This is a genomic window from Achromobacter sp. 01N37, from assembly GCF_056399725.1.
On the sequence record NZ_JBFTRX010000004.1, the window covers coordinates 1 to 56,069 of the forward strand.

Genomic DNA, 56,069 nt, shown 5'->3' on the forward strand with positions numbered 1-56,069 from the left:
GGGGTGCGCGGGGCAACGATTGCGGTCCGGAGCCTTCGCTCCGGACTGCCCCCTTGTCATCTTCGTCACCCGCCGTTGGCGGGTTCCTTCAGATTCCCTCGGGCTTATCGACGCCCCGCGCACCCCGGCCCGCCCACACGCCTGACTGCGCTGCGGGGAACATTACGGGTGCTGGGGCGGGTGATTTGCTTGGCCTTTTGCTGCTAGGCGGTTTGGTGGGGGAAGATCTTGCGGGGTCGCCAAAGCCGGTCGCGCGGGCGACCTTTTTTGGCTTTGGGGTGTCTTGCGGTTTGTGATGACGCTGCGCGCGGCGGCGCGTCGCTTCGCTCGCGGGTTTTTTAGGCTTCGGCCGGGGCTTCTTTTTTCGTCTTCTTTTTGGGCAGGGCCAACATCGTGCCGCGGCACGGCGGGGTGCCACAGAGGCAGCGGTAGCCTTCCTTCAATGCCTTCGTAATACGGCCGTCCAGGACCAGGCCGTAGTCGTACGACAGTTCAGTGCCGCGCGGGATGTCTTGCAGGGCGACGATGTAGACGCGCTTGCCGTGCTTGCCTTCCTGCGCCTCGCAGTTGGGCTCACAGGAATGGTTGATCCAGCGCGCGTCATTGCCGTTGTCGCCGCCGTCGATCACGCGGCCGGAGCTGAGCGCGAAGAAGAAGGTGTGGAAGGGGTCGTCCGGGTTGGTGGGGTGGCGGCGGTCGGCTTCTTTGGCGCTGATGCGTTCGCCGCCGTACTCGATGATGCGCGTGCCGGCGGGGATCTTGCGGGCGGCGAAGACGCCGGTGCCGTGAAGCTTGGAGCGGCGCACGACGTGCCAGGGCTTGATCGGGGTGGCTTCGGTGGTCATGGAGGCGTGTGGGAGGCGGGTTTAGTCGATAAGAAGGCGAACAGACGAAACAGAATTATATCGACGCGTCTTTGACAGGATGACAGGCGTATAGTGAGCGCCGCCTTGTTCCTCGTTGATATTTATCATGATCGTCCGTCCGCGTCCCTCTGCGCTGGCTTTGTTCTTTGTGTTGCGGGGCTCCATCATCCCGCGCATTCTCGCCAGGCTCATCGTCATTACGTTGTTGTCCTGTGTGGTGGTGTGGATGTATCACCGCCAGCTGTTTTCGCCCGCGCATCTGACGGCGGTGCCGTTTTCGCTGTTCGGGCTGGCCCTGTCGGTCTTCATGGGCTTTCGCAATAACGTTTGCTATGACCGCTGGTGGGAAGCTCGCAAGCAATGGGGCGATCTGATTGTGCAGGCGCGCAGTCTGGCGCGTGAAAGCGCGGTGCTGTTGGCGGCGAGCACGGCGAATCCGGTGCAGGAACGGCTGGTGCGGCGGTGTATCGGTTTTGGATATGGCTTGGCGGCGCGCTTGCGCGGTCAGGATATGGTGGACGCCGTGCGCCCGTGGGTGCAGCAGGATGAGCTGGATACGTTGGCCGGGGTTCGCAATGTGCCGGATGCGCTGCTGATGGCGATCAACCGCGATCTGGCGGCGTGTTTGCGGCGCGGTGAGTTGAGCGACATCCTTTATCAGGGGCTGACCCAGCGCGTGGCGCAGTGCGCGGCGATTCAGGCGGCCTGTGAACGCATCAAGTTCACGCCCTGTCCGTTCGCGTATTCGCTGTTGCTGCATCGCACGGCATGGCTGTTCTGTCTGCTGCTGCCGTTCGGGCTGGTGGGTACGCTGGAGTACTTGACGCCGGTGGCGGTCATCATCATTGCGTATACGTTCTTCGGGCTGGACGCGTTGGGCGACGAGCTTGAAGACCCCTTCGGTCTGGAAGAGAACGACCTGCCGTTGTCGGCGTTGGCGCGGGTGATCGAGATTGATCTGCTGGAAGGTCTGGGCGTGCGTCCGTTGCCCGATGCGGTGGTGCCCGAGGATTACGTGTTGCGTTAAATGAGGGGAGCGCAGGCATCTTCACCTTCCCCCTCCCGTTTAACCTGCCGGACCCGTCAGCGGCAGCATGGTTTCCTTCAGGCGGCGCAGCACGAAGCAGGATTTGCTGTGGCGGATGCCGGGAATGCGGTAGAGCTGTTCGCGCAGCAGGCGTTCGTAGTCGCGGGTGTCGCGCACGGCGATGCGGATGTAATAGTCGTAGTCGCCCGACACCAGGAACGCTTCCAGCACTTCAGGAATGGCCGCCAGCGCGCGGCCGAATTCATAGAGCGTTTCTTCGCTGTGGCTTTCGAGCGTGACGTGCACGATCACCGTGTCCATGAAGCCCAGGCTGGCCGGGTCGATGTCCACGGTGTAGCCGCGGATCACCCCGGCGCTTTCCATCCGCTTGATGCGGTTCCAGCAGGGCGTGGATGACAATCCCACGGCCGCGCCGATGTCGTTCAGGCTGGCGCGCGCGTTCTCTTGCAGCACCTTCAGAATGGCCAGATCAAACTTGTCCAGGTTCATTTTCTTTGATTCCTCCAAATCGAAGATAAATTTACTCCGATCCGTCGGTATTCGTGGAAAAGAAGATAAAAATTCTCCGAGCCTACGAATAAGATAGATAGCATGAACGATCGCCTGCACCCCACCGCCGCCGCCGCGCTTGCCGCCACTGATCGCCCCGTAGAAAACGGGGCGAAAATTCTGCTCGATACGCTGATTGCGCACGGTGTCGACACCGTGTTCGGGTATCCCGGGGGCGCCGTGTTGCCGCTCTACGACGCGCTGTACGCCGAGCCGCGCTTGCGCCATGTGCTGGTGCGCCATGAGCAGGCCGCAGTGCATGCCGCGGAAGGCTATGCCCGCACCACGGGCCGCACGGGTGTGGTGTTTGTGACGTCTGGCCCCGGCATGGCCAACACCACGTCGGGTCTGTTGGACGCCATGTGCGATTCGATTCCGGTGCTGTGCATCAGCGGCCAGGTCGCCACCGCCGCCATCGGCACCGACGCTTTCCAGGAATGTGACGCCATCGGCATTTCGCGTTCCGTGACCAAGTGGAATACCCAGATCCGCGCCGTGGATGATGTGGGCAATGTGGTGTCGCGGGCGTTCGAGCTGACCCGGCAGGGCCGCCCCGGCCCCGTGCTGGTGGATTTCCCGAAAGACGTGCAGTTGGCCGTGCCGCGCGACGCGGATGATGATGGCATGGGCCTGCCTTCGCAGCAGAAGCTGGCCGCGCTGCGTGCGCGCCGTCAGGCAGGCAAGCTGGCGCCGAAGTTGCCGCAGTCGGCCGTGCGCCGCGCTGCCGCGTTGATCGCCCAGGCCAAGCGTCCTATTTTCTATGGCGGCGGCGGGCTGGTGAATGCCGGCCCCGAGGCCTGCGAGGCCTTCACCGACCTGGTCCGCCACACCGGCGCGCCGTGCACGTTGACGCTGATGGGGCTGGGCGCGTTCCCGGCGTCTGATGCGCAATTCGTCGGCATGCTGGGCATGCACGGCACGGTCGAGGCCAATCTGGCCATGCACAACGCCGACCTGGTGGTGTGCATTGGCGCGCGCTTTGACGACCGCATCACCGGCAAGCTGTCGGAGTTTTGCCCGCATGCGCGCAAGATCCATATCGACATCGATCCGGCGTCGATCAACAAGGTGGTGCGCGTGGACGTGGCGCTGGTGGGCGACTGCCTGCCGCTGGTGCGCGCGCTGCGCGCCGAACTGGGCGATGCGCCGATGGACGCGGCGCGGCTGGCGCCGTGGTTCCAGCGTATCGACACGTGGCGCCGTCAGGACTGCCTGGGCTTCACGCCCGCGGCCGACGCGATCTTGCCGCAACACCTGATGTCGAGCCTGAACACCGCGCTGGCTGATCGCGATGCCATCGTCTCGACCGACGTGGGCCAGCATCAGATGTGGGCGGCGCAGTATCTGCGTTTCGACAAGCCGCATCGCTGGTTGACGTCGGGCGGTGCGGGCACGATGGGTTACGGCGTGCCGGCCGCGATTGGCGCGCAGGTGGCGCATCCGGACAAGACGGTGGTGTGCGTCAGCGGCGATGCGTCGGTGCTGATGAACATCCAGGAATTGTCCACCGCCATGCAACACCAGACGCCTGTGAAGGTCGTGTTGTGCAACAACGGCTACATGGGCATGGTGCGCCAATGGCAGGAACTGATCCACGGCGGCCGCTACAGCCACAGCTACAACGCGTCATTGCCCGACTTCGTGGCGCTGGCGCGTGCGTTCGGCTGGGGCGCGGCGCGGGTGGATGACCCGGCGAAGCTGGATGCCGCCTTGGCCGAATGCCTGGCGCATGACGGGCCGTATTTCCTGGACGTGGCGGTGACGGCGCAGGAAAACTGCTTCCCGATGATGCCGGCCGGGCACGGGCATCAGAAGGTGATGCTGGCCGAAGGCGTCTGGTATCAGGACGAGACGACCTGATTCGGCCGCTAAAACTGAATCGACAAGCCGCCGTCCACCACCAACACGTGTCCGTTCACATACGACGCGGCCGGTGAGGCCAAAAACACGGCGGCGCCCGCGATTTCTTCGGGCTCACCCCAACGCCCTGTAGGGTTACGCGCCGCGATGCGCGGGCCGACCTTCGGGTCCGCCACCATGTCGGCGTTCGTTTCCGTGGCGAACGTACCCGGCGCGATGGCGTTGCTGGTGATGTGGTGGCCGCCGAATTCCGCGGCCAACGCGCGCACCATGCCGGTCAGGCCCTGCTTGGCCGCGGGATACACGGCATCGCCCGCGCGGGCCAGCTCACCCACCACCGACGTGATGGCGATCAGGCGGCCGCCGCCCTGGCGCACCATGCGCTCGGCGGAAAACTTCGCCAGCAGCATGCCGGCCACCAGGTCTGTGTCGATCAGGTCGCGGATTTCAGCGGGGCTGGTGTCGCGCAAGGTCTTGCGGTTGCGCGCGCCCACGTTGTTCACCAGCACGTCCAGCCGGCCGTGCTCGTCGTCGATGCGCTGGAAGGCGCGTTCCATGTCGGCATCATCGCTGATGTCGAAGGGCAAGGGGTGCGCGTCCAGGCCGGCGCTGGCCAGGTCTGCCACGGCGGCGTCTACCGCCGCGGCGTTGCGGCCGTTGATCAGCACGCGCGCGCCGCAACCCGCCAGCGCACGTGCGATGCAAAAGCCCAGCCCACGCGCGGAGCCGGTCACCAGTGCGACCTGGCCGGTCAGATCGAAGTTGCGCAGATAAGGTAGTGTCGTCATCAGTGCTATCCCGCTTGTTGCCGTCTTAGTTGCTGAGCGCTCATTTGCTGAACGCTTATTTCTTGAACGCCTATTCCCTGAACTCCGGCGCCCAATGCAGCAGCCGGCGTTCCAGCCAGGTCACACAATAAACCAGTGCGATGCCAACGATGGACAACAATGTCACGGCGGCGAACATGTCGGTGGCGTTCAGCGTGGCCAGTGCGGTGATCATCAGATACCCCATGCCGGTGGTGGACCCGACAAATTCGGCCAGCACCACGCCGATCAGCGCAAAGCTGATGGCGTTGGGCAAGGCGGCGAACGTCCATGCCGCGGCCGTGGGGATGCGCACCCGCCACAGAATCTGGCGCGGTGAACCGCCCAGCGTGCGGCAGAAGTCGACCAGTTCGCGTTCGACGCTGCGCCCGCCCTTGTAGGTGTTGAAGAACACCAGGAAGAACACGACGAACCACGAAGTCACCACCTTGGACGCCAGCCCCAGGCCGAAGAACATGGTGATGAGCGGCACGAACGCGATGCGCGGCATCGAGTTGAACGCCACGATGAAGGGGTTGAAAACGTCGGCCAGAAAGCGGCTGCGGCTAAGCGTCATGCCAACGATGAAGCCGCTGCCTACGCCCACCACCAGCCCCACCAGCGTGGCTTGCAGGGTCAGCCACAAGTGGGGCCAGACCGAGCGCGGCCCAGGTTGCACCCATTCCCACAGCCGCACCGCTACGCGTGATGGCTGGCTGATGAAGAAGGGGTCGAACAGCGTGTTTTGCGTGAACCACGGGATGCGCGTCAGCGTCTCCCAGGAGCCCAGGATGATGGCAAGGATCAGCACTTGCCACAGCGTGATGCGCACGCGCCGGGCGACGCTGGCGCGGCGGTCCAGCCGCAGCTGGTCCTGCAGGGAATCGGATGTTTCGGTCGGGATCATGGTGCGTAGAGGGTCAGGCGGCGGCGCGGAACTGCTGGCCCAGCACGCTCCACAAGCTTTGCACGTGCGCCACGAATTGCGGCGTTTCGCGCAGGGTGAAGACATCGCGCGGATGCGGAATCTGAATGCGTTCATCCAGCAGCACGCGGCTGGGCGGGCCGGACAGCACCACCACGCGGTCCGACAGCAGGATGGCTTCGTCCAGGTCATGCGTGACCATGACGATGGTCTGGCCCAGCTTGCGCCAGATCTCCATCAGCTCGCGGTGCAGGTGCGTTTTGGTATGCGTGTCCAGCGCGCCGAAAGGCTCGTCCAGCAACAGGATGCGGGGCTCAACCGCCAGGCTCATCAGCAACGCCACGCGCCGCCGCATGCCACCCGACAATTGATGCGGATAGGCGTCGGCAAAGGCGCTGAGATGGCCGAGCTCCAGCAGTTCGGCCACGCGGCGTTCGATCTTGTCGGCGGCCACGCCCTGAAACTTCAGGCCCAGCGCCACGTTCTTCTTGACGCTGAACCAGGGCAGCAGCGTGTCTTTCTGAAAGATGTAGCCCAGCGCAGGCGGCACCTGCCCGTCGACCACGTTGCCATCGACGCGGATCGTGCCGGTGGTGGGCCGCAGAAAGCCCGCGATCATGTTCAAGAGCGTGCTCTTGCCGCAACCCGACGGGCCGACGATGGAAACGAATTCTCCGGCTTCGATCGTCAGGCTGACGTCGCCCACTGCATGCGTCGTGCCTTGGCGTGACTGGTACGCCTTGCCGACCTTGTCCAGCGTGATCATCAAAGGCCCCGGGCTTTACGCACGAAGCTCATGTTCACGCATCGGGTGTAAGGCACGGTCTTGATTTCGTCGTTCGAGAACTGGCGGCCGTCGCCCATGATGGCCGTCATGCGGTTGTAGGCGTCTTCGGTGATCAGGTTGTCTTTGAGGAACACCGTGTCCTTGTAGACGCCCAACGTCTTCTCGATGGCGGCCCGCGGGAACGCGCTCAGGTAGTCGTCGTAGATCACATCCGTGATGCCGGCCGCGCTGTTGGCGGTGATGAAGTCCTGCGCCTTGACCATCGCGGTCACAAACGCCTGCACCACTTCGGGCCGCTTCTGGATGGTGTCTTCCAGGGTCAGGGCCGCGATGCCGGGCACGTCGCCACCCATGAATTCATTCCACGAGGCTTCGGTGGTGGCGTCGAAAATCGGCACGCCCCAGCCCTCTTGGCGGGCCTGTTCCATCATGGACATGGTGGCCATGCTGGCCGACACCGAGCCCGTCTTCAGCGCGCCCAGCATCGTGGCCAGGTCGCCCAGCGGACGGATGTCGACCTTGTCGGCCACGCCCGCCTTCTGCATCAGGTACACCGCCATCAGCCAGGTGCTGGACTGCGGCTGGGTCGCGCCCACGCGTTTGCCGGCCAGGTCTTTCAGCGACTTGATCTTGCCGCTGTCGAAGTCTTCGCGGCGCACGATGACGTTGGCGTAGGTGAGCTTGCGGTCAAAGCCGAACACCAGTGCGGCGGGCTTGCCGGCAATGGTCAGCGCAGGCGCGGCGGTGGCCGCCGTGGCGCCGAACACAATCTGGCCGGCCGCCAGCAACTGGTTGGTGCGCGGGCCGCTTTGCGAGTTCAGGTATTCAACGTCCAGGCCGCCTTCACCGAAATAACCCTTCTTCAGCGCGACATAGCCAGCTGCGAAAAATGGGTCGATGCTGCCTTGCCCGTAGACCACGCGGCCCAGCTTGGGTTGGGCGAACACGACGCGCCCGTTCAGCAATGTGACGCCGGCCAATGCGCCAGCGGCCGCCAGCACGCGGCGGCGGGTAGTGAAGTCGGGGCGGTGATTCATGTCATCCTCGAAGTGAGTTTGGTTGCAGCTGTTTGGCGTAAACAATACCCCAGCGATTGCCGTCCAACAATGGAAAACGCCCGGCGGTGCCGGGCGTTGGGCGTTTGCGAGCAATGGGTTTGCGCGATCAGCGTCGGGGTTTTTGTGCCGGGCTTATCGCGCTGCGCCCCTGCTACGCGGCGGTTTTCTTGGGGGCGGCTTTCTTGACGGCTTTTTTGGCAGCGGTCTTAGTTGCTGTCTTGGTGGCTGTCTTTGTGGCCGTCTTGGTAGCGGTCTTTTTCACCGCTGCCTTCTTTGCCGGCGCCTTCTTGGCCGCCGTCTTCGTTGCCGTCTTAGTTGCCGTCTTCGTCGCGGTCTTCGCGCCGGCGCGGCCCGGCTTCTCAGGACGCGGCTCGAACTCGAAGCCGATCTTGCCGTCGGGCTGACGCACCAGGAACGCCTTGAACTTGCGATTGGTGCGGCTGGACACGAAGCCTTCAAGCAGGTCGGTGCGGCCGCTGCCCAAGAGCTTGCCCATCTGTTCGGCCGAGATCTCCTGTTGCAGGATGACCTTGCCCGAGCGGAAGTCGCAGGACTTTTCGGGGCCGACCGACTTCTCGCACACGTAGCTCATGCCGTGTTCGAACACGCGCGACTGGCACTTGGGGCATGGCCCCACCGGCGTGTGGCCGGAGAAGTCCACGGCTTCGGTGTCGTCTTCGTCGTTCTGGCCGAAGTCGAACTCCAGCTTGTACTCATCGCTGATGCGCAGGATGGCGGCAAACGGCCGGCCCATCTTGCTGATGAAGCCTTGCAGCGGACCGATCTCGCGCTTGGCCAGCAGTTCTTCCACTTCCGGCAGTTCGAACGTGCGGCCGCCCGGGTGCTTGCCGATCGAGAAGTCGCATGCCGTGCAGGCGAAACGGCGATAGTTTTCCTTCACCACCGCGCCGCACTTGGGGCACGGCGTTTGCAGCGTGGCGTAGTCGCCCGGCACCGTGTCGCGCTCGTATTCCTTGGCGCGCTTGACGATGACTTGCGTCATCTGCGCGATTTCGCGCATGAAGGCCTCGCGGCCCAGGCCGCCCTGCTCGATCTGCTTGAGCTTGTGTTCCCACTCGCCCGTCAGTTCAGGCGAGGTCAGTTCGGTGACATCCAGGCCCGACAGCAGCGTCATCAGCTGGCGCGCTTTGGCGGTCGGCACCAGGTCGCGGCCTTCGCGGCGCAGGTACACCTCGTTGAGCAGGCCTTCGATGATGGCGGCGCGCGTGGCCGGGGTGCCCAGGCCACGCTCGGACATGGCTTCGCGCAGCTCTTCGTCGTCCACCAGCTTGCCGGCGCCTTCCATGGCGGACAGCAAGGTGCCTTCGTTGAAGCGGGCGGGCGGCTTGGTCGACAGGCCGACGGCTTCCACTTCCTCGGTGCGCACGGTCTCGCCGTCCGCCACGGGCACCAGGTTGGCGTCTTCGCCTTGGGCTTCCTTGCCGTAGACGGCGAGCCAGCCCGGGGTGACCAGCACCTTGCCGTCGGTGCGGAAGCGGTGCCCCTGCACTTCGGTCAGGCGGGTGGTGACGCGGTATTCGGCGGCCGGGAAGAACACGGCGAGGAAGCGCTTGAGCACCAGGTCATACAACTTGGCTTCGGCTTCGCTCAGGTCGTGCGGGATTTGCAGCGTGGGGATGATGGCAAAGTGATCCGACACCTTCTTGTTATCGAAGATGCGGCGGTTCGGCTTCACCCATTGCTGGCTGACGACGGTGTCCGCGTGGCGCGCCAGGCCGCCCACGGCGTTCGAGCCGCCCTTGGCCAGCGCGCGCATCGTTTCCTGCACCGTGGTGATGTAGTCCTCGGGCAGATAGCGCGAATCGGTACGGGGATAGGTCAGCGCCTTGTGGCGTTCGTACAGGGTCTGGGCGAGCGCCAGCGTGGTCTTGGCCGAAAAGCCGAAGCGGCCGTTGGCTTCGCGCTGCAACGACGTCAGGTCGTACAGGGCCGGCGACATCTGGGTCGACGGCTTGGATTCTTCGGTGACGTTGCCCGGCTGGTCGCGGCAGGCGGCAACCACGCTTTGCGCAGCAGCGGCCGACCACAGGCGCGATTCGCGCTTTTCCGGGTCACGGTCGTCTTTCTTGAATTGGGGGTCGATCCAGCGGCCTTCGTACAGGCCGGCGGCGGCGACGAACTGCGCGCGCACTTCCCAGTAGTCGCGCGGTACGAAGCGGCGGATGCGCTCTTCGCGCTCGGCCACAATTGCCAGCGTGGGCGTCTGCACCCGGCCCACCGGCGTCTTGAAGAAGCCGCCGTCCTTGCTGTTGAAGGCGGTCATGGCGCGCGTGCCGTTGATGCCGACCAGCCAGTCGGCTTCGGCGCGCGAGCGGGCGGCCGCTTCCAGCGGTTTTAACTGGGCGTCGTCGCGCAGATTGGCGAAGGCGTCGCGGATGGCGGCCTGCGTCATCGATTGCAGCCAGAGGCGCTGGATGGGCTTCTTCACCCCTGCGTACTGAATGATGTAGCGGAAGATCAGTTCGCCTTCCCGTCCCGCGTCACAGGCGTTGATGATCGAATCCACATCCTTGCGCTTGGCCAGGCGAACCAGCAGCTTCAGGCGCTCGGCGGATTTCTTGTCGGTGGGGCCCAGCTCGAATTCCGGCGGAATCACGGGCAGGTGCGTGAAGCTCCACTTTCCCTTGACCGGATCATTGGGCGCGACCAAGCTCAGCAAGTGGCCGATGCTGGACGCGAGTACGTAACGTTCGCTTTCAAAATAGTCGCCCTCGCGCGCAAAGCCTCCCAAGGCGCGTGATATATCAAGGGCCACCGAGGGCTTCTCGGCAATAATCAGCGTTTTATTCATGTGTATCCAGTGGCGGTAGTCCCGCCTTAGTAGCGCGGATAATAAGATCGGAGATTCGCCAGATGCAAGTCGGCACTGAAAGACAAGCGGGATCCGAACTGCACGCTTGGCGTCAATTCTTGGCGCGAAGCACCTTGTGGCTAGGCGTTTTGCTGCTTGGCAGCGCTGCGGTTTGCTGGGTCGCCGCCAACTGGCAGGACATGACAAAAGTGCAACGCTTTGCCGGCACACAAGGCCTGCTGGCGTTTTCTGCGCTTGCTGCCGCCTGGACCGGGTTGCGCCTTCGGGGAACGCCCGGCGTGCGGCGCAGCATCCCTGGCGCGCTTCTGGCTTTGGCCGGCATGTTGCTGGGCGCCTTGCTCGCGTTATTAGGCCAAACTTACCAGACTGGCGCCGATACCTGGGAATTGTTCGCCTGGTGGGCGCTGTTGCTGCTGCCCTGGGCGCTGGCTGCATCCAGCCAGGCCGTGTGGTTATTGTGGGTGCTGGTGCTCAACGTCGCGGCCGCCCTGTGGCTGGGCGAACGCGTGTTCACCTGGTACGCCATCTACGACGGCACCGGCCTGCCCAACCTGATCATGGCGGCGCTTAACCTCACCTTGTTGCTGGGCTGGGAGCTGGCCGCGCGCCGCTGGCAGGCCAGCACGCTGATCGGTCCCCGCGTGTTGGCGGCCATCGCCATCAGCGCTTTGGTGCTGTCCCTGATGTTCGGCTTCTTCATTCTGCGCGGGGCGGGTTCGCTGAACGCCGTGGCGTGGGTTGCCGTCACGCTGGGTCTGGGCTTTTTCTATCAGCGCGGCCGGCGCGATCTGGTCATTCTGGCCATGCTGGCGGCGGGCGTCATCTGCGTGTCGCTGCGTGTGGTGGGCGAATGGCTGCTGCGGCTGGAACCTGGCGTCTGGGCGGCGCTGCCCTTGGCCGCCCTGCTCATGGCCGAAGCCGTGCTGGCTGCGCGCTGGCTGCGCAAGCTGGCGGCCGAACCCGGCGCCGCCGTGGCGCCTGCTGACGCCGAACCGGCCGCCGCCTCGGCGGGCAATGCGGTCGAGTCCGGCGACGCGGGCACGCCCGTGGTGCAATTGGCCCCGGCCGCCAAGCCGCATGCCGAACCGCCCTGGTACGTCCAATGCCTGCTGGGCCTGAGCGCCTGGCTGGCCACCTTGCTGCTGCTGGTGTTCGTTGCGTTCTCGGGCTTCGTCACGTCGGAAGAAGGCGCGCTTGTGGCTGGGCTGGTGCTGTGCGGGGCGGGCGTGGCGGTGCTGCGCAGCGACGCCGGGCCGTTCTGGCGGCAATGCGGCACCGCGATGGCCTTCACCGGCCAGATCCTCATCATCTACGGGCTGTCTAGCTCCACGTCTTTCACCAGCGCCTGCTTCTTTGTCTTGCTGCTGGGCGCGGCGGTCTATGCGCTGGGGCCCGACGTGATCCTGCGCTTTTTGTCTGGCCTGCTGATCGCGGCGGCGGGCGCCGCCTTGATGTGGCGCGTGCTGGCCCCCGAACTGATGAGCGACGATCTGCTGGACGCCTGGCTCTACTTTGACGCGGGCCGCGTCGGGTTTGTCTGGCTGCCCATCGCCGTGATCGGCGCGTGGGCCACGGCCGTCATCCTGACTTGGGGCCATCGACAGGGTGGCAAGCGCGCCCACACGCTGGAGCCGCTGGCCTGGGCTTTCCTGCTGTCTGTGCAAGGAATGGTGTGGCTGGCGGGCGGGGTTTCGGCCCTGCATCTGCCCGCCATGTGGCAACTCAACCCCCAAGGGGCGGTACTTGCCGTGGCCGGCGCGCTGCTGCCGGCTGCCGCGGCGCTGGCGGTGCTTTGGCCGCGTCGCCACGTGCTGACGTCAGGCGTGACCTGGGGCGTGCCGATCGCCCTGTTGGTGCTGGCGCTGTTCTGGCTGCCCAGCCCCGGCGTGGGTTTTGCGCTGGCCTGGCTGCTGCTGGGGTTTGGGCTGAACCAGCTGCGGCTGGTGATTTTCGGGGTGCTGAGCCTGCTGGCGTATCTGGGCATCTATTACTACCAGCTGGATGTGTCGCTGCTGCAAAAGGCGTTGTGGCTGGGCGGCGCAGCGTTGCTGCTGTTCGTGTTGCGCGGCCTGGTCTGGCTTGTGCCCCGGTTGATGCGTACGCAGACGCCTGACCGGCGCGCCCCGTTGCCGCCCGTCTCGGGCTCGCTGCGCCTGCGCACGCTGGCCATCCTGGGCGGCCTGGCGCTGGTGCTGGTGGTCGCCAACGGCGGCATCTGGCAGCGCGAGAAGCTGCTGGCCACGGGCCGCGTCGTCATTCTGGAATTGGCGCCTGTCGATCCCCGTTCGCTGATGCAAGGCGACTACATGGCGCTGAACTTCGCCGCCAGCCGGGACATCACGCGTCTGCGCCTGGGGGGCGACCGCCCGAGTGATGACGATTCCCTCATGGGTTTCGAGCCCGATGGCTATGTGATGCTGCAACCCGATGCGCGTGGCGTCGCCACGCCGCTGCGTATCCAGCCCGACGTGCATCCGCATACCGATGGCGAGGTGCCGCTGCGTTATCGCGTCCGCGATCGGGGCGTGCGCATCGTGACCAACGCATTTTTCTTCCCCGAAGGCGAAGCCAAGCGTTACGAGGTGGCCCGCTATGGCGAGCTGCGCGTGGGGGATAACGGCGAGGCCTTGCTGGTACGGATGCTGGGCGCAGACTTGCAGCCGCTATAGCGGCGGGTGCGTGAAGCGAGAAGGCGGGCGCGTTTAGCGGGAAGGCGGGTGCGCTAAGCGGGAAGGCGGGTGCGTAAAGCGAGAAGGCGGGTGCGTTAAGCCGGAAGGCGGGGAAAGCGCTGCGCCCAGTGCGCAGTGGCTTCCCGCAGAAACGCAGCGCGATCTTGCGCGGCGATAGGCGCGAATCCCAATGCGCGCCACGCGCCCTGAAGCGCCTGTAGCGGCGCGTCCGTATCGATGGCGGGGGCGCCGTTCTGCTTGGACAGCTTCAGCCCGCTGGCGGCATCCAGAATCAGCGGCACGTGCAGGTAGCGCACCGGGGGCAGCCCCAGCATGCGGCCCAGCACGCGCTGGCGCGCCGTGGAACTGAGCAGGTCGGCCCCGCGCACCACATCCGTCACGCCTTGTTCGGCATCATCCACCACCACGGCCAGCTGATACGCCCACAGGCCATCCGCGCGCCGCAGGGCGAAGTCGCCCACCGCTTGCGCCACGTCCTGTTCCTGCGGACCCAGCCAGCGGTCTTCAAACCGTTCGATGCCTTCTGGTACGCGCAGCCGCCACGCGCGGGCCTGGCGGCCTGCTGGCAACCCGTGGCGGCAGGTGCCGGGATAGGGGCGTTCGCCATCGGCGCCCGGCACTGTCTGCCCGCGCAAGGCGGAATCGGCAATTTCGCGGCGTGTGCAGCCGCAGCCATAGATCAGGCCGCGTGCGGCCAGCGAGTCAAAAGCGGATTGGTAGGCGGCGTTGCGTTGCGACTGCCACAGGATGTCGCCGTCCCAGTGCAATCCCAGCGCGTCCAGCTGCGCCATGATGGCGTCTGCCGCGCCCGCCACGGTGCGGGGGGTGTCGACGTCTTCCATGCGCAATAACCAGCGCCCGTCGCGGGCGCGCGCATCCAGCCAACTGGCCAGCGCGGCCACGAGCGAACCCGCGTGCAGCGGGCCACTGGGGCTGGGGGCGAATCGGCCTACGTAGGTCACGGCAAAACGAAAAACCCGCGCGGCGTTCGCCACGCGGGAGTCAGCGGGGTCAATGCAGCAGCCGCACGCCCTCTTCGTCCAGCAGCTCTTCCAGGACCAGGTTGTCGATCTCGGCTTCCTGGCTCCAGAGAACCATGAGGGCGATGATCTTGATCTTGGACAGCGGCACGGGCGTTTCCGGCGAAGCCAGGCCCCGGTCGATGACGATTTCGCGCAAGGGCGCAGGCAACACACCAGCCGATTCCAGGAAGGCGATGAAGCCGATGGATTCGGTGCCGAGTTGGCTGTATTCGTTGTCGGTGTAGATCCGGGTTCCGGTGTTGGGCGCCTGAGCGAGGTCGACACATCGTTCGGTGGTCTCGGCCAAGCCATACAGCCAGCCGAGGGCGTCGTCGATGTCTTCGTGCTCGAAACCGGCGGCGGCAAGCCGCTTTGCGAGCACATCGGCCGCAGGACAGGCTTGCGGCGTGTAGTAATTCTCGAACAGATAAACCAGGATATCGAACATATGGCGCAGTTTTGTGCCTGTTTGCACAGTCGGCCCGCATATCGGCAGACCAGCAAACATGAATTTTACTTTACGCTGATTTATTTAGCCGGGCAACCAGCGAAAAGGCGGAATGTTGTATGGCGTCATCGTGTATTCGAAGGCCCCCATTCTGCCGGTATTTGCTGACAAAATGCGTGATTCCCCTAAAAGAAAAAGGGGCGGACACAACAGTCCGCCCCTTTTTTATCGGGAGCCGGGATTGGCCTTCAGCCGCCCGCGGCCGCACGAGCCTCCTTCAGCCCCCTAACCCGCCTTAATGCGCCTTCAGCCGCCTCGGCCGCTTTCGCTGCCTAAGCCGCCTAAGCCGCTTTCGCCGCCTTCGCCGTGTTTTCCAGTTTCAGTTCCGCCAGCTGCCGGATGAATACCGGGATGCAGATGACCAGGCCGACCAGGCCGCTCGCCAGCCCGGGGATGATCGTCAGCAAGGCGCCGACGGTGCACAGCCAGCGCTCCCAGCTCTTCATGCCTACCAGCATGTAGCGCGAGAATGCCGCCGACAGCAGCACCAGCCCGACCATGCAGCCAAACAGCGTCACGAAGAAGTCGTACCAGGTGAAGCCCTGCACGGAAATCAGCAGCGACGGCGAAAACACAAACACGAACGGCACGATGAGCTTGGTGATGCCCAGCCTGAACGCCGTATTGCCGGTCTTGAACGGATCACTGCCCGCCATGCCCGCCGCCGCGTAGGCCGCCAACGCCACGGGGGGCGTGATGTCGGCCAGGATGCCGAAATAGAACACGAAGAAGTGCGCGGCAATCGGTTGCACGCCCAACTGCACCAGCGTGGGGGCGGCCACCGCCACCATGATCAGGTAGTTGGCGGTCGTGGGCACGCCGCAGCCCATCAGGATGCAGACGATGCCGGTCATGATCAGCGCAGCCATCAGCGTCAGCGATTGCATGTTGGCCAGGGCGTCAGGCAGGACCATGGCCACGCCGCTGGCCATCACTTGCGAGGCCGAGATCACGATGTACGAGATCTTGAAGCCCACGCCCGTCAGCGTCACCACGCCAATCACGATGCCCACTGCGCCGGCTGCCGCGCCCACCGCCAGCGCGTACTTGGCGCCGGTTTCAAAGGCTTCGTACAGATCGCGCCAGCGCAGACGCTGATACGGATTCAACAGGCCCACCACGATGCAGCCCGTGATGCCCGCGAACGCCGCCAGGTAAGGCGTGCGGCCGCTGGCCAGCACGCCGACCAGCAGGAACAGCGGAATCAGCGTCGGCCAGCGCATCTTGAACGACTGCTTGAGCTTGGGCATTTCTTCCGGCGTCAGCCCGCGCAGGCCTTCGCGCTTGGCTTCGAAGTGCACCTGCATGAACATGCCGAAGAAATACAGGAACGCCGGGAAGATGCCGGCAATCGCAATCTGCTGATACGGGATGCCCAGGAATTCGATCATCAGGAACGCGGCCGCGCCCATGATGGGCGGCGTGATCTGCCCGCCCGTGCTGCTGGCCGCTTCCACGCCCGCGGCGAAGTGGCGGGGATAACCCACGCGGATCATCGCCGGAATGGTCAGCGAACCCACGGTCACGGCGTTGGCCACCGACGAGCCCGACAGCATGCCGAACATGGCCGAACCAAACACCGACACCTTGGCGGGGCCGCCCGCGTAGCGGCCGGCCACGGTGGAGGCCACATCCAGGAACAGCTGCCCCAGCCCGATGCGCGTGGCCAGCACGCCGAACAGCACGAAGTGGAAGACGTACGTCGCCACCACACCGACCGCCACGCCATACACGCCCTGACTCGTCAGGTACATGTGGTTGACGATCTGCGGCCACGTGTTGCCTGCGTGTTTGAGCAGGCCGGGAAAGTACGGCCCGAACATCGCATAAGCCATGAAGACCAGCGCAATGATCGGCAGCGGCCAGCCCATGGCGCGGCGCGTGGCTTCCAGCAAACCGATCAGCAGGATGGACCCCATGAACACGTCCATCGGCATGGGGTTGCCCACGCGGAACGCCAGGTCTTCAAAAATGTAGGGGATGTACAGCACCGACAACGCCAGCGCGATGGCGATGATCCAGTCATACAGCGGGATGCCGCCGGGCGCGAACCACGTGGACTTGGGCTCGCGCTGATAGTGCGACTTTGAAAAGCCGAACACCAGGAAGATCAGGCTCAGCACGAAGGCCAGGTGCACGCCCCGGTGCGTGGCTTCGCGCAGCAGGCCGAAGCCGGCGGTGTAGTAGTGAAACAGGGACAAGGTGACGAGCAGGCCCGACACGATCCAGGTAGCCGTCTTGTCCAGCGGCCGGAAGCGGATTTCGGAGTCGTACTTTTCCGCCAGCTTCTGGGTTTTTTCGTGATCTATTTCCATCGCTGAATTTCTCAGGGTGATGCCGCGAACAGGGCCGCGCGCGGCGGCCCTGCCCTGTCACGGCGCAACGCGCGCCGTGGTCGTTCCGTATAAAGCGGGACGGCTTACTTCAGCAGTCCGATTTCCTTGTAGAACTTCTCGGCGCCCGGATGGAACGGAATGCCCGCACCCTTGATGGCGTTGTCGCGGGTGATGAGCTTGCCCTTGGCGTGGCCGGCGTCCAGCGTCTTGCGCGTGGCGTCGCTGTACAGCGCCTTGGTGACGTCGTAGACGGTCTGCTCAGGAATCTTGGCCGACGTGACCATCTGCGCGTTGACCGAGATGGTCTTCACTTCGGGCATGTTCTGGTAGGTGTTGGCGGTGATGACGTCAGGCGTGAAGAATTCCTGCTTGGCGCGCAGCTCGTCGATTTCCTTGCCCACCAGCGGCACCAGTTCGATGTTGCCGGTGGAAGCCAGTTCGGCAATGGCGCCTGCCGGCGCGCCGCCCACGAAGAAGAACGCATCCAGCCCGCCGTCCTTGAGCTTGTCGCCCGCCTGGTTCGGCTTCAGGTATTCGGCCTTGATGTCTTTGTCGGTCATGCCGTAGGCGCCCAGGATCAGGCGCACATCGACCAGCGTGCCGGAACCCGGCTCGTCCATGGACACGCGCTTGCCCTTCAGGTCAGCCACGCTCTTGATGCCCGCGCCCTTGCGCGTCACCAGGTGGATGCTCTCCGGATACAGCGTTGCGATCAGGCGTAGGTCTTGCGCCTTGGGCTTGCCTTCGAACGTGCCGGTGCCGCTATAAGCCCAGTACGCCACGTCGGATTGCGTGAAGCCCGCTTCGAACGAACCGCCCAGAATGCCGTTGATGTTGGCGACCGACCCGTTCGATGCCACCGCCGTGGCGATGAGCTTGCCGGGTTGCGACACCGCGTTGCCGATGATGCCGCCGATCGGGTAGTACGTGCCGGCCGTGCCGCCCGTGCCAATGCGGAAGAACTGCTGAGCCTGCGCGGAACCTGCGGTGCCGACTGCGGCAACGGCGACGGTCAGGGCGGTGATCCAGTGCTTGAGTTTCATGCGAGCTTCTCCGGGTCTTGTTGCTGGTGTTGTTAGAGTTGATACGTTCAGTGCGGACGGTTATCGTTCTAAGCGCCTTTTGCCGCCGGGCCGTCCCAAGGCAAAAGGAGCCCCCTTGGGGGGCAGGAAGCCCGCATAGCGGGCGCACCGTGGGGGCGCTCTTTTGCCGCCGGGCCGTCCCAAGGCAAAAGGAGCCCCCTTGGGGGGCAGGAAGCCCGCATAGCGGGCGCACCGTGGGGGCCTATTTCTATGTTGAAATTCTGGCATGCGGGGCATGCGTAGCCAATGGTTACGGAGCTATCGTTTACCTGGGGGTCGATGGGCCTTTGGGTTATGGATGGTCTTCGTTTGGTTATGCATTCGGCCCTACGGTTACATCCCACGCGGTTCCCAACAACGGAGTTACCCCGATGTCCCAGGAAGTCATACGCGGCATAGCGCTGCCCCCGCCCGCGCAACCGGGCGACCCGTTGGCCCGCGTCGACACGCCCAGCCTGGTGCTGGACCTGACGCCCTTCGAGGCCAATCTGCGCGCCATGCAAGCCTGGGCCGACCGTCACGACGTTGCCTTGCGCCCACATGCCAAGGCGCACAAATGCCCCGAGATCGCGTTGCGGCAGCTTGCGCTGGGCGCGCGTGGCATCTGCTGCCAGAAGGTCAGCGAAGCCCTGCCCTTTGTGGCGGCCGGCATTCGCGACATCCACATCAGCAATGAAGTCGTCGGGCCGCAAAAGCTGGCCTTGCTGGCGCAACTGGCGCGCACGGCCAAGATGAGCGTCTGTGTCGACAACGCGCAGAACCTGGCGCAGATTTCCCACGCCATGGCGCAGGCCGGCGCCGAGATCGATGTGCTGGTGGAAGTCGATGTCGGACAAGGCCGTTGCGGCGTGTCGGACGACGCCTTGGTGCTGGCGCTGGCGCAGCAGGCGCGGGACTTGCCCGGCGTGAACTTCGTGGGGCTGCAGGCGTATCACGGCTCGGTGCAGCACTACCGCACGCGCGAAGAACGCGCACAGGTCTGCAAGCAAGCGGCGCGCATCGCGGCGTCCCATGCGCAGCTCTTGCGCGAGAACGGCATTGCTTGCGACAACATCACAGGAGGCGGCACGGGCAGCGCGGAGTTCGACGCGGCAAGCGGCGTCTACACCGAATTGCAGGCGGGTTCATACGCGTTCATGGACGGCGACTACGGCGCCAACGAATGGGACGGCCCGCTCACGTTCCAGAACAGCCTGTTCGTGCTGTCGACGGTGATGAGCGTGCCCGCCGCCGACCGCGTGATCCTGGATGCGGGCTTGAAATCGACTACCGCCGAATGCGGCCCGCCTGCCGTCTTTGATGCTGAAGGGCTGACCTATGCCGCCATCAACGACGAGCACGGCGTGGTGCGCGTGGCGCCTGGCGCCACCGCACCCGCGTTGGGTGATGTGCTGCGCCTGGTGCCGTCGCATGTGGACCCCACCTTCAACTTGCATGACGGGCTGGTCGTGGTGCGGGACGGCGTGGTGCAAGACATCTGGGAGATCGCGGCGCGCGGCTTTTCGCGCTGATCGCCGTCAATCAATATTCATCGCGCAACACTGATAGCGCGGTAGTCACGGCGCCAGATTCGTCATCCCCAGAAATTGCCGCAGTTCGGGGGTGGCGGGCGCCGAGAACAATTCTTCCGGCGGCCCGATCTCATGCACGCGGCCCTGATGCATGAAGACGACACGGTCGCACACTTCGCGCGCAAAGCGCATCTCGTGCGTGACCATCAACAGCGTCATGCCATCGGCGGCCAGCTCGCGCACCACCGCCAGCACTTCGTTGACCAGCTCCGGGTCCAGCGCCGACGTGATCTCATCGCACAGCAAGGCCAGTGGCTGCATCGACAGCGCACGGGCAATCGCCACACGTTGCTGTTGTCCGCCTGACAACTCTTCCGGCCACGCGTCGAACTTGTGCGCCAGCCCCACGCGGGTCAGCATGGCGCGCGCCATGTCGGCCGCTTCCGCTTCGGGCATGCGCTTGGCCACCATGGGCGACAGCATCACATTGCGCCCCACCGTCAGATGCGGAAACAGGTTGAACTGCTGGAAGATCATGCCCACCTTGAGCCGCAGCGCACGCAGCCGCAATTCGTCGTCGGCCAGTTGCGCGTCGGCCACCATGATCGCGCCGCCATCAATCTGCTCCAGCCCATTCACGCAGCGCAGCAGCGTGCTCTTGCCCGAGCCGCTCTTGCCGATGATGGCGATGACTTCGCCGGGTTCGACGCGTAACGTCACCCCCTTCAGGACTTCGTTGTCGCCGAATTTTTTGCGGACGTCTTCAAGGGCGATGAGGGGCATGCAACTTCCTTTCCAGCCGGAGGCTAAGGCGCGACAGGGGCCAGCACAGCGCGAAGTAAATCAGCGCGGCGCAGGCATAGACGGTGAAGGGACTGAACGTGGCGTTGGTGATCACCGTGCTGGCTTTCGACAGCTCGGTGAACCCGATGATGGAGGTCAGCGCAGTGCTCTTGACGATCTGCACCGCAAACCCGACGGTGGGCGCAATCGCGATGCGCAGCGCCTGCGGCAGCACCACGTAGCGCATCTGCTGCACATAGCCCAGCGCCAGGCTGGCGGACGCTTCCCATTGGCCCTTGGGGATGGCTTCCACGCAGCCGCGCCAGATCTCGGCCAGGAACGCGCCCGACCACAGCGTCAGCGCCGCGCCCGCCGCCAGCCAGGGCGGCACTTCTAGGCCCAGCAAAGACAGCCCGAAGAACGCCAGGAACAGCTGCATTAGCAGCGGCGTGCCTTGGAACAGTTCGATATAGGCCCAGCTGGCGCGGCGCATCAGCGCCACGCGCGACGTGCGCATCATCAATGCCAGCACGCCCATCGCCGCACCGCCGACGAACGCCACCAGCGATAGCACGACCGTCCAGCGCGCGGCCAGCAGCAAGTTGCGGACGATGTCCCAGGTTGAAAATTCAATCATCGCGCCGCCTTGCGAAACAGCCGTTGGCCCACCATGCGCAGCAACTGGCGCAACAGGATGGCCAGCGCCAGATAGATGCCGGTCGTGACCAGGTAGACCTCGAACGCGCGGAAGTTGCGCGACTGGATGAAGTTGGCCGCAAAGGTCAGGTCTTCGGCCGCGATCTGCGAACACACCGCCGAGCCCAGCATCACAATCACGATCTGCGAAGACAGCGCCGGCCAGATGCGTTTCAACGCAGGTTTCAGCACCACGTGCCGGAACACCTGAAAGCGCGTCATCGCCAAGCTCGCGCCCGCTTCGTACTGCCCTTTCGGCGTGGCGTCGATACCGGCGCGGATGATCTCGGCGCTATAGGCGCCCAGGTTCAGCGCCATCGCCATGCAGGCCGCTTGCATCTCGCCCAGCTGCACGCCCAGCGATGGCAAGCCGAAGAACACGAAGAACAGCTGAATCAGAAAGGGCGTGTTGCGGATCAGTTCAACGTACGCCGTGACCGGTGCGCGCAACCACGCCGGGCCTTGCGTGCGGACCCAGGCGCAGGCGATGCCCAGCGCCACGCCCGCCACCGCGCCGAACGCGATCAGTTCGACGGTGACGCCGATGCCCTTCACGAGCACCGGCGTGTAATCGAATACCGACGCGAAGTCGTATTGATAAGCCATGATGGCCGCCTTCGGTACTTACAGATCCTTGGGCAGCTCGGCCCCCAGCCATTTCTGCGAGATCGCCGACAGCGAACCGTCACGCTTGGCGGCGGCCAGGATGTCGTTGACCTTGGCGCGCAGCTTGGGCTCGTCCTTGTTCATGCCGATGTAGCACGGCGAGTTCTTGATCAGGAATTTCGTCTCGGGCTTTTTCGCCGGGTTGCGCGCCAGGATGGCGGCGGCGACCACGTTGCCCGTGGCGATCATCGGCACCTGGCCCGACAGGAAGGCGGTGATGGTGCCGTTGTTGTCTTCATAGCGCTTCAACGTGGCGGATTCCGGCGCAATCTTCGACAGCTCGATATCTTCCACCGCGCCGCGTGTCACACCAATCGTCTTGCCCGCCAGGTCGGCGGCCGACGAGACCTTCAGGTCCGCCGGGCCGAATACGCCATTGAAGAACGGCGCGTAGGCGTCAGAGAAGTCGATGGCTTTTTCGCGCTCGGCATTCTTGCCCAGGCTGGAGATCACCAGGTCCACCTTGCGGGTTTGCAAGTACGGCACGCGGTTGGCGCTGGTGACCGGCACCAGTTCCAGCTTCACGCCCAGCTGCTTGGCGATCAGCGCGGCGGTGTCGATGTCATAGCCCAGCGGCTTCATATCGGCGCCCACCGAGCCGAACGGCGGGAAATCCTGCGGCACGGCAATCTTGATGGTGCCCGCTTTGACGATATCGTCCAGCGTGTCGGCGTGCGTCAGCGGCGCGGCCAGCAGGCTGGCGGCGGTGCAAAGGGACAACAACAGGGTTCTACGGTTCATGAGGAACTCTCCAGGGCGCACATCGCCCGGGGCGGGTCGATGCGTTGCACACCAATTCGGTATACAAAGCTGGAAAAGCAAGTTCCGTGCCATTTCGCGTGGCAGGGGATTGCGCTGCGCGAGGCTTGCGATGCGTTTGCGCTCTGCCCTGTTTTGGTGCCGCGCATGCGCCGGAACCGGGCATGCGCCGCACCGGTTTGGTGGGTGTTGATATCTCGGGCGCTTGTGCGGATCAGGCGTCCAAGTGGGGCCGCATCAGCGCGTCAAACCACTCTTGAAAGACGGTCAGCCGGCGCGTGCGCTGCCGCCGGTGCGGATAGATCAACGACACCGGCATGGGCGCCGCGCGATACGCCGGCATCACTTCGACCAGCTCGCCGGCATCCAGCAAATGCTGAACATCGAAGCGCGGAATCTGGATGAGCCCCAGGCCGGCCAGGCAGCAGGCGATGTAGTTTTCGGCGTTGTCCACGGTCACCCGGCTGGGCAGCGGCCCGGGAAGCCCGGTGTCATCGCCGGGCGGCAATTCCCAAGGCAGTTCGCGGCCCGTCTTGGGTGACGCATACCCCACGGCCCAATGGGCGCTGGACAAGTCGGCAGGCTGGCGTGGTTCGCCATGCTCGCGCACATAGCCGGGGCTGGCGCAGTTGATCAGGGCGATCCGGCCCAGCGGCCGAACCACCAGGCTGCTATCGGCAAGCGCACCAATGCGTACGGCGCCGTCCACGCCTGCCTGCACCAGATCGATCGCGCGGTCAGTAGAGGTCAACGCCAGTTCCAGCCGGGGGTGGCGGCGCAGCAAGCCAGGCAGCGCCGGCGCGATCAGGCGGCGGGCGATACGGCTGGGCACATCAATGCTCAGCCGGCCCGACACCTGGCGCTGGCTGGCATGAAACAGCTGGTCGATGTCTTCCACTTCCGCCAGCAACGGGCGCACGCGCGCCAGCAGTTGTTCGCCGTCGGCCGTCAGGCGAACCTGCCGCGTCGTGCGGTGCAAAAGGCGTACGCCCAGCTGCGTTTCCAGCTGCTGGATGGCGGCCGACACCGACGCCCGCGGCGCGTCCAGCGCGTTGGCGGCTTTGATGAAGCTGCCCATTTCGGCGACGTGGGCGAAGACGCGGTATTGGTCGAATCTGTCCATGCGTGACAGAGTAGCCGCTTACTTTGTCGTGTAGCCGCCGTTGATCAAAATGGTCTGGCCCGTGATCCACCAGCCGTCGCTGACCAGGTGGCGGATGAACGGCACGACGTCTTCGATGTCGGTCAGCCCCGTCTTGCTGAAGGGCGAGAGCGCGGCGGCGGTCTTGTGATACGCCACCGCATCGGCGCCTTCGGCCGGGTAGAAGAACGGCGTGTCCATCGGGCCGGGGCCGACTGCCGTGACCGAAATGCCGCGCGCGCCAAACTCTTTCGACGCCGCGCGGGTGTAGTGCTCAACCGGCGCCTTGGTGCCCGCATAGGCGGCATAGAACGGCGTGAACGCACCCAGCAACGACGTCACCAGCGTGCAGATCTTGCCGTGGTCGTTCACGTGCCGGCCCGCTTCGCGCAGGAAGAAAAACGCCGTCTTGGAATTCACCGCCGTCATCTCGTCGTACTCGGTTTCGCTGATCTCGGTGAACGGCTTCTTCAACACCTTGCCCACGGTATTGATCGCGATATCGGGTTTGCCCACGGCTGCGACCGCATCCGCAAACAGCTTCTCGACCGCGCCCGCCGTCGTCAGGTCGGCTTGCAAGGCCACGGCCTTTGCGCCCGCCGCTTCAACGGCGGCCACGGTCGCATCGGCATCGGCTTTCGACGCAGCGCTGTTGTAGTGGATGGCGATGGCGCGGGCGCCGTGCGCGGCCAAGTCGCGCGCAATCAACCCGCCCAGGTTCTTCGCCCCGCCCGCAATCAGCACGACTTTGCCTTTGATGGAATGGTCTGCCATGGAAAACCCCTTCATGAATCAATGGAGCTTCGAGCTTAGGCAAGGGCTTGCTGTGGATAAACCGGCTGAGGCGAGATGGATCATCCAGAAAAACCGCCCAATCCCGGGGGCGGGCGTGCACGACGGGCGGGCCATAAAAAAGCCGCCCCTGAAAAACAGGGACGGCTTTTCGGCGTGGCCGACGGCGTGCTTAGTCCACCTGCGCGCCGGACTGCTTGACCGCGCGGCCCCACTTGTCCACTTCCGCCGCGATGAATGCGCCGGTGGCTTCGGGCGTCAGCGGCATCGGTTCGGCGCCCCGGTCACGCAGGAACTTCTGCATTTCCGGCGTCGACAGCGCCTGGCCGATCTGCTTGCTCAGGTAGTTCGTCACTGCGGGCGGCGTGTCGCGCGGGGCCAGCACGGCGGCCCAGCCAATCGCCTCAAAGCCGGGGTAGCCGGATTCGGCCACGGTCGGCACGTCGGGCAGCTGCGGCAGGCGCTTGGCGGTGGTCACGGCCAGCGCCACGGCCTTCTTGTTCTGCACGTGCGGCAGGCCGGCCGTCACCGAATCCACCATCAACGGCACCTGGTGACCCAGGAAATCCGCTTGGGCCGGGCCACTGCCCTTGTACGGAATGTGGCGGATGTCGATATCGGCTGCGGCCTTGAACATCTCGGCCGACAGATGCTGCGTGCCGCCGATGCCGGCGCTCGCGTAGGCCAGTTCGCCGGGATTGGCGCGCGCCTGCGTCACCAGCTGCTTGAGCGACGTGATGCCGGATGCCGGCGTGGCCAGGAACATCAGCGGCACCGAGAACACGCCCGACACCGGCGCGAAATCCTTGGTCAGGCTGTAGTTGATGGTCTTGTACAGCGTCTGGTTGACCGCGGCGGCGCTGCCCGCAATGACCAGCGTGTAGCCATCGGCGGGGGCGCGCATGGCTTGTTCCATGCCGATGTTGCTGCCGGCGCCAGCGCGGTTTTCCACCACGATCGGCTGCTTCACGGCCGCGCCCAGCTTTTCAGCCAGCGCGCGGGCGAAGATGTCGGTGGCCTGTCCGGGCGGGAACGGCACGATCAGGCGGATGGGTCGTTCGGGATATTCGGCGTGCACGGGCGCGCCGGCCGCCGCCAGCGCCAGGCCGGCAGCAAGACTGGAAAGGATACGTTTCATGATTGGTCAGTAAAAAGCGACAACGGGCTGCGCGCGTAGGGCGCGCCACTTGCATAAAATAGAGCGCCCGAGACGGCGGCCCTTTTGAGGCGGCCCGGGGCGAATCGGCGGGGGTGCGTCACGATAGCATCCCTCTGTCGGTGCTACATTTGCCCTTTCGCGTTTCCCCCGCGAAGTTTTCTTCTTCCCCTGTCCTTTCACCCCGCAGGAACCGCCATGGAATTCAGCCAGTTCAACGTCAACACCCTCATGGATATCACCTCCCGCCCGGACCTCGTGTTCGTCAGCGGCAAGGGGTCCTGGCTGGAGGATCACGCGGGCAAGCGATACCTGGACTTCGTGCAGGGCTGGGCCGTGAACACGCTGGGCCACTCGGCGCCGGAAATGCAGCGCGCGCTGATCGAACAGTCGCAAAAGCTGATGAACCCGTCGCCGGCGTTCTACAACATCCCCTCGATCGAGCTGGCGCAACGCCTGACCGGCGCGTCCTGCTTTGACCGCGTGTTCTTCGCCAACAGCGGCGGCGAAGCCAACGAAGGCGCCATCAAGCTGGCGCGCAAGTGGGGCCAGGTCAAGAAGAACGGCGCCTACAAGATCATCACGATGAACCACGGCTTCCACGGCCGCACGCTGGCCACGATGTCCGCATCGGGCAAGCCGGGCTGGGACAAGATGTTCGCCCCGCAAGTCGAAGGCTTCCCCAAGGCTGAGCTGAACGACCTGGAATCGGTGAAGAAACTGATCGACGACAAGACCGTCGCCATCATGCTGGAGCCGGTGCAAGGTGAAGGCGGCGTCATCCCCGCCACCCGCGAATTCATGCAAGGCCTGCGCAAGCTGGCCGACGAGAACCAGCTGCTGCTGATCGTTGACGAAGTCCAGACCGGCATGGGCCGCACGGGCAAGATGTTCGCCTACCAGCATTCCGACGTCACGCCGGACATCATGACGCTGGSCAAGGGCATCGGCGGCGGCGTGCCGCTGGCSGCGCTGCTGGCGCGCCAGGACGCTTGCGTGTTCTCGCATGGCGACCAGGGCGGCACGTACAACGGCAACCCGCTGACCACCGCCGTCGGCGTCGCCGTGTTCGACGCGCTGGCCGCCCCGGGCTTCATGGACGCCGTCAACGCGCGCGCCAAGCAACTGTCCGAAGGCCTGCTGGCCCTGTCGGCCAAGTACGGCATGAAGGGCGAGCGCGGCCAAGGCCTGCTGCGCGCCTTGATCATGGACCGCGACGACGGCCCCGCCATCGTCGAAGCCGCCCGCAACCAGAACCCGCAAGGCCTGCTGCTGAACGCCCCGCGCCCCAACCTGCTGCGCTTCATGCCGGCGCTGAACGTCACGGCCGAAGAAATCGACCTGATGCTGACGCAACTGGATGCGCTGATCGCACAGGTGCGTAAGGCGTGATCGCGTTACGTAGGTAGGGAATAAGCCAAGGGCCGCAGCAATGCGGCCCTTGTTTATTTGGAACGCCACCCATGGTGTGACGCGGCGGGGCGCCTATCGTGACTGGTATTGGTGTCGTGGTATTGGTGTCAGACTGCAATTTCGGTATTGGTGTCAGACTGCAATTTGCATTGCTGTCAGACTGCAATTTCCAACTTCGATAATGCAGTCTGATTGCTTGTGCGTGATTGCTTGTGCGCAGATTGCCTATGCACCAAAGCGCATCGTTTTCGATTCTGAATCGGAGTCCTTATGGCCCTCAAGCACGCGAACCCGCTGGATGTCGTCGACCTGCTTCATAGACCGAGCGCGGAACCGGACCCGCCCGTCAGCATCAGTCTGCTGCGCACGACGGATGTGCAGATTATTCGGCTTGTGTTGCCAGCGGGACATCGCATGCCCTCACATCACGTTCAGGGTGTGATGACCCTGCAATGCCTGAACGGGCAGATCGACATCGAGGCGTCGGCTGGCCAGTGCACGCTCGTTGAAGGCCAATTGGTCATGTTGCCGGGCGACGAGCCCCACAGCCTGTACGCGCGCGTGCCATCGGTTGCGCTGCTCACGCTGATGCACAATCTTCCGGGTCGATGGCAACCTCGGGAGGGGTAGCGAAAATGCAGTCTGACTGCATTTTTTCTAAGGGCTGCAGAGATCGCGGCCCTTGTGTTCTTGGGCGTGGCGGCAGTGAAGGTGATGCCGTTGCTTGGTGATGGGTTGATAAAGGAATCGAAATGGACGCGAAGGAGTTCGTCGCGAATTGGAATGCGCTAAGGGCGGAATTGCTGGAGTCGTTCATGGCGCCAGAAGGCGCCAGCGACGTCGCAGCCAGGGTGCGGGCGATGGGCTTGTCAGCTGAGCAGGGCGAACAGATGCGGGTCGTGCTGGACGGCGTGCTTCGGGACACGATGTACACGCTGCTGTTGGGGCTGGATGGCGCCGCCAGCATTGGCGGAGATCAACAGGCCTTCACGATTGCCGATGAAGATGGGAACGTGATAGAGGGAATCGAAGACGAGGCTTGGGCGTCCTTTCAGGAACCGTTACTCAGCTGAAAATGCCGCGTCACCCATCGTTCGCACTCGTCCCACAGCCGGGGTGCGCCTCGTTTGATGACCGGCCCGTACCGCGAAAAAACCTGTTCCAGAGACACGCCGTTCTCGGTCCACGTTCCCCCGCCGGAATAAATATTCGTGAGTAGCGGCTGAAAGCGATCAAGCGCCTTCGCGAACTGCGCGTCTTCACTCTCTGCCCGTTCAAATTCCTGCCACAGGCTGAGATAGTCATCGCGTTGCGGCGAGGGCAACAATCCAAACAAGCGCTCGGCCGCTTTGAATTCCTGCTCGGCCTGCAACGCGGCGGATGACCCGCCGTGAATCGGAAAATCACCCACGTCTATCTCAACGATGTCATGCAGCAAGAGCATCTGGATGACCCGGTTCGTATTCACCGCGCCACTCGCGTACTCGCTCAGGATCAACGCGTACATCGCCAAGTGCCATGAGTGTTCGGCAGAGTTTTCCTTTCGGCTGCGGTCCAGCAGCGGAGACTGCCGGACGACGGATTTCAGCCGATCGATTTCTCTTAGGAAATTCAGCTGGCTTTCCAGAGGGGTTGAATGCATGCCATGGCCTATGTGGGTATCGGTGTGCAGGGGCTGATTTTACGTGCGGCGGCGTACATCCCAGAAGTTATGCGGGCTTTGAAATTGCAGTCTGACACCTTAAAGTTCCATTCGATTGCACCTCCTGAACTCCCTTCTCGGTTAACGACCATGCCCTCACCCGCCGATGACGTTATCGCGCTATATCAAGACCACGCCGCTGCGTTTGAAGCGCAGCGTGGAACTACGCTTGTCGAACTCGGCTGGTTGACGCAGTTCCTGTCTTTACTGCCCGTCCCGCACCCGCAAGTGCTCGACATCGGTTGCGGAAGCGGTGTCCCCATCGCGCGCCATCTGATCGAAAGCGGTTGCTCGATCACGGGTATTGATACCTCGTTGCCCTTGTTGTCTCGGGCGCAATCGACGTTCCCCAACCAACGATGGATCGCCGCTGATATGCGGCGGTTGCCGTTCACCGAGCCCTTTCACGGTTTGATTGCCTGGCATAGCTTTTTCCATCTGAGCCCCGAAGATCAACGGCCCATGTTCAGCACCTTTCGGCGTCTTGCTTCGCCCGGGGCGGTGCTGATGTTCACCAGCGGCACTTCGCTGGGAGAAGCCATTGGCCAGTTCGAGGGCAAGCCGCTTTATCACGGCAGTTTGGATCGCGAGGAGTATCGGCAGCTGCTCAATGCCAATGGGTTTGCCGTGAAGCACTATGTAGAGAACGATCCGGCTTGCGGGGGCGCCACGGTGTGGCTGGCGCAGCGGGAAGTTGGCACGCTTTGAGCGACAATGACGGCCGCCCGAGCCGACCGAGCCGACCGAGCCGTCACTAAGCCCGCCACTCAGCCCGCCACTCAGCCCACCACTAAGCCCGCCCGTAAACCCGCCGCAACCCCTCGCGGCATGCAAAAACCCGCATCAGGAAGCAGACTGCATGACCCAAGAAATGACTGCCGATTTCCAGCCGTTGCCCACATCCACCCTGGAATACATGCAAGCGCGACGCGCTCAGCTCCATGCGCTGGTTGCCCTGAATTTTCCCGACAGCGAACTGACGCACTCCGCCGCGGACTTTGAACTGCTGCAACGCATCGTCGATGCCGATCTCCTGGAAGCGGAAGACGTGGCGGGCTGGGAAGCCATGGGCATTGCGTTTGGCGATGGCTTGACGACGATGGTCCCGGGCTTGGCGTGGGCGCAGGTCACCGACCAATTCGGCACGGATGCCGTGCTGCGCTATCAGGCGACGACGTTGCAGATTGGCGTGGTCACCATGCTGCTCAAGCGCGCCGAGGCGAACGAGGTGATCAACGTCGCGCATCTGGCGCAATGGCTGAAAACGTTCATCGAAGACAAAGCGCACGAATATCGTTGATTTACTTCGACGAGCGCGACGGCCCGTCAGTCGTGCGGCGCATTGCGCGATGATCGCTGATGCGCGGTCCCCCCTGCCGCACTCAGGTTGTACGCCGTATTGACCAAGCCAATGTGCGAGAACCCTTGCGGGAAATTCCCGACCAAGCGCTTGCGCACCACGTCGTATTCTTCAGACAGCAACCCCAGGTCATTGCGTAGCGACAGCAGGCGCCCAAACAATTGGTGCGCGTCGGCAAGCCGGCCTTGCATGATGTACGCATCGGCCAGCCAGAAGCTGCACGCCAGGAATACGCCTTCGTCGCCGGGCAGGCCGTCGTCACTGTGCTGGGTGGAATACCGCAGCAGCAGGCCATCGCGCAGCAGTTCGCGTTCGATGGCGTCCACAGTGCCGGTCACGCGCGGATCATCCGGCGGCAGAAAGCCCACTTGGGGAATCAGCAACAGGCTCGCGTCCAGCGCCGTGCCGCCGTAGTACTGCACGAAGGTGTTGCGCTGCGCGTCAAAGCCGTGCGTGCAGATGTCTTGGCGGATTTCGTCGGCCAGCGCACGCCAACGGTCCACCGGGCCTTCCAGGCCAAATCGTTCGCAGGATTTCACGGTGCGATCCAACGCCACCCAGCACATCAGCCGCGAATGCGTGAACGCGCGGCGGGGTCCGCGCACCTCCCAGATGCCGTGATCTGGCTCGCGCCACAAGTCCTCGAGCGCCGTGAGCAGCACTTTTTGCATACGCCATGCTTCAGCCAGCGGCGCCAGATCGGCCACACGGCCAGCGTGCAGGGTTTCGATCAGTTCGCCATACACGTCCAGCTGCATTTGCCCGGCCGCGGCGTTGCCCATGCGCACGGGCGCGCTGCCTTCATAACCAGGCAGCCAGGGAATGTCGTGTTCGGGCAGCCAGCGTTCGCCGGCAATACCGTACATGATCTGCAACTGATTGGGGTGGCCCGCCGCGGCGCGCAGCAGCCATTGCCGCCAGGCCTCGGCCTCTTCGCGATACCCGGCGTTCAGCAGCGCGTACAAGGTCAGCGCCGAATCACGCAGCCAGCAGTGGCGATAGTCCCAATTGCGGCTGCCGCCCAGTTGCTCGGGCAGCGACGTGGTGGGCGCTGCGACGATACCGCCTGTGGGTTGAAACGTCAGCAGCTTGAGCGTGATCAGTGACCGCACTACCGCGTCGCGCCGCTCGCCGGGGCCGTTCTCCCAATGGCAGCGCTTGGCCCATTCATGCCACCACGCAATCGTGCGGTCCATGCTTTCCATGCGGTCTGGCACGAAATGCGGCATCTTGTGCGAGCGGTGATACGACAAGGTGAACGGCACGGTCTCGTTTTGCCGCACGGTGAAATCCGCCACGCTTTTCATGTCGCGGCCAACCAGCGGCACGGCCGTGTGCAGCTCGACGGCGTCGGGTCCGGCGATGGCGCTCAAACCGTAATCGCGCCGACGTACCCAAGGCACCGCCTGCCCGTAGTTGAAGCGCAGCGTCAGTTCCATATGCATGTCGACGTGGCCCCACTCGCCTTGCACGATACGCACCACGTCCACGCGTTCTTCATCGTCGCTAAGCGGCATGAAGTCGTAGACCCGCACGGCGCCGGTAGGCGTTTTATGGCGGGTTTCCAGCACGGCGGTTTCGGGCAGGTAGCGGCGGGTGGTGTTGCAGCCCGTATCAGAGCCAGTATCAGAGCCCGTATCGCAGCCCGTGTTGTCGCCCGTGGGATGGTTCGCGGAATTGTCCGTGGGGTTTTCCACGGCAGGCGCCGTATTGCGCGGCGCAAGCAGCCAGCGTCCATGGCTGTCGTCGCCCAGCAAGGCGGCGAAGCAGGCGGACGAATCGAAATGCGGCAGGCACAGCCAATCAATGGAGCCGTCGCGCGCAACCAGCGCCGCCGACAACATATTGCCGATCAAGCCGTAGTCTTCCAGGGGTTTGGACATATGCGCTTAACCCGCGCCGCGAAATTCGGGGTACAGCGTCATGCCGCCATCGACGAACAAGGTCGACCCCGTGACGTAATCAGAATCGTCGCTGGCCAACCACGCCACGGCGCGCGCCACGTCTTCCGGTTCGCCGATGCGTCCGTACGGAATCAGCTTGAGCAGCGACGCCAGGGCTTCCGGCGTGTTCCAGGCGGGAGCATTGATGGGCGTGCGGATGGCGCCGGGCGCAACGGAATTCACGCGTATCTTCATCGGCGCAAGCTCTTGCGCCAGCGACTGCATCAGCAGCGACACGCCGCCTTTCGAGGCCGCATAGTTGGATTGGAATGCCCACGGAATCACTTCGTGAACGGAGCTGATGAAGATGATTTTTCCGGCGGCGGCTTCGGCGGGCGGCTTCGGCGTGCGATTCAAAAACGCCCGTGCGGCCGCGCGTGCGCACAGAAACTGGCCGGTCAGATTGGTGTCGATCACCTTTTGCCACTGGGCCAGCGTCATGTCCTGGATGGGAGCAGGCTGCTCGATGCCCGCGTTGTTGACCAGGATGTCGATGTCTTGAAAGTGATTGCTTGCCGCGCGGAACAATTGCTCGACATCGTCTTCGCGGCTAATGTCGGCGGCGATTGCAACGGCTTGTCCGCCTGCGTTGGTGATGTCCTGGACGACGGCATGGCCGCGTTGTTCGGAGTCTTGGTTGGGGCGATGGTTGACGACCACTTTCGCGCCTGCCCGCGCGAGTTCCAGCGCCACGCCGCGCCCGATGCCTGAGTTGGCGCCGGTGACGATGGCCACACGCCCGGATAAGTCCACTGCATGCCGCATGCTGCTCTCTCCTTGCGGCGAGCCGATCCGGGGCGATGGCCGTGCGGATCTTGTCGCGCCGCGTTCGATAGCGAAAGTTCAGCTTAGTCCCGAACGCGTGCGGCTTCAACCTTCGGCTTCAAGCCTTCTCCCGCCGCCGTGCTCCGGCGCTTCGGCTCAGCTGACGTACCAGCCGCTGTTGTCGATACCCAACCCCATCAATAACAACCCGCAGGCAAGATGTCGTCCAGGTAAGCGCCCGGATTCGGTTCTGCCGTGAGCATGTGCCGCACCCATGCATCGCGCTCGTGCGCCGTGATGACCAGTTCCCAGACGCAGGCAAGGGCAGGCGCGTGGACGGGCGTGAATACTTCGGGCCGTTCTAGCGGCGCCGATAGCATGCGCTGGCACACGATGCCGCCTGAGATCCACCAGTCCACCAGCAACCACACGGCTTCTTCGCCGACGTGGACGATGCAGAATCCCAGACCATGGCTGCGCTGGTCGCCGGCAGGTTCGGTTAGCACTTCCACCATCGCAGCACGCACCGAGGCGAGCACCTTATCGGCCAGTACGACTGAACCCGCATCGATATCGCGATGAATACCGTAGACCTTGATGGCATGACCGGCGCCGCGCCAGATTTCAAGGGGTGCGATGCGGCGGGGAGCGTAGGGTTCGGGAGCAAGGCTCATTTCAGCAAGCTCGCGTACGCGTCGACCAAATCGTCGAAATGATGGAGCAGAACGTCTGGCGCGAGTTCCGCAGCTGGAATGTCGGAGTAGCCGAAATCGACCAGAATCAACGGCGTGCCGGCAGCCCTCGCCGCGCCGGCGTCGGTGTCGGCGTCGCCCACCATGACGGTGCGGGCCAGGTCGCCGCCCACCGCCTGGACCGCTTCGATCAGATGGGCGGGGTCGGGTTTGGCTGCGGTGACGGCGTCGATGCCGACGACGCCGTCGAACCATTGCGCCATGCTCAGTTTGCTCAGCAGTGTTCGTGACAAGCCGGTGGGTTTGTTGGTGCAGACGACGAGCGTTGCGCCGCGTTCCTTCAGCACTTTCAACGCAGCGACGACGCCGGGGAAGGGCCGGGTTTCGTCGGCGATATGCGCGCTGTAATGGCTGATGAAGCGGCCGAAGAGCGCGGCGGTACGGGCGGCAGGGTCTTGTTCGCCTGCCGCCGCAAGGCCGGATTGCAGCAGCCAGCGGGCGCCACGGCTGACGAAGGGCCGGCCGGCTTCATAGGCCAGAGGCGGGTAGCCCTCGGCGGTCAGAATGGCATTCACGGCGCCGATCAGGTCGGGGGCCGATTCGACCAACGTGCCGTCAAGATCGAAGGCGATGGTGGCGCCGTCCAGTGCGTTGAGATCCGTCGTCATCATGTTCCTTCGTGCGCCCCGCCCACAGAATCGCGATACGCCACCGCGTACATCGTCATCACCACGAACGTGATCGGGACGCAGAGCAACACGCTTAGTGCGGCCATCGGCCAGTGTTCGGTTTCGAAGGCGCCGTAGGTCAACGGTTCGAGGTTGATGGCGGCAAAGCTGGCCATCGCGATCAGTGCGAGCAGACACACCATCAATGGCCAACGCGGATAGTGCATCGGGGCACGTACACCGCCAGTGCCGGCCTCGTCAGCGCGTATCCCACCCAGTCCATACTCCCCTGTTACCGCAGCGCGTGGCAGGCTCACGCCGTACACGGCAAGCGCGTACAACACCGGCAGCCAGATCACCGCTAGCGCGGCGAGCAATGCGGCATAGAAGCGTCCGTCGGGCGGTGCGTCCAGCAACATGTAGACCGCATATGGCAGGTCGCCGGTTGCGCGCGCCAGGGCCGTGATGACGATGGCGATTGCGCTCAGCAGAACCAGGTACCGCGCCTCGCCCGAGCCGCCACGCGCAACGGGCAAGCGGCTGGCCTCGCCCGCGGCGGCAATCCGGTGCCAGGCGTACGTCATGCGGGCAAACGCGATCAGGTTGATCAGGGTCAGCGCGGCCCACAGCAAATCCGATGGCTGGTTCAAGCGTGAAAACGTCAACGCAAACGGCAGCGTTAACGTGAACGCGGCCAACGACCAGGGCGCTGCGGCCAGCATGGCGCGGCCCTGGCGGCGGAGGACGCTGGCGGTTGCCGCCGCAAGACGGCCGGCCCCAAATTTGATCGACACAAGATTCCTTTTTTTTGGAAAAAAATGGCGGGTTGTTTATACCGCAGCCCCCGCTTTCCTGCGTAAACTTCGGGCATGCTACGCATCGACAATCTCAGCAAACGCTACGGCGACTATCTCGTCTTCCAAGGCCTGACGCATACGTTCACGCCGGGATGCGTGGCGCTATGCGAAGAAGACAGCACCGGCAAATCCAGCTTGCTGGGCATCATCGCGGGCGCGGTGGCGCCGGATGACGGCGACGTCTGGATCGACGGACATTCGCTCGCCCACGCACCGCAACAAGCCCGGGCCCGTCTGGCCTATGTGCCCGACAATTGCCTGGCGTTTCCCACCCTGACCGGGCGTGAGCTGCTGCGGCAAGTGGCCGACGAAAAGCACGTGCCGCTTGATGCTGCTGTGCTTGACCTTGCGTATCGTCTGGGCCTGGAGCCGCATCTGGACAAGCGCTTCGAACAGATGTCGACCGGTACGCGCCGCAAGGTGTATCTGACGGCCGCGGCGCTGGGGAATCCCGCGGTTGTCATTGCGGATGGCCCCAGCAGCGGCCTGGATGCGCAGGCCCGCGCCGTGCTGGCCGACGTGTTCAAGACCTGGGCGCAGGACCGCGTTGTGCTGTTCGCCAGCCACGATGCCGAACTTGTCGAGGCCTGTGACGCCAGCACGGTCAACGTGGCGGACTTGCGCTGACGTTGCGCCAGCTGGGAATCTCATATTCATAGGACGCCGCTTCCAGCGTGTCGTACTGCTTGAACCACGGGGCGACGTGCGGGTCGATATCGGCCGCCAACGTTGCCAGCCACGCCGCCAGTTCTTCCTCTGAGGTCAGCGTAATCAGCGCGCCGCTGGCAAAGCTGTTGTCGTCCACCAGACCTTGATTCGGCACGAGATACGCACGCCGATACAAGCGGCCTTTGTCCCAGATTTCGGTGGGCACATACACCGGCCATTCCCGCTCATAAGGCACGGACACGTACAGACCCAGCGACACCCGCTGCCGGTTCTCGAACGAGTCCTTGTAGCGGATCAGCTCTACACCTTGCTCGACGTCGCCCACCTTGCGCCACAGGCAACGCTTGCGCTTCTTGCGCCAGCCGGCAAAGGCGGGATGCGGCCGCAGCGTTTCCATAAAGCCGTTTTCGATGGGCTCGAAGTCGATAGGCATGTGAGCGTCTGATGGGTTTTCTTGCGCGACATTCAACACGGAACTCGCCCATCGTGCGTGGCAAAACATGACAAATGCAACGATTTCCTGGCGCGCTGGCGCACTGGCGGCATCGCGATATCATGGCCGGGCCGTTTTTTCTGCGAGGCCGCGCTGGCACGCCCTCGCCGTCCATCCTTGAATCAGAAAAAGGAAAGAAGAACGATGTCGCTTGGTCCCGTGCTCGCCCGAGCTTGCCTGATTGGACTTTTCACGCCTGCGGTCGCCCTTGCGCTGTCGCCGCCCGACCCCGAATGGGTCGCGAAAGTGGCCGAAACAACGGAGCGGCAACGGTCGAGCTTCGATAACGCGATTGGCAGTCTTGTGCGCGACGGCATGGCTTTGTTGGTGATTCCGACCATCAACCTTGATGCGGGGGGCCAGCGTAATTTCGACGACGCAGCCACGCGTGAGAAGTTTCTGCGCCAGCAAAGCCTGTTGATGCGTTGGAATCATAAGACCGAGCGCGACTATGCCATCACCACCGGCCATGGCAAACACAAACTCGATCACTTCGACCTTGGGCCTCAGTTCCAAACACCAAATGGCGCGATCACGTATCAGGTGATTCCCGTGTGGCCGGGCGAATACCGTCTCAACGTCATCACTTATCGTCAGCCAGGAGCCGCGACTCCCAACGGGACGAGGAGTTGGACAATAGATGAGGCGTTGGAAGAAGTCGGCGTGTCTACGCTGATCGAGACGACGGATATCGGCTACAAGAAAACGGGTCCGTGGCCGCAGTACGAGAAAGCAACCGATGACGGATTGGGCGAGGGGTGCGAAGTGGTAGTACGTCTGGGGGGCGGCTGCGATGAAGCCGCTCGTGAATTCCGGTGGCAGCGCAGCGCCCAGCGCGGCGTCGAGGCCGGCACGGCCGAGGAGCTAGAGGTGCGAGGCATGACTGTGCAACTGCACTTTGCTCCGATCGCGTCAATCACCTTGAAAGAAGGCGAGGTCGTGTTGACCGATGGTTTCGTACTGATGGACGGCCAACCCGTGCTGAACATGGACAAGTGCCAGAAAACCGCGCGTGACACGATGTGCCTGATTCAGTCACTGACCGTGCAGCGCTTGCCCGCCAGCATCGAGAATTTTCGTCAGGCGCCCAGCGCCACGAGTTTCAAGATGCCCAAGATGGATGAGTTGCTGCGCGGCATGGTCTACAGAAAGCCAACCGTATACGGAAAGCCGATAGACAAGGCGTCGCCAAACGTGATCGAGGCATTCCGATAGCCAGGCTTGGCGGGGTAATGGGTTACGCGCGGGTTACGCCCCTACCCCATCGTCACGCCACCCCACCAAACCGCTTATCCAGATACGCAATGATCTCGTTGGATTCATACATCCAGCGCGTGCCGTCCGCGTCTTCGATCCGCAGGCAAGGCACTTTCACCTTGCCGCCGCCCGTCARCAATTGCTCACGCGCTTGCGGATCATTCTTGGCGTCGCGCAGCGCGACCGGCACATTCAGGCGATGCATTGCGCGACGCGTCTTCACGCAGAACGGGCAGGCATTGAATTGATAGAGCGCGAGCGCGGCGGCGTCTTTATTGACCGCCGCCTGGCCTTGTGCCGAGCGCTTCTGCGGGCGCGGGCGCGTCAACGCGTCGCCCAGCACAATCAACTGACCCAGGCCGACACGTAGGGCTTTCACAAACATGGTTGGGGACTCGATAGGAAGAAAGAGGCAGCCAGTCTACCCTGTGTGCCTTCAGCCCTGTGACCTCAAGCCGATGACTTCAAGCCGATGACTTCAAGCCCATGACCTCAAGCCCATGGCTTCACGCCTGCTTCTGCGCCGTCTCGTGCCCCTGCAAGGTCTTCAGCTTTCTTAATTCCGGGAACCATCGCATCCATAACCCGGCAACCGCGATGGTTCCCATGCCGCCAATCACCACCGCCGGCACGGCGCCGAACAGTTCCGCCGTCAGTCCGGATTCAAATTCGCCCAGCTGATTCGACGCGCCAATGAACAAGGTGTTTACCGCGCTGACGCGCCCCAGCATGTGGTCGGGCGTGTTCAGCTGCACCAGCGACGAGCGCACCACGACGCTCACCGCGTCCGCCGCGCCCAGCACCACCAGCGCGGCGACTGATAGCGGAATGGAGGTCGACAAGCCAAACACCGTGGTCGCCAGCCCGAACACGATCAGCGAACCAAACAGCAACCGGCCCACGTGTTCGCCCAGGCTCAAGCGGGCCAGCGTCAGCGACATCAACGCCGCGCCGCAGGCGGGGGCCGCGCGCAACGCGCCCAGCGCCCAGGGGCCGGCGTTGAGGATGTCTTTGGCGAAGATCGGCAGCAGCGCCGTGGCGCCGCCCAGCAGCACGGCGAACAAGTCCAGCGACAAGGTGCCAAGCAGCAAGCGCCGCTGGAAGATGAACGTGATGCCGGCGAACAGCGTGCGCCACGTCGTTGGTTCCTTGCGCGGCGGGGCGCGTTCGATCACCAGCGTGGCAATCGACGCGAAGGCCGACAGGTACAACGCCGCGGCGACACAATAGATCCACCCTGCCCCAAATCCGTAACCGATGCCGCCCAGCGCGGGGCCGGCGATCTGCGCGATCTGGCCGCCCGAAGACGCCAAGGCGGTTGCGCGTGGCAGCCATTCGCGGGGCACCACGGCGGGGATCAGCGTGGACAAGGTCGGCGCTTCGAAGGCGCGCGCCGAGCTCATGATGATGATGGTGGCGTAGATCAGCGTCTTGCCGCCCACGCCGTGCAAGGCGGCAATGGCCAGCACCAGCGTGGCCAGCGTTTCCAGCGCCATGCAGAGGGCGACGATCTTGCGGCGGTCGTAGCGGTCGGCGACGTGGCCCACCACCAGCGTCAACGCGGCCATGGGCAGAAACTGCGCCAGGCCGATCAGCCCCAGGTCGATCGCGCTGCCGGACAGCGCGTAGATCTGCCAGCCCACCGCCACCGAGACGATCTGAAAGGCCAACGACGCGCTGACGCGCGCGAACAGGAAGTGCAGGAACGGGGGGCGGGTAAGCGGACTGGGGGAATCGGGGGCGGGCATGGGAGCGTGCGCGGCAGGCGCGCGGGCGGCGCCGGAAGGCACATTCTAGTGACAGCCGGCTGACGCGAAACTAAAGCGCCAGCCGGCAGGGCGATAGCCTGCGGTCAATGAGGCAAGCCTGACGACCACCGCGATGGCGCGCCAGGGCAAGCGCCTACGCCCCGATCGACACCAGTTCAGCGCCTTCGGTGACCTGGTCGCCCACGCCGTAGAACACTTCTTCGACCTTGCCATCGGCGGGGGCGGAGATCGTGTGTTCCATCTTCATGGCTTCCATCACCAGCAGCGGTTGGCCCTTTTCGACGGTGTCGCCCGCCTTGACCGAGATCGAGATGATCTTGCCGGGCATCGGGGCCGTCAGGCCGCCGCTGTGCTCGCCTTGCGTGTCCTGCGCGTGCGTGAGGGGGTCGTAGAGCTCCAGGACGTGCACGCCGCCTTCGCCGAAGACGTGGGCGCGGTCGCCATGCAGCACGACCGTGCCGGCGTTCTCGTGGCCTGCCAGCGTGATGCGCAGGCCATAGGCCAGGTTCGGGTTGGCGCTGGCGTGCGAGCGCCACAGGAACGGTTGGGCGCCCGCGCCGGTGTCCAGCGTCCACGCGCCGCCCTGGCGGGCCACGGTGACGCGCCGCGTCTCGCCGTTGTCCACCCATTGCAGATGGCGTTGATATTGGTTGCCCAGGCGCCAGCCGTCGCGCGCGTCCCAGGGGTCTGCCGGACCCTTGCCGGAGGATGCCAGGCCGGGCTGGGCCAGGCCCTGGCGCACCAGCACGGCGGCCGAGGCCAGCGCCAGCGTGGCGGCATTGGCGGCTTGCGGTTCCGGCAGCAGCGTGGCGCGCTGGCGTTCGATCAGGCCCGTGTCCAGGTCGGCGGCGGCAAAGGCGCTGTCGCTCATCAGGCGCGACAGGAACGCGACGTTGGTTTGCACGCCCACGGCCTGCGTTTGCGCCAGCGCTTGCAGCATGCGGGCACGCGCCTGGTCGCGGTCAGCGCCGTGCACGATCAGCTTGGCGATCATCGGGTCATAGAACGGCGTGATCGTGTCGCCCGTGCGCACGCCGCCATCTACGCGGATATCGCCGTTGGTGAACGCGGTGTGCGGGGGCAGGCCCAGGTAGGCCAAGGTGCCGATCGACGGCAGGAAGCCCTTCTCTGGGTTCTCAGCGTAGATGCGGGCTTCGATGGCGTGGCCATTGATGCGCAGGTCTTCCTGGCGTGCAGGCAGCGGCTGGCCGGCCGCTACGCGCAATTGCCATTCAACCAGATCGTGACCCGTGATCATTTCGGTGACCGGGTGTTCGACCTGCAAGCGCGTATTCATTTCCATGAAGTAGAAACGGCCGTCGGGCTCCGAGATGAACTCGACGGTGCCTGCGCCTACGTAGCCCACGGCGCGCGCGGCGGCCACGGCGGCCTCGCCCATGGCGCGGCGGCGTTCTTCCGTCATGCCCGGCGCGGGGGCTTCTTCGATGACTTTCTGGTGGCGGCGCTGCACCGAGCAATCGCGTTCAAACAGATAGACGCAATTGCCATGCGTGTCGGCGAACACCTGGATTTCAATGTGGCGCGGCTTTTGCAGATAGCGTTCGATCAGCACGCGGTCGTCGCCGAAGCTGGACGCGGCTTCACGTTGGCACGAGGCCAGTGCATCCAGGAATGCGCCCGATGATTCCACGACGCGCATGCCCTTGCCGCCGCCGCCCGCGCTGGCCTTGATCAGCACGGGGTAACCGATGCCATCGGCTTGGGTCTTGAGGAATTGCGGGTCTTGGTTGTCGCCGTGATAGCCCGGCACGAGCGGCACGCCGGCCTTTTCCATCAACGACTTCGCGGCCGACTTGCTGCCCATGGCGGCAATGGCCGAGGCGGGCGGGCCCACGAACGAGATGCCGGCTTTTTCCGCGGCTTCGGCAAAGGCTTCGTTTTCCGACAGGAAGCCGTAGCCCGGGTGGATGGCGCCCGCGCCGGTGTCGATGGCGGCTTGCAGAATGGCGTCGGCGCGCAGGTAGCTCGCGCGCGGTTCCGATCCGCCGATGTACACGGCCTGATCGCAGGCCGCCACGTGGCGCGCATTGGCGTCCGCATCCGAATACACGGCAACGGTGCGGATGCCCATGCGTCGGGCGGTGGCGGCGACGCGGCAGGCAATCTCTCCGCGATTGGCAATCAGCAAAGTGTCGAACATGAATGTCATCCTGGCTGGTGTTCTTCTTGATCTGCGGGGGCGGCGGTGGCGCCTGCCCTACATGCGGAACACGCCGAAGCGCGTGTCTTCAATTGGCGCATTCAGCGCGGCCGACAACGCCAGGCCCAGCACGCGGCGCGTGTCCGCCGGGGCGATGATGCCGTCGTCCCACAGGCGCGCCGTTGCGTAGTACGGATGGCCTTCGTGTTCGTACTGTTCGCGGATGGGCGCCTTGAAGGCGGCTTCTTCGTCGGCCGACCACTTGCCGCCGCGCGCTTCGATGCCATCGCGCTTGACGGTGGCCAACACGCTTGCAGCCTGCTCGCCGCCCATCACCGAGATGCGCGCGTTGGGCCACATGAACAGCATGCGCGGGGAGTAGGCGCGGCCGCACATGCCGTAGTTGCCCGCGCCAAACGAGCCGCCGATCAGCACGGTGAACTTCGGCACGGCGGCCGTTGCCACCGCCGTCACCATCTTGGCGCCGTGGCGCGCGATGCCTTCGTTTTCGTACTTGCGGCCCACCATGAAGCCGGTGATGTTCTGCAGGAACACCAGCGGAATCTTGCGCTGCGCGCACAGTTCAATGAAGTGCGCGCCCTTCTGCGCCGATTCCGAAAACAGGATGCCGTTGTTGGCGACGATGCCTACCGGCATGCCCTGGATGTGCGCAAAGCCCGTGACCAGCGTGGGGCCGAAGCGCGCTTTGAATTCGTCGAACTCGGAGCCGTCAACGATGCGCGCAATCACTTCGCGCACGTCGTAGGGCTTGCGGGTGTCGGCGGGGATGATGCCGTTCAATTCGCTGGGGTCGTAGCGCGGTTCGCGCACGGGAATGGTCGCCAGCGGCGCGGGCTTCTTGCGGTTCAGGCGCGCCACAGCGTTGCGCGCCAGTTGCAGCGCATGCATGTCGTTGGCGGCCAGATGGTCGACCACGCCGGACAGGCGCGTGTGCACGTCGCCGCCGCCCAGGTCTTCGGCGCTGACTTCTTCGCCGGTGGCCGCTTTCACCAGCGGCGGGCCGCCCAGAAAGATGGTGCCCTGGTTCTTCACGATGATGGATTCATCGCTCATGGCGGGCACGTACGCGCCGCCCGCGGTGCACGAACCCATCACCACGGCGATCTGCGAAATGCCTTGCGCAGACATCTGCGCCTGGTTGTAGAAGATGCGGCCGAAGTGTTCGCGGTCTGGGAAGACTTCGTCTTGTTGCGGCAGGTTGGCGCCGCCCGAATCCACCAGGTAGACGCAAGGCAGATGGTTTTGCGCGGCGATTTCCTGCGCGCGCAAATGCTTCTTGACCGTCATCGGGTAGTACGTGCCGCCCTTGACGGTGGCGTCGTTGCAGACGATGACGCATTCGGTGCCCGACACGCGGCCGATGCCGGTGATGACGCCGGCGCCCGGCGCGTCGCCGTCGTACATATCGTGCGCCGCCATGGGCGACAGTTCCAGGAACGGGGTGCCCGGATCGATCAGGTTCTCGACGCGGTCGCGAGGCAACAGTTTGCCGCGCGCCACGTGCTTGGCGCGCGCGGCTTCACTGCCGCCCAGCGCGGTCTGCGCCAGTTTCTGATTCAGATCATCCAGCTGCGCCTGCATGGCGCGCGCATTGTCGGTGTAGTCCTGCGACCGCGGATTGATGCGGGATTCGATGATGGGCATGGGGTTCCACCCGTCCTGCTTGATTGGAATTTGAAGGCGCTCTGGTTGAGCGGTTTGTCTCGCTGCCCGGTGGGCCGGGCATTCTTGTCGATTGGGTTTTCGTTGCGCCTTTCCAAGCATGGCCCGCGACTCGTTGTCGCGTCCGGAAGCCACACAAGAAAGGCGCGGCGAAAAGCCAATCGGGAGACGGAGGGTGAGTCCGTCTCCCAGGCATTGCCTTAGACCATTTCGATGGCCATTGCGACGGCTTCACCGCCGCCGATGCACAGCGTGGCGACGCCGCGCTTGCCGCCAGTCTTGCGCAGCGCGCCAACCAGCGTGGCCATCAGGCGCGCGCCCGATGCGCCGATCGGGTGGCCCAGGGCGGTGGCGCCGCCGTTGACGTTGACCTTGTCGTGCGGCAGCTTGAAGTCGGTCATGGCGGCCATGGTGACCACCGCGAAGGCTTCATTGATTTCGTACAGGTCCACGTCTTCGGCCTTCCAGCCGGTCTTGGCGAACAGGTTCTTCAGCGCGCCAACCGGGGCGGTGGTGAACCAGCCCGGTTCTTGCGAGTGCTGGCTGTGCGCCACGATGCGGGCCAGCGGCTTCACGCCGAGCTTTTCGGCGGTGGACGCGCGCATCAGCACCATGGCGGCAGCGCCGTCGGAGATCGACGACGAGTTCGCGGCGGTGATGGTGCCGTCCTTCTTGAAGGCGGGCTTCAAGGTCGGGATCTTTTCCGGCATGGCCTTGGTGGGGGCTTCGTCGGTATCGATCACGGTGTCGCCCTTGCGGCCGGCGACGGTGACGGGGGCGATTTCCCACTTGAAGCTGCCATCTTCCGTGGCGGCGCGGGCGCGGCGCAGCGATTCCAGCGAGAACGCATCTTGCTGTTCGCGCGTGAATTCGTATTTGGTGGCGCAGTCTTCGGCGAAGACGCCCATGGCCTTGCCCTTGTCGTACGCATCTTCCAGGCCGTCCAGCGCCATGTGGTCATACACGGTGTTGTGGCCAAAGCGGTAGCCCTGGCGCGCCTTGAGCAGCAGGTACGGCGCGTTGCTCATGCTTTCCTGACCACCCGCGACGACAACTTCGGCGCTGCCGGCGGCCAGCAGGTCATGGCCGAACATGGCTGCCTTCAGGCCCGAACCGCACACCTTGTGGATCGTGGTGCACGCCACGCCCAGCGGCAGGCCTGCGCCGAGTGCGGCTTGACGCGCGGGCGCCTGGCCCTGGCCGGCTTGCAGCACGTTGCCCATGATGACTTCATCAACTTGCTCGGGCTTGATGCCGGCGCGCTCGATGGCGGCCTTGATGGCCACCGCGCCAAGCTCATGCGCGGCCAGGCCGGACAAGCTGCCCAGCATGCCGCCCATGGGGGTGCGGGCGACGGAAACGATAACGATGGGATCTGACATGACTAGCTCCTGTGAGGGTCGGGACAGCGTCTGGGAGTCGGAACTGCGCGGGTGCCTGAAGGGCGTGCCGATCGCAGCCGTCTGTCCGTATCGTAAGGGAAAAATTCTTCAATTCGGCCTTGCGCCACCTGGGTGCGGCAGGCCTGCCACCAGTCCGGCTCCAGCAAGTCGGCATGGTGACGCATGAAGGCGCCGCGCACGCGCGCGTCGCCTAGCAGGAAGCGGCCGAATTCTTCGGGGAATACGTCGTTCGGTCCGATGGCGTACCAGGGTTCGGACGCCATTTCCGCTTCTTCGTTGGGGGCCGGCGGGATGCGCCGGAAATTCATCTCGGTCATGCGCTGGATTTCGTCGTAGTCATAAAAGACGACCCGGCCCAGCCGCGTGACGCCGAAGTTCTTGTACAGCATGTCGCCGGGGAAAATATTGGCCGCCGCCAGCTGACGGATCGCATCGCCGTATTCACGCACGGCGGGTTCCAGCAGCGCGTCGGACGCCTGGCGCAGATAGATGTTCAACGGCGTCATCCGCCGTTCGATGTAGACGTGGCGGATGACGACGGTGTCATCCGTTTCTTCGATCAGGCTGGGCACAAGCCGCCGCAATTCATCCAGCAGCGCCGGCGCGAAACGGCTGCGCGGCAGCGCCACCTGCGAGTACTCCCAGGTATCAGCCATGCGGCCGACGCGGTCGTGCAGCTTTACCATCTGGTACTTGCGCCGCACGGTGGCGTGGTCCATGCCGTCTTTGTCGATGCGGTCCTTGATCAGCTTGAACACGTACGGGTAAGACGGCAGCGTGAACACGCACATCACCATGCCCTTGATGCCGGGCGCAATGTCGAAGGCGTCGCGCGAATGGGTCAGGTGATGCAGGAAGTCGCGGTAGAACAGTGTCTTGCCCTGCTTTTGCAGGCCGATCATGGTGTAGAGCTCGGCCTTGGGCTTGCGCGGCAACAGGCTCGCCAGGAAGTTCACCACCGCCGCGGGCGTTTCCATGTCGACCAGGAAATACGCGCGTGTGAAGCTGAACAGCGTGCTCAGGTCATCCGCGCCCAACAGCAGCGCGTCCAGCGTCACCTGCCCTGCCGGATTGCGCGTGAGCGCCACGGCAAAGGGGTAGACGGTGGTTTGGTTGATCAGGCGGCCAACGATGTAGGCGCCCTTGTTGCGAAAGAACAGCGAGCCCAGCGCATGAATCTGGCAGTCGCTGGCGATGCGCCGGCCCACATGGCGCGGCAGCAGCGTACGCAATTGCTTGACCGCGGCGCGCGCCAGCATGCGGGTGTCGCGTGGCAGGTCTTCAAACGGCAGCGCCAGGCCGAAGTCGGCCACCATGCGGATCAGGCTTTTTTCCATGCCGTCGGTGGCCGGGTAATACACCCGGTACGACGGCATGCTGCTGTCCAGATATTCCGTTGCAACGGCGGGCCGCACGAAGAGGAAATCGTTGTGGAAATAGTCGCGGTGCAGCAGCCGGCACGTTACCGAATTGAAAAACGTTTCGGCGCATTCGGGCTGCTTGTGTTCGCCCAGCAGGCCCACGAATTCCTGTTTGATCTGTTGCCAGTAGGCGGTCTGGGCGTCGGTCAGCGCGGGCACGGCCGCGCCGTTGCCGTTGCTGGTGCCGTTGTGGCTGGGGATGTCGTCCAGCGCGCTCTCGGGGCGCCCGCGCAACACGCCTTCCAGTTGCGTGGCGCATTCGCGCACGCGCATGTCGTAGTACTCGATGCGTTCGCGCGACAGGTGCTGAATGCCGTGCCAGTCGCCGGATTCGAACAGCGCCTTGGCGCGCTGCGCGCTGTAGCGAAACAGCGCGTAGTGGCGATCAAAGCCCGCCAGAATCCGCCGCGCGACATCCAGCGGAGACGGCCCCGGGGCGGGGGCCGGCTCGATATGCTGGACGTCGGACAGGCGGATCATGGCGGAGCGCTCGGCCGGCGGATCAGGCGGTTTCGTTGAACAGTTCGCGGCCGATCAGCATGCGGCGGATTTCGCTGGTGCCCGCGCCAATCTCGTACAGCTTGGCGTCGCGCCACAGGCGGCCCACCGGGTAGTCGTTGATGTAGCCGTTGCCGCCCAGGATCTGCACGCCCTCGCCCGCCATCCATGTGGCTTTCTCGGCGGTGTACAGGATGAGCGCGGCGCAGTCCTTGCGCACCTGGCGCACGTGTTCGGCGCCCAGCTTGTCCAGGTTCTTGCCCACTTGGTAGCAGAAGGCGCGGCTGGCTTGCAGCGTGGTGTACAGGTCGGCGACTTTGCCCTGGATGAGCTGGAATTCGCCGATGGCCTGGCCGAATTGCTTGCGGTCATGGATGTACGGCACCACCACGTCCATCACGGCCTGCATGATGCCCAGCGGGCCGCCAGACAGCACGGCGCGTTCGTAGTCCAGCCCGCTCATCAGCACCTTCACGCCGCCGTTGACCTGGCCCAGCACGTTCTCTTCGGGAATCTCGCAGTCCTGGAACACGAGCTCGCCCGTGTGGCTGCCGCGCATGCCCAGCTTGTCGAGCTTTTGCGCTACCGAGAAACCCTTGAAGCCCTTTTCGACCAGGAACGCGGTGATGCCACGCTGGTGGGCTTCGGGGTCGGTCTTGGCGTAGACGACGAGCGTGTCGGCGTCGGGGCCGTTGGTGATCCACATCTTGGTGCCGTTCAGCACGTAGCGGTCGCCTTTTTTCTCGGCGCGCAGCTTCATGCTGACGACATCCGACCCGGCGCCCGGTTCGCTCATGGCCAGCGCGCCCACGTGTTCGCCCGAGATCAGCTTGGGCAGGTACTTGGCTTTTTGCGCGGCCGTGCCGTTGCGGTTGATCTGGTTCACGCACAGGTTGGAGTGCGCGCCGTAGGACAAGCCCACGGAGGCGCTGGCGCGCGAGATTTCTTCCATCACCACCATGTGGGCCAGATAGCCCATGTTGGCGCCGCCATATTCTTCGTCGGCCGTCATGCCCAGCACGCCAAGTTCGCCAAATTTGCGCCAGAGGTCCATGGGGAACTGGTCGCTGCGATCCACTTCCGCCGCGCGCGGCGCGATCTCGGCCTGCGCAAAATTGCGCACCGCGTCGCGCAGCATGTCCAGGTCTTCGCCCAGGTCGAAGTTCAGGCCGGGAAGATTCATCGATGTCTCCGTGATAGTGGGTACTTACATTCTTATGGGCGCCTGTGGTCTGCGCCTTGTTTGCATCGCGTGGCTCATCATGCGCCGACACGGCGTCGCTGCGCAATGATGCACCGCAAATATTACGTTTACGTAAACGTAAATTGGAGTCGGGTTATCCCTAGGGAAATGAGTATTTCCCAGGGAGTAACGGTGAGTAATATCCGTCTCTGTCCCTGAAATCTGCCTCGACAAGTCGGAGTTTGCCGTGCTCGAACTATCCAATCTGGAAGAAATTGTGGCGCTGCGGCGCGATATTCATATGCACCCGGAGCTCTGCTATGAAGAGCACCGCACGGCCAAGGTGGTGGCCGATACGCTGCAAGGCTGGGGCATCGAAACGCATACCGGCATCGCCAAGACGGGCGTGGTCGGGGTGATCAAGCGTGGCACGTCGGACCGCGCCATCATGCTGCGCGCCGACATGGACGCGCTGCCCATGCAGGAAGAAAACCAGTTCGAACATCGTTCGCGCCACGACGGCAAGATGCACGGCTGTGGCCACGACGGCCACACGGCCATGCTGCTGGCTGCGGCCCAGCATTTGCAAACCGCAGGCGGCTTCGATGGCACCGTGTACCTGTGCTTCCAGCCGGCCGAAGAAGGCGGCGCGGGCGGGCGCGCGATGATCCAGGACGGCTTGTTCACGCGCTTTCCGTGCGAAGCCGTGTTCGGCATGCACAACTGGCCGGGCCTGCCCGCCGGATCGTTCGGCGTGTGCGCCGGCCCGATGATGGCGGCGGCCAATGGCTTCAAGATCACCGTCAAGGGCAAGGGCGGCCACGCCGCCGCGCCGCAAGACTGCGCCGACCCGGTGCCTGCGTTGTTCGCCATCGGCCAGTCGCTGCAAACCATCCTGACCCGCAGCAAGCGCCCCTTGGATGCGGCCGTGCTGTCGATCACGCAGGTGCAGGCGGGCGGCACCGTCATCAACGTCATCCCCAACACGGCGTGGCTGGGCGGTTCGGTGCGCGCGTACAGCACCGATGTGGTGGACCTGATCGAACGCCGCATGAAGGAAATCGCCAGCAACATCGCGGCCGCGCACGGCTGCGAGGCCGATGTGTTCTTCGAGCGCCGCTACCCGGCGCTGGTCAACACGGTGGCCGAGACCGAGTTCTGCATGAACGTCATGCGTGACGTCGTTGGCGACGAGCGTGCGCTGACGATCGAACCCGCCATGGCCTCGGAAGATTTCGCTTTTCTGTTGCAGGAAAAGCCCGGCTGCTATGTGTTCCTGGGTAACGGCGATGGCGAGCACCGCGTGGCCGGCCACGGCCTGGGCCCGTGCATGCTGCACAACGCCAGCTATGACTTCAATGATTCTTTGATTCCGGCGGGCGCGTCGTACTGGGTTCGCCTGGCGCAACGCTACCTTGCGGCCTGAGCGCCGCGCCCGCTTGATGGGCTTCACCGCTACACGGATTACGTTCGACGCTTTACCCACCGCAGTGCTACGCAACATCACTAGGACGATATGAAAAAGAAGACATTGCTGATCAAGGCCGCGGGGGCGGCCCTGGCAATCATGGCAAGCGGCGCGATGGCCCAGCAAAGCTGGCCCGCCAAGCCTGTGACGCTGGTCGTGCCCTACACCGCCGGCGGCAGCGCCGATGCGATCGGGCGCCGCCTGGGCGACGCGTTGCGCAAGGAAGCCAACGTGACCGTGATCGTTGAAAACAAGCCGGGCGCGGGCGCGTCTGTGGGTACGGACTTTGTGGCTCGCGCGCAGCCGGACGGCACCACGCTGCTGTTGGCGTCCACCAGCCCGCTGACCATCTTCCCGCATCTGGCCAAGACCAACTACGACCCGATGAAGGACCTGACGCCGGTGGCCAGCGTGGCCGTGGCGCCGGTGGCGATCGTTGCCACCAAGTCGTTGCCGGTGAAGGATTTCGCGGGGCTGGTCGAGTACGCCAAGTCGCATCCGGAAGGGGTGCGTTATGGCACCCCGGGCCAAGGCACCGTGGCCCACATCGGCATGGCCGCTGTCACCACGCAGACCGGCACCAAGATGCTGCACGTGCCGTATCGCGGCAACAGCCAGGCGCTGACCGATGGCTTGGGCGGCGTGATTGAACTGCTGGTGGTCAATAGCGATGTGGTGTTGCCGCATGTGGCCAATGGCGCATTGAAGCCGTTGGCCGTGATGGCGCCGCAACGTCTGGCCGCCTGGCCCGACGTGCCGACGATGGCCGAATTGAAGATGCCGCAAGCGCAGTACTACTCGAACTTTGGCGTGTTCGCGCCGGCCAACCTGCCGCCGGCTGTGTCGCAGCCGCTGCAAGCGGCGTTGACCAAGGCCGTTGCCAGCGCCGAGTTCCAGGACCTGCTGGCGAAGTCGTACCTGCAACCTGGTACGGCATCGGGCGATGCGTTCGTTAAGCAGGTGCAGGCGGAATTCACGAACAACGCCCGCATCATCAAGGAAGGCAATATCAAGGCTGAGTAAGCCTGGGTTCAATCGTGCCGATTGCGTAAGCGTCCCCGTGTTGGGCCTACGGCTTTAAGGCCTCCAGCGTGGGGCGCTTACGCGATTTTTGTGGCGCACCCCGTTCATCCACGGGCAGCGGCGCCACCCGATACCGCATTCGGGCCAATGAATCTGCTTTGGTGATCCGCGCGATGTGCGCGCATTGCGCACACCAATGCCCGGCCCGGATCGACGCGAATGGCGCATACCAATCGTGCCCGCGATGGCATAGCCAATGCAGCTTCTTGGTGGTGTTTACATAGCTGGATGACAGGCATTGCCCGCCGCGTTCGCGCGCTGCGTGATGCGCCGCTTCGATGCCCAGGCGCTTGTTGACGTTCGCACACACGCCGCACCAACTTCCCAACAGTATCTTGCCGCCCGTGGTCAGCCATTCATGGCCTTCCGTGCAACGGAATCGGTAGCGCACGCCCAGCCCGTGATACGCGTCCGACAAGCAGGCGCCGCCACGTTCGGCGGCCTTGCGTTGCAGGCGTTCCAGGCCGTCCGGGTGCCGATACCCTTCAACCTTGCGCAGCCGCGCGCATTCCGGGCACCAGGTGCGCCGCAGGACGTCGGCGCCGGGGGCGTTCCATTCATGGCCCGCGCCACAGCGAAAGCGGAACACGCGTTGCCCGCGAGGGCTTGCCGTGTCCAGGCAGACGCCGCCGCGCGCCGCTGCCGTTTGATGAATACGAGTCAGCAGATCGTCGCGCCTGCGCCGGTAGCCGGCATCGCGTCCGCAGACGGGGCAACCGGTACGATCCAGCGCCTTGTTGCCGTTGCGGGTCCAGCGGTGACCGGCCTGGCATTGGAAGCGATGCGGCCTGTCCCAGCCGAGCCAGTGCGATTCCAGGCATTGCACGCCGGCCTCTTGCGACAAGGCGCGCAAGCGGGTGAAGTTTGCTTCTGCCGTACAGACGGGGCATTTGGTCTCGCGCGCGCGGCCAAACGTTTGCAAGGTGCGGTCAAAGCGGTGCCCTGCGCGGCATTGAAAACGGTACATCGCAGACAAGCCGCGCCAGTCGCTATCCAGGCACTCAAAGCCTGCGGCGTCGGCGGTTGCGCGAAGCTGCGGCTGGCGGTCAAGAATGGGGTGAGGACGGCTCTTGTGCATGGAGCCGATCTTGCCTTCCCGCCGTGCGCAAAGATATTGGATGAATCCGATTTTGGGTCGGAACTATCAACGCCGATCGCGGTGACGCCACGCGGGCGGCCGCGCGCTTGATCAACGGCCGATGCAGGCCCGAAGGTTTACGCGCTGCGCGGCCCGAACATGATGACGAGCATGCCCGCGATGCACAGGCCCACGCCGACCCAATCGCTGATGCTGGGCCGCACGCCGTCTACCGCCCACAGCCACAGCAGCGCCATGCCGATGTACACACCGCCATACGCCGCGTAGACGCGGCCCGAAGCGGTGGGATGCAAGGTCAGCAGCCACGCGAACAGCGCCAGACTGATGGCGGCGGGCGCCAGCAGCCAGATGGAATGGCCCTTGCGCAGCCACAGATAGGGCAAATAGCAGCCGATGATTTCGGCCAGCGCGGTCAGGACGAACAGCGCAACGGTTTGCAGGGCGGCCATGATGCGGCCCTTACGGCTTTTGCGCCAGCAGCACGCGGCATTCGCGTTCCTGCCGTGCAATCTCTTGCAAGGTGTCTTCGATGTCGCGGCGTTGTTGTTCGAGCGTGGCGCGATGCTGTTCCAGTACGCTCAGGTACTGACGCAGCTGCACTTCGGTATCGCCCGGCCCGTCATACATGTCGATCAGGGTCAGGATTTCGGACAGTTGCAGCCCCAGCCGCTTGCCGCGCAGCGCCAGCTTCAGGCGTGTGCGGTCGCGCGGACCGAAGATGCGGTTGCGGCCCTCGCGCGCCGGGCTGACGATCCCCTGGTCTTCGTAGAAGCGGATCGTGCGGGGCGTGACGTCGAACTCGCGGGCGAGTTCAGAGATGGTCCAGGTTGACGAGGGCATGCGACGTGTGGCAGTTTACGTAAACGTAAATTATGATGACTTGACGTGAACGTCAAGCGTGGAGCGAGAGGCAATGAACCCCAACGAACAGAAATTGCAGTATCCCTGGGCGGACTTCCAGCCCGAAGCCGGCCACGCCCATGTGGTGACGGAGGGCGTCAAATGGATTCGGATGCCGCTGCCGTTCGCGCTGGATCATATCAACCTCTGGCTGCTGCGCGACAACATCGACGGCCGCGACGGCTGGACGATTGTTGACTGTGGCATCTCGCGCGACGAGGTCAAGTCGTTGTGGGAAGACGTTTTCAAGAACGAACTGGAAGGGCTGCCGGTGTTGCGTGTGCTGGTCACGCACATGCATCCTGACCACATCGGCCTGGCCCATTGGCTGTGCGAGCGCTGGGACGCGCAGCTGTGGATGACGATGACGGACTTCATGGTGGCGTCGTTGTGGTCGTCGCGCCGCAATGAGGCCGGCGGCGGCCCGGGCGGCCAATCGGCGGTGGCGCATTTCGCCCGCCACGGCCTGACCGACCCGGACGCGCAGGAGCAAATCCGCCAGCGCGCCAACTACTACCCGAACCTGGTGCCCGCCGTGCCCGCGCGCTACACGCGCATCATGCACGGCGATCAGGTCCGCATCGGCGGCCGCGATTGGCGCGTGATTGTCGGCTACGGCCATGCGCCGGAACATGCGTCGCTGCACTCGCCCGGCGTGAACGTGCTGATCTCTGGCGACATGGTGTTGCCGCGCATCTCGACCAACGTCAGCGTGTTCGATTACGAACCCGATGCCAATCCCCTGCCCTTGTATCTGCGGTCGCTGGATGGCTATGACGGCTTGCCGGATGACACGCTGGTGCTGCCGTCGCATGGCCGGCCGTTCACCGGTTTGCACGAGCGCATCGCGCAACAGCACGAGCATCACCGTGACCGGCTGGCGGAAGTGCTGGAAGCGTGCACGGTGCAGCCGCAGTCCACGTCCGACATCGTGCCGGTGCTATTCAAGCGCAAGCTGGATCTGCATCAGCTGACCTTCGCCATGGGCGAGGCGCTGGCGCATCTGCACGCGCTGTATTTCGAAGGCAAGCTGAAACGCGCGACCGGGGCGGATGGCATCGTGCGCTTCACGGCGGCGTGATCGGCCACTCACACCGCCGCGCTGATGGGGGCGTTGCGGCCCCTCTTAGCGCGTCGCGGTGGCCAGCCTGACGGCCAGGCCCACAAACACCAGCGCGGCGATGCGGTTCAGCCAACGCTTGGCCGTCACCGAGCGTTGCAGCAGTTCGCCGAACGCGCCCGAGAAGAATGCGATGGCGCCAAACACCAGCAACGTCGACACCATGAACACCGCGCCCAGCTGCATGACCTGCACGCCGACGGGGCCAAGCGCGGGGGTGGTGAACTGCGGCAGAAACGCGAAGAAGAACAGCAGCACCTTGGGGTTCGTCAGGTTCATGACGATGCCGCGCCGGTACAGCGCGCCGGGCTTGAGCGGTTCGGGCCGCTTGCCATCTTCCGCTTCGACGGGCGCGCGCAAAATCTGCCACGCCAGATACGCAAGATACGCAGCCCCCGCCAGCTTCAGCGCTGTGAACGCCATGGGCGACGCGGCGAACACCGCCGCCAAACCCAGCGCCACGGCCGCCGTGTGACCCAACAGGCCGGTGCACAGGCCCAGCACCACCAGCATGCCCGCCTTGCGTCCCCAGATAGCCGATTGCATCAGCACGAACAGATTGTCTGGCCCGGGCGTCAAGGCCAACAGGACGGCAATGCCGAAAAAAGCGATCAAGGTATCAAGGGGCAGCATGGGATTTCGCCTGGTGCGGGTGGGTTCCGGTCAGCCGGAGAATGGCATCATAAGGGCAAAATCCACGCCGTCCACCCCGCGCTACCGGACATACAAGGAGAGAGAGACACGCCATGACGACTCATGCTGCAAGCGCTGACACAACCCCTGGCGCAAACCCTGACGCCAGTCTTGACCCTAACCTTCACTCAAAGCTCGACGCAAGCGCTGACGCAACAGCCCAGCTGGCCGGTGGCGACGCCGCGCTCGAAGCGTGGCTCTTGGCGCGCCACAGCTGCCGCGCGTTCCTGCCCGCGCCTGTGCCACGCGGCGTCATTGAACGGATTCTGACCCTGGCCCAGCGCACGGCGTCGTGGTGCAACTGCCAGCCCTGGCAGGTGGCGATTACCGAAGGCGCAGGCACTGATCGTTTACGGGCGGCGCTTACCGCACGAGCCGAACACGCCGGCTTCACGCCCGACTTCCCCTTCCCCCGCGAGTACCGCAACGAATACCTGGCCCGCCGCCGCGAGTCGGGCTTTCAGCTGTACGGTGCGGTGGGCGTGGCGCGCGGCGACCGCGATGCCTACCGCCAGCAAGAGATGCGCAACTTCCAATTGTTCGACGCGCCGCACGTGGCCATCATCACCACCGACGAGGCGTTGGGCGAATACGGCGCGATGGACTGCGGCGGGTACGTTGCCAACTTCCTGCTGGCGGCCCAGGCCAATGGCGTGGCCACCGTGGCTCAGGCGTCGCTGGCGATGTACCCCGAAGTGCTGCGCGACGTGCTGGGCATTGCGCCCGGCCGGCGCGTGGTCTGCGGCATTTCCTTTGGCTATGCCGATACCGCGCATCCCGCCAACAGCTACCGCACCCGGCGCGCCGAGCTGCCGGAAACCGTCAACTGGGTCACGAGTTAGGGGCAGGGGCTAGGGACAGGCGCCCGCCCGCCTGATAAGGTTCACCCTATTCGCCCCTATTCGCTCCTATTCGCCCCGATTCGGCCTTGTTCACACTACCGCATTCCCTCAGCAGATGACTTCCAAACACATCGATACGGTTTTGCAGCACGCGGGCACCGCCCCGTTCAACCCCGAGACCGGCACCGCGCCCGTGCCGCTGCCGCCCATGCGCGCCAGCACCGTGCGTTTCGAGAACCTGGCCGCGCTGGAACAGGCGCAGCGCAGCAAGGCCGCTGGCGGCCGCGCCACCACCTACGGCCGCATGGGCATGGATACCCACGCCGCGCTGGAGGAAGTCTTCACGCAGCTGGAAGGCGGCACGCATTGCTATCTGGCGTCGTCGGGCCTGTCGGCCATGACGATGGTGATGATGGCGTTGTGCTCGGCGGGTGACCACGCCCTGATTTCCGATTGCGTGTACGGCCCGATGCGTGAGCTGGACGACGCGGTGCTCAAGCGCATGAACATCGACATCACGTACTTCTCAACCAGTGATGACCTGGAATCGCTGGTGCAGTCGAACACGAAGCTGTTGTACGTGGAGTCGCCGGGTTCGCTGTTGTTTGAAATGCTGGACATGGGCGCGATGGCGGCCTTTGCCAACGCGCACGGCCTGGTGCTGGCGACTGACAACACCTGGGGCTCCGGCTACATCTATCGCCCGCTGACGTTGGGCGCGCAGGTGTCCGTCATTGCAGGCACGAAGTACGTGGGCGGCCACTCCGACCTGATGCTGGGCGCGGTGGTGACCAACGACGAGGCCATCGCCAAGAAGCTGAACCGCACACAGTACGCGATGGGGTATTCCATCAGCGCGGACGACGCGTGGCTGGCGCTGCGCGGGGTGCGCACGATGCCGATCCGCATGGCGCAGCACGCGCGCCATGCGCTGCAAGTGTGCGAGTTCTTCAAGAGCCGCCCCGAGACCGTGCGCTTGTTCCATCCGGCCTGGCCGGCCGACCCCGGCCATGCGCTGTGGAAGCGTGATTGTTCCGGCTCCAACGGCATGCT

At 64.4% G+C, this 56,069-nt stretch carries 52 protein-coding genes (1 of these 52 running past the window's edge); 16 read left to right on the forward strand and 36 right to left on the reverse strand.

Translation table 11 applies throughout. The features are described from left to right. Nucleotides 1-338: 338 nt before the first annotated feature. Nucleotides 339-845 (reverse strand): SET domain-containing protein, encoded by a 507-nt coding sequence (locus tag AC1DSJ_RS08985; RefSeq protein ID WP_054420945.1) that lies wholly within the window; start codon nucleotides 843-845, stop codon nucleotides 339-341. Nucleotides 846-972: 127 nt separating this feature from the next. Between AC1DSJ_RS08985 and AC1DSJ_RS08990 the strand changes: the two genes are divergently transcribed. After that, a complete protein-coding gene (locus AC1DSJ_RS08990) occupies nucleotides 973-1,893 on the forward strand; it encodes a bestrophin family protein (protein WP_054420946.1) in 921 nt (306 codons plus the stop codon). 39 nt (nucleotides 1,894-1,932) lie between these two features. Here the strand turns inward: AC1DSJ_RS08990 and AC1DSJ_RS08995 are convergent, their stop codons facing one another. Then, nucleotides 1,933-2,403, reverse strand: coding sequence for an Lrp/AsnC family transcriptional regulator (locus tag AC1DSJ_RS08995; RefSeq protein ID WP_006227770.1), 471 nt, complete (start codon nucleotides 2,401-2,403; stop codon nucleotides 1,933-1,935). Nucleotides 2,404-2,496: 93 nt separating this feature from the next. Here AC1DSJ_RS08995 and ilvB point away from each other — a divergent pair, with 93 nt between their 5' ends. Continuing rightward, the gene (gene ilvB, locus AC1DSJ_RS09000) at nucleotides 2,497-4,323 is read left to right on the forward strand and encodes a biosynthetic-type acetolactate synthase large subunit (protein ID WP_441372649.1); all 1,827 of its coding nucleotides are present in this window, start codon (nucleotides 2,497-2,499) and stop codon (nucleotides 4,321-4,323) included. 8 nt (nucleotides 4,324-4,331) lie between these two features. Here the strand turns inward: ilvB and AC1DSJ_RS09005 are convergent, their stop codons facing one another. The 5 genes from AC1DSJ_RS09005 to AC1DSJ_RS09025 all read right to left on the reverse strand — a co-directional run bounded on the left by AC1DSJ_RS09005 (nucleotide 4,332) and on the right by AC1DSJ_RS09025 (nucleotide 10,711). Beyond that, the gene (locus AC1DSJ_RS09005; RefSeq protein ID WP_054420948.1) at nucleotides 4,332-5,111 is read right to left on the reverse strand and encodes an SDR family oxidoreductase; all 780 of its coding nucleotides are present in this window, start codon (nucleotides 5,109-5,111) and stop codon (nucleotides 4,332-4,334) included. A 70-nt stretch (nucleotides 5,112-5,181) separates the two neighbouring features. Next, nucleotides 5,182-6,036, reverse strand: a complete 855-nt coding sequence (locus AC1DSJ_RS09010) for an ABC transporter permease (RefSeq protein ID WP_054420949.1) — start codon at nucleotides 6,034-6,036, stop codon at nucleotides 5,182-5,184. 13 nt (nucleotides 6,037-6,049) lie between these two features. Next, nucleotides 6,050-6,820 carry an ABC transporter ATP-binding protein gene (locus tag AC1DSJ_RS09015; RefSeq protein WP_441372648.1) on the reverse strand — a complete coding sequence of 257 codons (771 nt, stop codon included), beginning with the start codon at nucleotides 6,818-6,820 and terminating at the stop codon, nucleotides 6,050-6,052. Beyond that, a complete protein-coding gene (locus tag AC1DSJ_RS09020) occupies nucleotides 6,820-7,878 on the reverse strand; it encodes an ABC transporter substrate-binding protein (RefSeq protein ID WP_441372647.1) in 1,059 nt (352 codons plus the stop codon). Before AC1DSJ_RS09020 ends, AC1DSJ_RS09015 begins: the two co-directional genes overlap by 1 nt. A gap of 172 nt (nucleotides 7,879-8,050) precedes the next feature. Further along, complete coding sequence (locus AC1DSJ_RS09025; RefSeq protein WP_346552428.1) at nucleotides 8,051-10,711, reverse strand: DNA topoisomerase III; 2,661 nt, start codon at nucleotides 10,709-10,711, stop codon at nucleotides 8,051-8,053. A gap of 62 nt (nucleotides 10,712-10,773) precedes the next feature. On the opposite strand from AC1DSJ_RS09025, the gene AC1DSJ_RS09030 reads away from it, so the two are divergent. Further along, complete coding sequence (locus tag AC1DSJ_RS09030; RefSeq protein ID WP_175170475.1) at nucleotides 10,774-13,401, forward strand: GDYXXLXY domain-containing protein; 2,628 nt, start codon at nucleotides 10,774-10,776, stop codon at nucleotides 13,399-13,401. A 95-nt stretch (nucleotides 13,402-13,496) separates the two neighbouring features. Here the strand turns inward: AC1DSJ_RS09030 and gluQRS are convergent, their stop codons facing one another. The 4 genes from gluQRS to AC1DSJ_RS09050 form a co-directional block, all read right to left on the reverse strand. Continuing rightward, nucleotides 13,497-14,384 (reverse strand): tRNA glutamyl-Q(34) synthetase GluQRS, encoded by an 888-nt coding sequence (gluQRS, locus tag AC1DSJ_RS09035; RefSeq protein ID WP_441372646.1) that lies wholly within the window; start codon nucleotides 14,382-14,384, stop codon nucleotides 13,497-13,499. 49 nt (nucleotides 14,385-14,433) lie between these two features. Beyond that, nucleotides 14,434-14,892, reverse strand: coding sequence for a Smg family protein (locus AC1DSJ_RS09040; RefSeq protein WP_050447430.1), 459 nt, complete (start codon nucleotides 14,890-14,892; stop codon nucleotides 14,434-14,436). Between the two features lie 341 nt (nucleotides 14,893-15,233). Next, on the reverse strand, nucleotides 15,234-17,267 hold the full coding sequence (locus AC1DSJ_RS09045; protein WP_054420954.1) for a TRAP transporter permease: 2,034 nt from the start codon (nucleotides 17,265-17,267) through the stop codon (nucleotides 15,234-15,236). Nucleotides 17,268-17,371: 104 nt separating this feature from the next. Further along, a complete protein-coding gene (locus AC1DSJ_RS09050; protein ID WP_054420955.1) occupies nucleotides 17,372-18,331 on the reverse strand; it encodes a TAXI family TRAP transporter solute-binding subunit in 960 nt (319 codons plus the stop codon). A gap of 410 nt (nucleotides 18,332-18,741) precedes the next feature. Between AC1DSJ_RS09050 and AC1DSJ_RS09055 the strand changes: the two genes are divergently transcribed. After that, on the forward strand, nucleotides 18,742-19,881 hold the full coding sequence (locus AC1DSJ_RS09055; RefSeq protein WP_441372645.1) for a DSD1 family PLP-dependent enzyme: 1,140 nt from the start codon (nucleotides 18,742-18,744) through the stop codon (nucleotides 19,879-19,881). A gap of 45 nt (nucleotides 19,882-19,926) precedes the next feature. Here AC1DSJ_RS09055 and AC1DSJ_RS09060 read toward each other — a convergent pair whose 3' ends face one another. The 7 genes from AC1DSJ_RS09060 to AC1DSJ_RS09090 form a co-directional block, all read right to left on the reverse strand. Continuing rightward, entirely contained in the window at nucleotides 19,927-20,664 is a 738-nt protein-coding gene (locus AC1DSJ_RS09060) for an amino acid ABC transporter ATP-binding protein (RefSeq protein WP_441372644.1), read from the reverse strand. Next, nucleotides 20,645-21,301, reverse strand: coding sequence for an amino acid ABC transporter permease (locus AC1DSJ_RS09065; RefSeq protein WP_054420958.1), 657 nt, complete (start codon nucleotides 21,299-21,301; stop codon nucleotides 20,645-20,647). The genes AC1DSJ_RS09060 and AC1DSJ_RS09065 overlap by 20 nt, the downstream gene beginning before the upstream one ends. After that, nucleotides 21,298-21,966, reverse strand: a complete 669-nt coding sequence (locus AC1DSJ_RS09070) for an amino acid ABC transporter permease (protein ID WP_054420959.1) — start codon at nucleotides 21,964-21,966, stop codon at nucleotides 21,298-21,300. Before AC1DSJ_RS09070 ends, AC1DSJ_RS09065 begins: the two co-directional genes overlap by 4 nt. An 18-nt stretch (nucleotides 21,967-21,984) precedes the next feature. Next, the gene (locus tag AC1DSJ_RS09075; protein ID WP_054420960.1) at nucleotides 21,985-22,767 is read right to left on the reverse strand and encodes a transporter substrate-binding domain-containing protein; all 783 of its coding nucleotides are present in this window, start codon (nucleotides 22,765-22,767) and stop codon (nucleotides 21,985-21,987) included. A 232-nt stretch (nucleotides 22,768-22,999) separates the two neighbouring features. Continuing rightward, nucleotides 23,000-23,908, reverse strand: a complete 909-nt coding sequence (locus AC1DSJ_RS09080; protein WP_441372643.1) for a LysR family transcriptional regulator — start codon at nucleotides 23,906-23,908, stop codon at nucleotides 23,000-23,002. An 18-nt stretch (nucleotides 23,909-23,926) separates the two neighbouring features. Beyond that, a complete protein-coding gene (locus AC1DSJ_RS09085; protein ID WP_441372642.1) occupies nucleotides 23,927-24,700 on the reverse strand; it encodes an SDR family oxidoreductase in 774 nt (257 codons plus the stop codon). A gap of 190 nt (nucleotides 24,701-24,890) precedes the next feature. After that, complete coding sequence (locus tag AC1DSJ_RS09090; protein WP_175170482.1) at nucleotides 24,891-25,856, reverse strand: Bug family tripartite tricarboxylate transporter substrate binding protein; 966 nt, start codon at nucleotides 25,854-25,856, stop codon at nucleotides 24,891-24,893. Nucleotides 25,857-26,072: 216 nt separating this feature from the next. Here AC1DSJ_RS09090 and AC1DSJ_RS09095 point away from each other — a divergent pair, with 216 nt between their 5' ends. From AC1DSJ_RS09095 to AC1DSJ_RS09105, 3 genes are all read left to right on the forward strand, one after another. Next, the gene (locus AC1DSJ_RS09095) at nucleotides 26,073-27,266 is read left to right on the forward strand and encodes an acetylornithine transaminase (RefSeq protein ID WP_476760302.1); all 1,194 of its coding nucleotides are present in this window, start codon (nucleotides 26,073-26,075) and stop codon (nucleotides 27,264-27,266) included. 291 nt (nucleotides 27,267-27,557) lie between these two features. Then, entirely contained in the window at nucleotides 27,558-27,917 is a 360-nt protein-coding gene (locus tag AC1DSJ_RS09100) for a cupin domain-containing protein (RefSeq protein WP_054420965.1), read from the forward strand. A gap of 122 nt (nucleotides 27,918-28,039) precedes the next feature. Further along, nucleotides 28,040-28,360 (forward strand): hypothetical protein, encoded by a 321-nt coding sequence (locus tag AC1DSJ_RS09105; RefSeq protein ID WP_054420966.1) that lies wholly within the window; start codon nucleotides 28,040-28,042, stop codon nucleotides 28,358-28,360. Here AC1DSJ_RS09105 and AC1DSJ_RS09110 read toward each other — a convergent pair. Beyond that, entirely contained in the window at nucleotides 28,339-28,929 is a 591-nt protein-coding gene (locus AC1DSJ_RS09110; protein WP_441372641.1) for an HD domain-containing protein, read from the reverse strand. The two genes, AC1DSJ_RS09105 and AC1DSJ_RS09110, sit on opposite strands and share 22 nt — an antisense overlap. Between AC1DSJ_RS09110 and AC1DSJ_RS09115 the strand changes: the two genes are divergently transcribed. Further along, a complete protein-coding gene (locus AC1DSJ_RS09115; protein ID WP_441372640.1) occupies nucleotides 28,924-29,697 on the forward strand; it encodes a class I SAM-dependent DNA methyltransferase in 774 nt (257 codons plus the stop codon). The two genes, AC1DSJ_RS09110 and AC1DSJ_RS09115, sit on opposite strands and share 6 nt — an antisense overlap. A gap of 151 nt (nucleotides 29,698-29,848) precedes the next feature. Continuing rightward, the gene (locus AC1DSJ_RS09120; protein WP_054420969.1) at nucleotides 29,849-30,289 is read left to right on the forward strand and encodes a DUF3806 domain-containing protein; all 441 of its coding nucleotides are present in this window, start codon (nucleotides 29,849-29,851) and stop codon (nucleotides 30,287-30,289) included. Nucleotides 30,290-30,315: 26 nt separating this feature from the next. On the opposite strand, the gene AC1DSJ_RS09125 is transcribed toward AC1DSJ_RS09120, so the two are convergent. The 5 genes from AC1DSJ_RS09125 to AC1DSJ_RS09145 all read right to left on the reverse strand — a co-directional run bounded on the left by AC1DSJ_RS09125 (nucleotide 30,316) and on the right by AC1DSJ_RS09145 (nucleotide 35,211). Beyond that, nucleotides 30,316-32,232 carry a glycoside hydrolase family 15 protein gene (locus AC1DSJ_RS09125; protein ID WP_441372639.1) on the reverse strand — a complete coding sequence of 639 codons (1,917 nt, stop codon included), beginning with the start codon at nucleotides 32,230-32,232 and terminating at the stop codon, nucleotides 30,316-30,318. Nucleotides 32,233-32,238: 6 nt separating this feature from the next. After that, nucleotides 32,239-33,057: an SDR family oxidoreductase gene (locus AC1DSJ_RS09130; protein ID WP_175170485.1), complete on the reverse strand. Its 819-nt coding sequence runs from the start codon at nucleotides 33,055-33,057 to the stop codon at nucleotides 32,239-32,241. Nucleotides 33,058-33,254: 197 nt separating this feature from the next. Then, a complete protein-coding gene (locus tag AC1DSJ_RS09135; protein WP_441372638.1) occupies nucleotides 33,255-33,731 on the reverse strand; it encodes a hypothetical protein in 477 nt (158 codons plus the stop codon). Continuing rightward, nucleotides 33,728-34,420 (reverse strand): phosphoglycolate phosphatase, encoded by a 693-nt coding sequence (gph, locus tag AC1DSJ_RS09140; protein WP_441372637.1) that lies wholly within the window; start codon nucleotides 34,418-34,420, stop codon nucleotides 33,728-33,730. Before gph ends, AC1DSJ_RS09135 begins: the two co-directional genes overlap by 4 nt. Continuing rightward, nucleotides 34,417-35,211 (reverse strand): hypothetical protein, encoded by a 795-nt coding sequence (locus tag AC1DSJ_RS09145; protein WP_441372636.1) that lies wholly within the window; start codon nucleotides 35,209-35,211, stop codon nucleotides 34,417-34,419. Before AC1DSJ_RS09145 ends, gph begins: the two co-directional genes overlap by 4 nt. 75 nt (nucleotides 35,212-35,286) lie before the next feature. Between AC1DSJ_RS09145 and AC1DSJ_RS09150 the strand changes: the two genes are divergently transcribed. After that, nucleotides 35,287-35,901, forward strand: coding sequence for an ABC transporter ATP-binding protein (locus tag AC1DSJ_RS09150; RefSeq protein WP_441372635.1), 615 nt, complete (start codon nucleotides 35,287-35,289; stop codon nucleotides 35,899-35,901). On the opposite strand, the gene AC1DSJ_RS09155 is transcribed toward AC1DSJ_RS09150, so the two are convergent. After that, nucleotides 35,879-36,376 (reverse strand): hypothetical protein, encoded by a 498-nt coding sequence (locus tag AC1DSJ_RS09155; protein WP_342066348.1) that lies wholly within the window; start codon nucleotides 36,374-36,376, stop codon nucleotides 35,879-35,881. The two genes, AC1DSJ_RS09150 and AC1DSJ_RS09155, sit on opposite strands and share 23 nt — an antisense overlap. A gap of 57 nt (nucleotides 36,377-36,433) precedes the next feature. Here AC1DSJ_RS09155 and AC1DSJ_RS09160 point away from each other — a divergent pair, with 57 nt between their 5' ends. After that, entirely contained in the window at nucleotides 36,434-37,651 is a 1,218-nt protein-coding gene (locus AC1DSJ_RS09160) for a hypothetical protein (protein WP_441372634.1), read from the forward strand. 52 nt (nucleotides 37,652-37,703) lie between these two features. Here the strand turns inward: AC1DSJ_RS09160 and AC1DSJ_RS09165 are convergent, their stop codons facing one another. From AC1DSJ_RS09165 to AC1DSJ_RS09195, 7 genes are all read right to left on the reverse strand, one after another. Next, nucleotides 37,704-38,078 carry a glutaredoxin family protein gene (locus AC1DSJ_RS09165; RefSeq protein WP_441372633.1) on the reverse strand — a complete coding sequence of 125 codons (375 nt, stop codon included), beginning with the start codon at nucleotides 38,076-38,078 and terminating at the stop codon, nucleotides 37,704-37,706. A 121-nt stretch (nucleotides 38,079-38,199) separates the two neighbouring features. After that, nucleotides 38,200-39,441, reverse strand: a complete 1,242-nt coding sequence (locus AC1DSJ_RS09170; RefSeq protein ID WP_054420978.1) for an MFS transporter — start codon at nucleotides 39,439-39,441, stop codon at nucleotides 38,200-38,202. Between the two features lie 154 nt (nucleotides 39,442-39,595). Continuing rightward, a complete protein-coding gene (locus AC1DSJ_RS09175) occupies nucleotides 39,596-41,623 on the reverse strand; it encodes an acetyl/propionyl/methylcrotonyl-CoA carboxylase subunit alpha (RefSeq protein ID WP_346552442.1) in 2,028 nt (675 codons plus the stop codon). Nucleotides 41,624-41,680: 57 nt separating this feature from the next. Continuing rightward, nucleotides 41,681-43,288 (reverse strand): carboxyl transferase domain-containing protein, encoded by a 1,608-nt coding sequence (locus tag AC1DSJ_RS09180; RefSeq protein ID WP_054420980.1) that lies wholly within the window; start codon nucleotides 43,286-43,288, stop codon nucleotides 41,681-41,683. A gap of 218 nt (nucleotides 43,289-43,506) precedes the next feature. Then, a complete protein-coding gene (locus tag AC1DSJ_RS09185) occupies nucleotides 43,507-44,688 on the reverse strand; it encodes an acetyl-CoA C-acetyltransferase (RefSeq protein WP_054420981.1) in 1,182 nt (393 codons plus the stop codon). Between the two features lie 2 nt (nucleotides 44,689-44,690). Beyond that, nucleotides 44,691-46,610 (reverse strand): bifunctional isocitrate dehydrogenase kinase/phosphatase, encoded by a 1,920-nt coding sequence (gene aceK, locus AC1DSJ_RS09190; RefSeq protein WP_441372632.1) that lies wholly within the window; start codon nucleotides 46,608-46,610, stop codon nucleotides 44,691-44,693. A gap of 22 nt (nucleotides 46,611-46,632) precedes the next feature. Continuing rightward, nucleotides 46,633-47,811 (reverse strand): isovaleryl-CoA dehydrogenase, encoded by a 1,179-nt coding sequence (locus AC1DSJ_RS09195; RefSeq protein WP_054420983.1) that lies wholly within the window; start codon nucleotides 47,809-47,811, stop codon nucleotides 46,633-46,635. A gap of 247 nt (nucleotides 47,812-48,058) precedes the next feature. On the opposite strand from AC1DSJ_RS09195, the gene AC1DSJ_RS09200 reads away from it, so the two are divergent. Together AC1DSJ_RS09200 and AC1DSJ_RS09205 are read left to right on the forward strand one after the other, a co-directional pair. After that, nucleotides 48,059-49,237, forward strand: coding sequence for a M20 aminoacylase family protein (locus tag AC1DSJ_RS09200; RefSeq protein ID WP_441372631.1), 1,179 nt, complete (start codon nucleotides 48,059-48,061; stop codon nucleotides 49,235-49,237). Between the two features lie 90 nt (nucleotides 49,238-49,327). Further along, the gene (locus AC1DSJ_RS09205) at nucleotides 49,328-50,302 is read left to right on the forward strand and encodes a Bug family tripartite tricarboxylate transporter substrate binding protein (RefSeq protein WP_054420985.1); all 975 of its coding nucleotides are present in this window, start codon (nucleotides 49,328-49,330) and stop codon (nucleotides 50,300-50,302) included. A 46-nt stretch (nucleotides 50,303-50,348) separates the two neighbouring features. Here the strand turns inward: AC1DSJ_RS09205 and AC1DSJ_RS09210 are convergent, their stop codons facing one another. From AC1DSJ_RS09210 to AC1DSJ_RS09220, 3 genes are all read right to left on the reverse strand, one after another. After that, entirely contained in the window at nucleotides 50,349-51,440 is a 1,092-nt protein-coding gene (locus AC1DSJ_RS09210) for an FmdB family zinc ribbon protein (RefSeq protein ID WP_441372630.1), read from the reverse strand. Nucleotides 51,441-51,577: 137 nt separating this feature from the next. Continuing rightward, nucleotides 51,578-51,910, reverse strand: coding sequence for a YnfA family protein (locus AC1DSJ_RS09215; protein WP_175170493.1), 333 nt, complete (start codon nucleotides 51,908-51,910; stop codon nucleotides 51,578-51,580). Nucleotides 51,911-51,920: 10 nt separating this feature from the next. Further along, nucleotides 51,921-52,301 carry a MerR family transcriptional regulator gene (locus tag AC1DSJ_RS09220; RefSeq protein ID WP_441372629.1) on the reverse strand — a complete coding sequence of 127 codons (381 nt, stop codon included), beginning with the start codon at nucleotides 52,299-52,301 and terminating at the stop codon, nucleotides 51,921-51,923. Nucleotides 52,302-52,374: 73 nt separating this feature from the next. Between AC1DSJ_RS09220 and AC1DSJ_RS09225 the strand changes: the two genes are divergently transcribed. Continuing rightward, on the forward strand, nucleotides 52,375-53,442 hold the full coding sequence (locus tag AC1DSJ_RS09225) for an MBL fold metallo-hydrolase (RefSeq protein ID WP_441372628.1): 1,068 nt from the start codon (nucleotides 52,375-52,377) through the stop codon (nucleotides 53,440-53,442). 45 nt (nucleotides 53,443-53,487) lie between these two features. Here the strand turns inward: AC1DSJ_RS09225 and AC1DSJ_RS09230 are convergent, their stop codons facing one another. Then, nucleotides 53,488-54,114, reverse strand: a complete 627-nt coding sequence (locus AC1DSJ_RS09230) for a LysE family translocator (protein WP_054420989.1) — start codon at nucleotides 54,112-54,114, stop codon at nucleotides 53,488-53,490. 113 nt (nucleotides 54,115-54,227) lie between these two features. Between AC1DSJ_RS09230 and AC1DSJ_RS09235 the strand changes: the two genes are divergently transcribed. Further along, nucleotides 54,228-55,016, forward strand: coding sequence for a nitroreductase (locus AC1DSJ_RS09235; RefSeq protein ID WP_441372627.1), 789 nt, complete (start codon nucleotides 54,228-54,230; stop codon nucleotides 55,014-55,016). 115 nt (nucleotides 55,017-55,131) lie between these two features. Next, nucleotides 55,132-56,069, forward strand: the 5' portion of a protein-coding gene (metC, locus tag AC1DSJ_RS09240; protein WP_441372626.1) for a cystathionine beta-lyase. Its footprint extends 256 nt past the window's final position; 938 of the gene's 1,194 nt are visible here — the first part of the coding sequence; the start codon lies at nucleotides 55,132-55,134; its stop codon lies off the right edge, out of view.

Coding starts and splice junctions, on each gene's coding strand:
- AC1DSJ_RS08985 (WP_054420945.1), bottom strand. CDS start 845: ATGACCACCGAAGCCACCCCGATCAAGCCCTGGCACGTCGTGCGCCGC.
- AC1DSJ_RS08990 (WP_054420946.1), top strand. CDS start 973: ATGATCGTCCGTCCGCGTCCCTCTGCGCTGGCTTTGTTCTTTGTGTTG.
- AC1DSJ_RS08995 (WP_006227770.1), bottom strand. CDS start 2,403: ATGAACCTGGACAAGTTTGATCTGGCCATTCTGAAGGTGCTGCAAGAG.
- AC1DSJ_RS09005 (WP_054420948.1), bottom strand. CDS start 5,111: ATGACGACACTACCTTATCTGCGCAACTTCGATCTGACCGGCCAGGTC.
- AC1DSJ_RS09010 (WP_054420949.1), bottom strand. CDS start 6,036: ATGATCCCGACCGAAACATCCGATTCCCTGCAGGACCAGCTGCGGCTG.
- AC1DSJ_RS09015 (WP_441372648.1), bottom strand. CDS start 6,820: ATGATCACGCTGGACAAGGTCGGCAAGGCGTACCAGTCACGCCAAGGC.
- AC1DSJ_RS09020 (WP_441372647.1), bottom strand. CDS start 7,878: ATGAATCACCGCCCCGACTTCACTACCCGCCGCCGCGTGCTGGCGGCC.
- AC1DSJ_RS09025 (WP_346552428.1), bottom strand. CDS start 10,711: ATGAATAAAACGCTGATTATTGCCGAGAAGCCCTCGGTGGCCCTTGAT.
- AC1DSJ_RS09030 (WP_175170475.1), top strand. CDS start 10,774: ATGCAAGTCGGCACTGAAAGACAAGCGGGATCCGAACTGCACGCTTGG.
- AC1DSJ_RS09040 (WP_050447430.1), bottom strand. CDS start 14,892: ATGTTCGATATCCTGGTTTATCTGTTCGAGAATTACTACACGCCGCAA.
- AC1DSJ_RS09045 (WP_054420954.1), bottom strand. CDS start 17,267: ATGGAAATAGATCACGAAAAAACCCAGAAGCTGGCGGAAAAGTACGAC.
- AC1DSJ_RS09050 (WP_054420955.1), bottom strand. CDS start 18,331: ATGAAACTCAAGCACTGGATCACCGCCCTGACCGTCGCCGTTGCCGCA.
- AC1DSJ_RS09055 (WP_441372645.1), top strand. CDS start 18,742: ATGTCCCAGGAAGTCATACGCGGCATAGCGCTGCCCCCGCCCGCGCAA.
- AC1DSJ_RS09060 (WP_441372644.1), bottom strand. CDS start 20,664: ATGCCCCTCATCGCCCTTGAAGACGTCCGCAAAAAATTCGGCGACAAC.
- AC1DSJ_RS09065 (WP_054420958.1), bottom strand. CDS start 21,301: ATGATTGAATTTTCAACCTGGGACATCGTCCGCAACTTGCTGCTGGCC.
- AC1DSJ_RS09070 (WP_054420959.1), bottom strand. CDS start 21,966: ATGGCTTATCAATACGACTTCGCGTCGGTATTCGATTACACGCCGGTG.
- AC1DSJ_RS09075 (WP_054420960.1), bottom strand. CDS start 22,767: ATGAACCGTAGAACCCTGTTGTTGTCCCTTTGCACCGCCGCCAGCCTG.
- AC1DSJ_RS09080 (WP_441372643.1), bottom strand. CDS start 23,908: ATGGACAGATTCGACCAATACCGCGTCTTCGCCCACGTCGCCGAAATG.
- AC1DSJ_RS09085 (WP_441372642.1), bottom strand. CDS start 24,700: ATGGCAGACCATTCCATCAAAGGCAAAGTCGTGCTGATTGCGGGCGGG.
- AC1DSJ_RS09090 (WP_175170482.1), bottom strand. CDS start 25,856: ATGAAACGTATCCTTTCCAGTCTTGCTGCCGGCCTGGCGCTGGCGGCG.
- AC1DSJ_RS09100 (WP_054420965.1), top strand. CDS start 27,558: ATGGCCCTCAAGCACGCGAACCCGCTGGATGTCGTCGACCTGCTTCAT.
- AC1DSJ_RS09105 (WP_054420966.1), top strand. CDS start 28,040: ATGGACGCGAAGGAGTTCGTCGCGAATTGGAATGCGCTAAGGGCGGAA.
- AC1DSJ_RS09115 (WP_441372640.1), top strand. CDS start 28,924: ATGCATGCCATGGCCTATGTGGGTATCGGTGTGCAGGGGCTGATTTTA.
- AC1DSJ_RS09110 (WP_441372641.1), bottom strand. CDS start 28,929: ATGCATTCAACCCCTCTGGAAAGCCAGCTGAATTTCCTAAGAGAAATC.
- AC1DSJ_RS09120 (WP_054420969.1), top strand. CDS start 29,849: ATGACCCAAGAAATGACTGCCGATTTCCAGCCGTTGCCCACATCCACC.
- AC1DSJ_RS09125 (WP_441372639.1), bottom strand. CDS start 32,232: ATGTCCAAACCCCTGGAAGACTACGGCTTGATCGGCAATATGTTGTCG.
- AC1DSJ_RS09130 (WP_175170485.1), bottom strand. CDS start 33,057: ATGCGGCATGCAGTGGACTTATCCGGGCGTGTGGCCATCGTCACCGGC.
- AC1DSJ_RS09135 (WP_441372638.1), bottom strand. CDS start 33,731: ATGAGCCTTGCTCCCGAACCCTACGCTCCCCGCCGCATCGCACCCCTT.
- gph (WP_441372637.1), bottom strand. CDS start 34,420: ATGATGACGACGGATCTCAACGCACTGGACGGCGCCACCATCGCCTTC.
- AC1DSJ_RS09150 (WP_441372635.1), top strand. CDS start 35,287: ATGCTACGCATCGACAATCTCAGCAAACGCTACGGCGACTATCTCGTC.
- AC1DSJ_RS09155 (WP_342066348.1), bottom strand. CDS start 36,376: ATGCCTATCGACTTCGAGCCCATCGAAAACGGCTTTATGGAAACGCTG.
- AC1DSJ_RS09170 (WP_054420978.1), bottom strand. CDS start 39,441: ATGCCCGCCCCCGATTCCCCCAGTCCGCTTACCCGCCCCCCGTTCCTG.
- AC1DSJ_RS09175 (WP_346552442.1), bottom strand. CDS start 41,623: ATGTTCGACACTTTGCTGATTGCCAATCGCGGAGAGATTGCCTGCCGC.
- AC1DSJ_RS09180 (WP_054420980.1), bottom strand. CDS start 43,288: ATGCCCATCATCGAATCCCGCATCAATCCGCGGTCGCAGGACTACACC.
- AC1DSJ_RS09185 (WP_054420981.1), bottom strand. CDS start 44,688: ATGTCAGATCCCATCGTTATCGTTTCCGTCGCCCGCACCCCCATGGGC.
- aceK (WP_441372632.1), bottom strand. CDS start 46,610: ATGATCCGCCTGTCCGACGTCCAGCATATCGAGCCGGCCCCCGCCCCG.
- AC1DSJ_RS09195 (WP_054420983.1), bottom strand. CDS start 47,811: ATGAATCTTCCCGGCCTGAACTTCGACCTGGGCGAAGACCTGGACATG.
- AC1DSJ_RS09205 (WP_054420985.1), top strand. CDS start 49,328: ATGAAAAAGAAGACATTGCTGATCAAGGCCGCGGGGGCGGCCCTGGCA.
- AC1DSJ_RS09210 (WP_441372630.1), bottom strand. CDS start 51,440: ATGCACAAGAGCCGTCCTCACCCCATTCTTGACCGCCAGCCGCAGCTT.
- AC1DSJ_RS09215 (WP_175170493.1), bottom strand. CDS start 51,910: ATGGCCGCCCTGCAAACCGTTGCGCTGTTCGTCCTGACCGCGCTGGCC.
- AC1DSJ_RS09220 (WP_441372629.1), bottom strand. CDS start 52,301: ATGCCCTCGTCAACCTGGACCATCTCTGAACTCGCCCGCGAGTTCGAC.
- AC1DSJ_RS09225 (WP_441372628.1), top strand. CDS start 52,375: ATGAACCCCAACGAACAGAAATTGCAGTATCCCTGGGCGGACTTCCAG.
- AC1DSJ_RS09230 (WP_054420989.1), bottom strand. CDS start 54,114: ATGCTGCCCCTTGATACCTTGATCGCTTTTTTCGGCATTGCCGTCCTG.
- AC1DSJ_RS09235 (WP_441372627.1), top strand. CDS start 54,228: ATGACGACTCATGCTGCAAGCGCTGACACAACCCCTGGCGCAAACCCT.